The 47,378-nt window shown below is 43.7% G+C and carries 42 protein-coding genes; 19 read left to right on the top strand and 23 right to left on the bottom strand.

What is annotated here, in order from left to right:
* Positions 1 to 178: 178 nt before the first annotated feature.
* Positions 179 to 1,216 carry a porin gene (locus tag AACR09_RS08430; RefSeq protein ID WP_004730070.1) on the bottom strand — a complete coding sequence of 346 codons (1,038 nt, stop codon included), beginning with the start codon at positions 1,214 to 1,216 and terminating at the stop codon, positions 179 to 181.
* A 492-nt stretch (positions 1,217 to 1,708) separates the two neighbouring features.
* Positions 1,709 to 3,061, bottom strand: a complete 1,353-nt coding sequence (gene yegD, locus AACR09_RS08425) for a molecular chaperone (protein WP_004730068.1) — start codon at positions 3,059 to 3,061, stop codon at positions 1,709 to 1,711.
* Between the two features lie 159 nt (positions 3,062 to 3,220).
* Between yegD and AACR09_RS08420 the strand changes: the two genes are divergently transcribed.
* A complete protein-coding gene (locus AACR09_RS08420) occupies positions 3,221 to 3,529 on the top strand; it encodes a DUF1289 domain-containing protein (protein WP_017079638.1) in 309 nt (102 codons plus the stop codon).
* 80 nt (positions 3,530 to 3,609) lie between these two features.
* Here AACR09_RS08420 and AACR09_RS08415 read toward each other — a convergent pair whose 3' ends face one another.
* Positions 3,610 to 3,960 (bottom strand): HopJ type III effector protein, encoded by a 351-nt coding sequence (locus AACR09_RS08415; RefSeq protein ID WP_004730064.1) that lies wholly within the window; start codon positions 3,958 to 3,960, stop codon positions 3,610 to 3,612.
* Between the two features lie 194 nt (positions 3,961 to 4,154).
* Here AACR09_RS08415 and AACR09_RS08410 point away from each other — a divergent pair, with 194 nt between their 5' ends.
* Positions 4,155 to 4,814 (top strand): PilZ domain-containing protein, encoded by a 660-nt coding sequence (locus AACR09_RS08410; RefSeq protein WP_004730062.1) that lies wholly within the window; start codon positions 4,155 to 4,157, stop codon positions 4,812 to 4,814.
* Positions 4,815 to 4,875: 61 nt separating this feature from the next.
* Here the strand turns inward: AACR09_RS08410 and luxQ are convergent, their stop codons facing one another.
* The 5 genes from luxQ to AACR09_RS08385 all read right to left on the bottom strand — a co-directional run bounded on the left by luxQ (position 4,876) and on the right by AACR09_RS08385 (position 10,084).
* Complete coding sequence (luxQ, locus tag AACR09_RS08405) at positions 4,876 to 7,446, bottom strand: quorum-sensing autoinducer 2 sensor kinase/phosphatase LuxQ (protein ID WP_193834733.1); 2,571 nt, start codon at positions 7,444 to 7,446, stop codon at positions 4,876 to 4,878.
* Complete coding sequence (locus AACR09_RS08400; RefSeq protein ID WP_102511792.1) at positions 7,446 to 8,540, bottom strand: autoinducer 2-binding periplasmic protein LuxP; 1,095 nt, start codon at positions 8,538 to 8,540, stop codon at positions 7,446 to 7,448. Before AACR09_RS08400 ends, luxQ begins: the two co-directional genes overlap by 1 nt.
* Before the next feature lie 308 nt (positions 8,541 to 8,848).
* The gene (locus AACR09_RS08395) at positions 8,849 to 9,163 is read right to left on the bottom strand and encodes a GIY-YIG nuclease family protein (protein WP_004730056.1); all 315 of its coding nucleotides are present in this window, start codon (positions 9,161 to 9,163) and stop codon (positions 8,849 to 8,851) included.
* Positions 9,164 to 9,820: a YceH family protein gene (locus AACR09_RS08390; protein ID WP_004730054.1), complete on the bottom strand. Its 657-nt coding sequence runs from the start codon at positions 9,818 to 9,820 to the stop codon at positions 9,164 to 9,166.
* Between the two features lie 63 nt (positions 9,821 to 9,883).
* Positions 9,884 to 10,084, bottom strand: a complete 201-nt coding sequence (locus AACR09_RS08385) for a hypothetical protein (RefSeq protein ID WP_004730052.1) — start codon at positions 10,082 to 10,084, stop codon at positions 9,884 to 9,886.
* A 195-nt stretch (positions 10,085 to 10,279) separates the two neighbouring features.
* Here AACR09_RS08385 and AACR09_RS08380 point away from each other — a divergent pair, with 195 nt between their 5' ends.
* The 3 genes from AACR09_RS08380 (at position 10,280) to AACR09_RS08370 (ending at position 11,834) form a co-directional block, all read left to right on the top strand.
* Positions 10,280 to 10,594 (top strand): DUF496 family protein, encoded by a 315-nt coding sequence (locus AACR09_RS08380; protein ID WP_004730049.1) that lies wholly within the window; start codon positions 10,280 to 10,282, stop codon positions 10,592 to 10,594.
* 212 nt (positions 10,595 to 10,806) lie between these two features.
* Complete coding sequence (locus AACR09_RS08375; RefSeq protein WP_193834731.1) at positions 10,807 to 11,433, top strand: D-Ala-D-Ala carboxypeptidase family metallohydrolase; 627 nt, start codon at positions 10,807 to 10,809, stop codon at positions 11,431 to 11,433.
* 164 nt (positions 11,434 to 11,597) lie between these two features.
* Positions 11,598 to 11,834 carry a hypothetical protein gene (locus AACR09_RS08370; RefSeq protein ID WP_004730045.1) on the top strand — a complete coding sequence of 79 codons (237 nt, stop codon included), beginning with the start codon at positions 11,598 to 11,600 and terminating at the stop codon, positions 11,832 to 11,834.
* Between the two features lie 32 nt (positions 11,835 to 11,866).
* On the opposite strand, the gene AACR09_RS08365 is transcribed toward AACR09_RS08370, so the two are convergent.
* Positions 11,867 to 14,458, bottom strand: coding sequence for an ATP-binding protein (locus AACR09_RS08365; protein WP_193834735.1), 2,592 nt, complete (start codon positions 14,456 to 14,458; stop codon positions 11,867 to 11,869).
* A 1,001-nt stretch (positions 14,459 to 15,459) separates the two neighbouring features.
* On the opposite strand from AACR09_RS08365, the gene AACR09_RS08360 reads away from it, so the two are divergent.
* Positions 15,460 to 16,896 (top strand): glyceraldehyde-3-phosphate dehydrogenase, encoded by a 1,437-nt coding sequence (locus AACR09_RS08360; RefSeq protein ID WP_017105329.1) that lies wholly within the window; start codon positions 15,460 to 15,462, stop codon positions 16,894 to 16,896.
* A gap of 245 nt (positions 16,897 to 17,141) precedes the next feature.
* On the opposite strand, the gene AACR09_RS08355 is transcribed toward AACR09_RS08360, so the two are convergent.
* Positions 17,142 to 18,221, bottom strand: a complete 1,080-nt coding sequence (locus AACR09_RS08355) for a hybrid-cluster NAD(P)-dependent oxidoreductase (protein ID WP_193834729.1) — start codon at positions 18,219 to 18,221, stop codon at positions 17,142 to 17,144.
* A gap of 119 nt (positions 18,222 to 18,340) precedes the next feature.
* Positions 18,341 to 20,002, bottom strand: coding sequence for a hydroxylamine reductase (gene hcp, locus AACR09_RS08350; protein WP_004730037.1), 1,662 nt, complete (start codon positions 20,000 to 20,002; stop codon positions 18,341 to 18,343).
* Positions 20,003 to 20,275: 273 nt separating this feature from the next.
* Between hcp and AACR09_RS08345 the strand changes: the two genes are divergently transcribed.
* Together AACR09_RS08345 and AACR09_RS08340 are read left to right on the top strand one after the other, a co-directional pair.
* Positions 20,276 to 20,506 carry a hypothetical protein gene (locus tag AACR09_RS08345; RefSeq protein WP_017061777.1) on the top strand — a complete coding sequence of 77 codons (231 nt, stop codon included), beginning with the start codon at positions 20,276 to 20,278 and terminating at the stop codon, positions 20,504 to 20,506.
* A 53-nt stretch (positions 20,507 to 20,559) separates the two neighbouring features.
* Positions 20,560 to 21,723, top strand: coding sequence for an alpha/beta hydrolase (locus tag AACR09_RS08340; RefSeq protein WP_017079628.1), 1,164 nt, complete (start codon positions 20,560 to 20,562; stop codon positions 21,721 to 21,723).
* Positions 21,724 to 21,826: 103 nt separating this feature from the next.
* Here the strand turns inward: AACR09_RS08340 and AACR09_RS08335 are convergent, their stop codons facing one another.
* The 3 genes from AACR09_RS08335 to AACR09_RS08325 all read right to left on the bottom strand — a co-directional run bounded on the left by AACR09_RS08335 (position 21,827) and on the right by AACR09_RS08325 (position 23,944).
* Complete coding sequence (locus AACR09_RS08335; RefSeq protein WP_029221972.1) at positions 21,827 to 22,441, bottom strand: LysE family translocator; 615 nt, start codon at positions 22,439 to 22,441, stop codon at positions 21,827 to 21,829.
* Between the two features lie 127 nt (positions 22,442 to 22,568).
* Positions 22,569 to 23,489, bottom strand: coding sequence for a LysR family transcriptional regulator (locus AACR09_RS08330; protein ID WP_193834727.1), 921 nt, complete (start codon positions 23,487 to 23,489; stop codon positions 22,569 to 22,571).
* Positions 23,483 to 23,944, bottom strand: coding sequence for an Lrp/AsnC family transcriptional regulator (locus AACR09_RS08325; protein ID WP_108122049.1), 462 nt, complete (start codon positions 23,942 to 23,944; stop codon positions 23,483 to 23,485). The genes AACR09_RS08330 and AACR09_RS08325 overlap by 7 nt, the downstream gene beginning before the upstream one ends.
* A gap of 256 nt (positions 23,945 to 24,200) precedes the next feature.
* On the opposite strand from AACR09_RS08325, the gene yjeH reads away from it, so the two are divergent.
* Complete coding sequence (gene yjeH / locus AACR09_RS08320) at positions 24,201 to 25,472, top strand: L-methionine/branched-chain amino acid transporter (protein ID WP_102450123.1); 1,272 nt, start codon at positions 24,201 to 24,203, stop codon at positions 25,470 to 25,472.
* Between the two features lie 46 nt (positions 25,473 to 25,518).
* Here the strand turns inward: yjeH and pdxR are convergent, their stop codons facing one another.
* Positions 25,519 to 26,976, bottom strand: a complete 1,458-nt coding sequence (gene pdxR, locus AACR09_RS08315) for a MocR-like pyridoxine biosynthesis transcription factor PdxR (RefSeq protein WP_193834725.1) — start codon at positions 26,974 to 26,976, stop codon at positions 25,519 to 25,521.
* Between the two features lie 90 nt (positions 26,977 to 27,066).
* Here pdxR and AACR09_RS08310 point away from each other — a divergent pair, with 90 nt between their 5' ends.
* Both AACR09_RS08310 and AACR09_RS08305 read left to right on the top strand, forming a co-directional pair.
* Positions 27,067 to 27,726, top strand: coding sequence for a pyridoxamine 5'-phosphate oxidase family protein (locus AACR09_RS08310; RefSeq protein WP_193834723.1), 660 nt, complete (start codon positions 27,067 to 27,069; stop codon positions 27,724 to 27,726).
* Between the two features lie 82 nt (positions 27,727 to 27,808).
* Positions 27,809 to 28,783 (top strand): urea transporter, encoded by a 975-nt coding sequence (locus AACR09_RS08305; RefSeq protein WP_193834721.1) that lies wholly within the window; start codon positions 27,809 to 27,811, stop codon positions 28,781 to 28,783.
* Between the two features lie 10 nt (positions 28,784 to 28,793).
* Here AACR09_RS08305 and AACR09_RS08300 read toward each other — a convergent pair whose 3' ends face one another.
* Entirely contained in the window at positions 28,794 to 29,801 is a 1,008-nt protein-coding gene (locus AACR09_RS08300; RefSeq protein ID WP_102450126.1) for an AraC family transcriptional regulator, read from the bottom strand.
* A gap of 133 nt (positions 29,802 to 29,934) precedes the next feature.
* Between AACR09_RS08300 and AACR09_RS08295 the strand changes: the two genes are divergently transcribed.
* From AACR09_RS08295 to AACR09_RS08270, 6 genes are all read left to right on the top strand, one after another.
* Positions 29,935 to 30,285: an MFS transporter gene (locus AACR09_RS08295; RefSeq protein WP_017082491.1), complete on the top strand. Its 351-nt coding sequence runs from the start codon at positions 29,935 to 29,937 to the stop codon at positions 30,283 to 30,285.
* Positions 30,279 to 31,502 carry an HlyD family secretion protein gene (locus AACR09_RS08290; RefSeq protein ID WP_017082492.1) on the top strand — a complete coding sequence of 408 codons (1,224 nt, stop codon included), beginning with the start codon at positions 30,279 to 30,281 and terminating at the stop codon, positions 31,500 to 31,502. Before AACR09_RS08295 ends, AACR09_RS08290 begins: the two co-directional genes overlap by 7 nt.
* Positions 31,503 to 32,206: 704 nt before the next feature.
* Entirely contained in the window at positions 32,207 to 33,445 is a 1,239-nt protein-coding gene (gene codB / locus AACR09_RS08285; RefSeq protein ID WP_032545837.1) for a cytosine permease, read from the top strand.
* Between the two features lie 9 nt (positions 33,446 to 33,454).
* Positions 33,455 to 34,732: a cytosine deaminase gene (locus AACR09_RS08280; protein ID WP_017079618.1), complete on the top strand. Its 1,278-nt coding sequence runs from the start codon at positions 33,455 to 33,457 to the stop codon at positions 34,730 to 34,732.
* 360 nt (positions 34,733 to 35,092) lie between these two features.
* Positions 35,093 to 35,305 carry a transcription antiterminator/RNA stability regulator CspE gene (cspE, locus tag AACR09_RS08275; protein WP_004730009.1) on the top strand — a complete coding sequence of 71 codons (213 nt, stop codon included), beginning with the start codon at positions 35,093 to 35,095 and terminating at the stop codon, positions 35,303 to 35,305.
* 401 nt (positions 35,306 to 35,706) lie between these two features.
* Positions 35,707 to 36,723, top strand: a complete 1,017-nt coding sequence (locus AACR09_RS08270; protein ID WP_193834719.1) for a GGDEF domain-containing protein — start codon at positions 35,707 to 35,709, stop codon at positions 36,721 to 36,723.
* A gap of 186 nt (positions 36,724 to 36,909) precedes the next feature.
* On the opposite strand, the gene AACR09_RS08265 is transcribed toward AACR09_RS08270, so the two are convergent.
* The gene (locus AACR09_RS08265; RefSeq protein ID WP_017079616.1) at positions 36,910 to 37,506 is read right to left on the bottom strand and encodes a malate synthase; all 597 of its coding nucleotides are present in this window, start codon (positions 37,504 to 37,506) and stop codon (positions 36,910 to 36,912) included.
* Positions 37,507 to 37,675: 169 nt separating this feature from the next.
* Here AACR09_RS08265 and AACR09_RS08260 point away from each other — a divergent pair, with 169 nt between their 5' ends.
* The gene (locus AACR09_RS08260) at positions 37,676 to 39,205 is read left to right on the top strand and encodes a DUF3612 domain-containing protein (RefSeq protein WP_017079615.1); all 1,530 of its coding nucleotides are present in this window, start codon (positions 37,676 to 37,678) and stop codon (positions 39,203 to 39,205) included.
* 555 nt (positions 39,206 to 39,760) lie between these two features.
* Here the strand turns inward: AACR09_RS08260 and AACR09_RS08255 are convergent.
* Positions 39,761 to 41,356 (bottom strand): DEAD/DEAH box helicase, encoded by a 1,596-nt coding sequence (locus AACR09_RS08255; protein ID WP_193834717.1) that lies wholly within the window; start codon positions 41,354 to 41,356, stop codon positions 39,761 to 39,763.
* 164 nt (positions 41,357 to 41,520) lie between these two features.
* Entirely contained in the window at positions 41,521 to 42,876 is a 1,356-nt protein-coding gene (locus tag AACR09_RS08250; RefSeq protein ID WP_054543021.1) for a diguanylate cyclase, read from the bottom strand.
* 283 nt (positions 42,877 to 43,159) lie between these two features.
* Here AACR09_RS08250 and AACR09_RS08245 point away from each other — a divergent pair, with 283 nt between their 5' ends.
* Positions 43,160 to 44,308 (top strand): DUF3541 domain-containing protein, encoded by a 1,149-nt coding sequence (locus AACR09_RS08245; RefSeq protein ID WP_193834715.1) that lies wholly within the window; start codon positions 43,160 to 43,162, stop codon positions 44,306 to 44,308.
* A 127-nt stretch (positions 44,309 to 44,435) separates the two neighbouring features.
* Here the strand turns inward: AACR09_RS08245 and AACR09_RS08240 are convergent, their stop codons facing one another.
* The 4 genes from AACR09_RS08240 to AACR09_RS08225 all read right to left on the bottom strand — a co-directional run.
* A complete protein-coding gene (locus AACR09_RS08240; RefSeq protein ID WP_017079612.1) occupies positions 44,436 to 45,047 on the bottom strand; it encodes a class I SAM-dependent methyltransferase in 612 nt (203 codons plus the stop codon).
* A complete protein-coding gene (locus AACR09_RS08235) occupies positions 45,047 to 46,300 on the bottom strand; it encodes a sensor histidine kinase (protein ID WP_102452821.1) in 1,254 nt (417 codons plus the stop codon). The genes AACR09_RS08240 and AACR09_RS08235 overlap by 1 nt, the downstream gene beginning before the upstream one ends.
* Complete coding sequence (locus AACR09_RS08230; protein ID WP_102452822.1) at positions 46,297 to 47,007, bottom strand: response regulator transcription factor; 711 nt, start codon at positions 47,005 to 47,007, stop codon at positions 46,297 to 46,299. The genes AACR09_RS08235 and AACR09_RS08230 overlap by 4 nt, the downstream gene beginning before the upstream one ends.
* 142 nt (positions 47,008 to 47,149) lie before the next feature.
* A partial coding sequence (locus AACR09_RS08225; protein WP_228010475.1) for a hypothetical protein occupies positions 47,150 to 47,378 on the bottom strand: 229 nt, incomplete at its 5' end.

Raw genomic sequence — 47,378 nt, 5'->3', positions numbered from 1 at the left:
ATAATCGGCAACGGCCTCATCAAGCAAATGATGGGCTGTCGCCAGTAAATGCCGAAAATCGGCTTAAGTCAGTGTCCGGAATTTGTTGACCACTACAAGAGGGCTTAGCATGGTGTCTAGGACAGTATCCTAAAAGGTAAACTTAAGGAGTAAACACTATGCTAAATAAGTCTGCGACTTATAGGTAGTAACGAGCACCAAGTAGCCACTGGTCGTCAGCTTTTTCTTTGTACACGCCAGAACCTTGTAGATCGAACTGGTAACCAGCAAAGCCTACGAACTGAGATGTGAAGTTGTATTCAGCTTGTAGAGCAGTTGTAGCAAATACTGTTTCGCTCATCTTGTCATCTTCTACAGCTTCGTAGTTAACGCTTAGGTTAAGGCTGTTAGACAATGCGTAAGAAGCTAGCAATTCAACTGCAACTGACTCTTCAAGAATCTGGCCGTTACCAGAGTTCATGTAGTTATTCATTGCGTAAACACCAGCAAGGTAAAGACCTTCAGCGCCGTATGAACCGTAAGTTGCACTCAACACGTGAGAGTCAGCAGTTTGTGAGCCAGCACCAACGTACTTAACATCACCAGTGTTGTAAGCGTAGTTTGCAGTAACGTCAGCAATAGCGTAGTTCAAAGCAATTTGACCACGGTTGCCGTATTCATTCAAACCGTCAGCTTTACGACCTTGCCATGCAACAGCTGCGCTTAGAGAACCTGCGTTACCGAAATCGATAGCATTGCCGTAGCTCACCATCTCCTCACCACGACCAGTACCTAGGTTACCGTGATCTTCGTAGATGAAGTCATTCGCGAATGCGATTGGCATATCTGCTACGCCAGCAACGTTGTAATAAGGTGCCCATTGAGTACCAACTGCTGCACGACCGTAATCGTCGTGAGAAAGGCCAACGTAGCCAAGACGAGTTGTGAATGACTCATCACCACCGTCAAGCATGTTTAGCGCCCATTCACCTTTAGCATCTGCAGTGAAGCCGTTGCCAAGATCGTGAGTTGCACCGAAGTTGATACGTGGAGATACAGACTCAACACCGATGTCGTCTTCATTAAGACGATCGCCACTGTTTACGTCGCCAACTGCAACTGATACGTGACCACCAACAGAGAATGTTGTGCCGTCTTCGTTGTAAAGTTCTACAGCAACTGCCTGTGTACCAAATACTGCACCAGAAATTGCTAGCGCTAAAAGTTTCTTATTCATTGTCATATCCATTATGTAACTGGGTGAGTTATTCACTAACAACCTCGTGCTTACGGAGAAGTTGTTACCTGCATTTAACAAGTAGGCAAACACTAATATACGAATGACAAAAAAGTTGCATTAAAATATATAAAATAAAAAAAATCTCACTATAAAAAGAAAAAAATAACCTTAAAACAACAAGATAAGTAGATAATTACTGGTGATCTTTTTTATCTTTTTAGACAAAACCTTCGGCTATCTTTGATTTTATAGTCAACAAATAAGCATTAAAAATCAAATCGAAAAATCACTCATCAGACCATCGAGAGATACACCCTCGATATTGAAACATTTTGTAACATCATGAAGTGAGTTGAAATATTTAGCTTTGTGAAACAATTCTCGATTTAAGCTAGAAAAAATTGCTCAATTCAAATTTCACTAGAGAAAACACAAAAAAAGGGCAACCAATCAGCGACTGGTTGCCCTTCATAACTCATCATTGGACTCTTATTTGAAGCAAACCTCAGCCCAACGAGCTAAACCTGAGGTTACTGAACCGAAGTAGTTACCGCTCACGATCGGTACGTTCGGCAATGCTTGTTGTACGGCTTCACGAAGTATAGGTGAACGAGCTGAACCACCCGTCATGTAAATTACGTCTGGCTTTTTCTGGCCTTGTTGCATGGCTTCTTTAACCAACTCAATCATCTTAGACTTTGGCGATTCAATAGCTTCCACCATCTGTTCAACGGAAATGTCCACTTCGACCAATTCAGAAGCAACATTAATCACGGCTCGATATTGAGAAGATTCTGCTAGTGCAATTTTGGCTTCTTCCGCTCTGCGTACAATGCTATAGCCTAGAGTGTCATGATAAACCCTCATCAAACGCTCTAGCTTTTGAGGGTCTGAAGCTTCTTTACGAAGTAACTTCAAGGCCGCTAGGTTTTCGCGAGAATAGAAGTTCTTTTGAGCTTCGACATTATTGATCGCAATTGGATTCCAGAATTGAGTCAGTGGCATATCGATACCCGAAATGCCTTTGCTGCCCATACCAAAAGGTGACATCAATTGTTTGAAGGCAAGGTAGATATCAAGGTCATTACCCCCTACCCTTTGACCGCTGTGAGCTAACAAACTCTGGGTTCGGTCCGCTTTACCCGACCAAGTTGGCCCCATTTCTAGCAATGAGCAATCGGTGGTACCACCGCCAATATCCACAACCAATACCGTTTGGTTTTCAGTCAGGGTACTTTCGTAATCAAGGCCTGCGGCTACTGGTTCAAATTGAAAAGCGATATCAAGGAAGCCTGCACGCTTAGCTGCGCGTGAGAGTATGTCTTCAGCTTGTCGGTTTGCTTCTTCACCACCTCGACCGTGGAAGTTAATTGGTCGACCGATAACAGCTTGTTTGATCTGCTCTTGAGTCGTGAGTTCTGCTTGGTGTTTAATATTTGCCATCATGGCGCACACTAAATCTTCGAAGAAACTCACCTGAACATCATGCAACCCGCTTGCGCCAAGAAAAGACTTAGGGGATTTTACGTAATAAACATCGCGAGGGTCTTCTAAGTAAAGATCCAACGCCGCCTGACCAAACGCCATATCTTCTGGCACCAAATCGATACTCTCTTCTCGATTCAAAGCAATAGCACGTCGTAACACTTGCTCACCAACCGCATCACTCGGTTTGATATTCAAATGGCGAAATAGATGTTCGGAAACACTCTCACGAGTAGGCGCAAACACGGTTGAGGGAATATAGTGATTGTTACCTTCTAGTGGTAACAGGCTTGGTTTTCCATCAACCATTGCCGCGACAGAACAGTTCGCTGTTCCATAATCAAATCCAATAAACATAATATCCCCCACTCAACAAAAGGGGCGAGATGCTACATGAAAAGCCTAAAAATTACGAGGTCATTTCTAAATTTAACTGAGTGATTTCTTAGCCTAACGGCTCTTAATAGGCAAACAAATATGCTACATTTCAGCCCAAATGAATCACAGGTTAGATAAATGAAAACACCTTGCCGAGCGGCTTGTAAAAATAATGGCGGAATGTGCAGTGGCTGCTTTCGAACAATGGATGAAATTATAGGCTGGAAAGGCTTATCTGAAGAAGAGCAAACGTCGGTTATGGATAATCTTACTGGTGTTAGTTCGACTCACCAATGTCCGCAGTGTAATGAGCCAGCTCAATGCGATATCAGTGCGGGTAAAGAGACGTGTTGGTGTTTTGAACTAGAAAAGCGTGATACTAGCGATATTCCAAAAGCTGGAGTATGTCTGTGCCGTAAATGCTTGTCTGAACTGCCTATTCAGTAGGTTACGTACCGGGTCAACATAGACAAAAAAGCGAGAGATTGCTTCTCGCTTCAAAATACTGAGATTTATTTGGTTAGTGCCTACTTCGTTTTTGCAACCAGCGCAGGCTGAGAAAACTGTATACCGTTCCAACCATGAACCATGAAGTTACGAATATTTTGATGGTCGGTGTTCTCTGGAAAACCTAGCACGTCGTTACGATAAAATTGACCAAAACAAGCAAGTGTTTGCTCCGCAGATAAACCTTGCTCTAAACCAAAAGCAAAAATTTTACACGAACCATTATTCTGCCCTGCGGTATTCACCACTTCACCATTGCGAAATTCACTCTCCGCAAAAACATAGTGAGCTTCGATCACATGCATTGTATCTTCAAATTGCACGCTTTCTGGGGTTTCAGCCAGAGTATTTAATAAGGTTTCCAGTTCCATTTACTATTTCTCCATCAAGTATATATCTGTCAGCAGTGTATCTTGTTTTACGACAAGAGTAAGCCGTTGTTTACTTGGGACAGCGATTCACTTTTTGAACGAATACTGCAAATTACCTCAATGAAACTAATGACATAGTTTTATCAGGACGTTATATTATTTTATCAGACGATTAACATTGTTCAGTAACGAATATGCATAAAGATAAAAACTTAGAACTGTTTAGATACCTCAAACCCGGTACAAAAACAGCAGGTGTATTAGAATTTGGCCCAGACGACTCGATCCAGATCACTACACTCTATATCGGACACAAAGAAGAACAATACCTTGTCCTTGAGCTGTCACAAAAAGCGACAGAAGCACTGACGCTCAGAAAACTCATCAACGTGGATATTATTGTTCGTGCCATCACCGACACCGAACTTGGACACATTGTCGCGTTTAAAACCAACGTACTGGCTCATATCACCTCGCCAGCACACCTTATTTTCCTTCGTCCGCCTTCAAGCTTTGCGACCAAGCCTATCCGTGAACACGAAAGATATAAGGTACGACTCAGCTGTGAAGTTACCTTTGATACTTTGTCATTAGATGCCACTCTGGTCGATTTTTCAGTCTCAGGCTGTGGCGTCTATATTACCCAGCAATCAGATATCGATGTCGGTTGGAAGATACAAGTAAACTCTGTCTTAAGTGAGTACTTAGATAACGAACTGGTCTACAACGTAGTGAGTAAAAAAAGACAAGGCCAAGGTTGGCTATTAGGCATTCAGTTCCCTGAACACCTAGATATGAGTGACGAGTTAAAAACGCTGCTGTTGGAGCAAGCCTTTGTTGCCGGCTTTGTATAAATGCGTGTTCAAGTAAAGTTTATTCACAACACTTGTTCTATCGCACTTTCAAAGGTTTAGATCAGTAGTTCGTTACATCCCAATGTGAGTTTTTAAAATGAACAAATGCTTGGTGTAGCGACTCTTCTTTAATGGGTTTTACAATCACGTAATTAGCCCCAGCAGCCATAAAGCTGTCTCTTGTCGACGCTTGAGCATCAGCGGTACACGCATAAATCGGGGCTGTAACGCCAATATCATTCCTAAGTTGCTGAGTCGTTTCAACGCCACCAAGGTTGGGAAGTTGGTTATCCATCAAAATAAGATCATAGGTTGTCGCCTTAGCCATTTCTAGCGCTTCTAAACCGTCTTTTGCCCATGTCACCACCATGCCATATTTTTTGCAGAAAGCCTGCGCAATAAAGGCGTTGGTGTGATTGTCTTCCACCAGCAATACGTTCAAAGATCGGCTAAACAGCGCCTCTGGTTCGATATCAGCTTGTTGCTTCACGTCCAATAGCGGCTTAGTGTGCACTTCCACTGGAATTTCTATAATGAACTCCGAACCTTGATTTATCTCACTGCGGACTTGAATGTCCCCTTCCAGCATATCGACCAGATTTTTTACAATCGTTAGGCCCAACCCTGTCCCACCATATTCACGAGTCGTGGTCTCTTCTGCTTGAACAAAGGGTTCAAACACAGCGTCAATCTTGCTTTCATCAATACCAATACCGGTATCTTTCACTCGAACGATCAAACTCGCATGGTCTGAGTTAAAGATACTTTCGAGCTCAAAACTAACGGAAATACCGCCTTGGTGAGTGAACTTAAGAGCGTTACTCACCAAGTTAAACATGATTTGATTCAGGCGCACTTGGTCGGTGTTTATTTCAATGTCATCAGCCAAGTGATTCACAATAGTAAATGCGATCGATTTATCGCCACAAAGCGGACGATAGATACTGTCTAATGTATTAACCAGTTCCCCCAAGCGGAAGTCTTTCTTTTGAATATTGAACTGCCCCTGCTCTATCTTTGAGAAGTCCAAAATATCGTTAAGTACCGCCAGCAAATGTTCCGCACTATTACAAAGTACATCCACCTGTTCACGGTTATCTTCACTGTGTATAGAGCGCTTCAGTAATTGAGAAACACCAAGAATACCGTTAAGCGGTGTACGAATCTCATGGCTCATCTTTGCGAGGAAATCAGCCCGCACATTCGCAAGGTGCTCAGCTTCTTCTCTTGCTCGATCAGCCTGCCGTTCCGCCTCGATAAGCTTAGTAATATCTTGGCCTTGTACCACTACACCGGTAATGCCGTGTTCCACACGAATTGCTGACATGTTCCAACGAAACACCTTTTCACCAATTGGTACGTTAATGCCCGTCAGCTTTGAACCTTGAACCACCATATGGATATTCGGTAGCATGCGATGCTCAAACTCTTGAGCCACCGCTCCGTAGTTATCATCGGCGTCAAATAGCGCCATACGAGCAGCGGGGTTCATCTGAATTAAGTCACCTTTATCAGACCAAACCAAGATAGGTGAATGAGCAAAGTTAAAGAGATCTTGGAATTTTTGGTTCTGTTCAGATAAACGTTCAAAAGTATCCTCAAGGGTGCAACCAATATGATGAAACTCGAAAATGTTGGAGCCATCGAACTTGTTGTACTCTTCGCCGTCACTTGCTGAGCGAGTAAAGTCCATCAACTTATCGAGTTCAGCCGCCACCTTTCTTTGAATCCAAGCTCTCGCAAAGAAAGACATCAATATGATCACCACAATCACAACAATGATCGCACGCTCATAGTTCTCTTCTAAGGCAATGAAGTTAGTGTTCTTTTGGACAGCTCGAATGGTAAGGGGCGTTTCAACGGCATTGATCTTAATGGTCGCGATGGTGACGAAATGACGAGGCAGTTGCTCGTACATTTTGTAGTTGAGGATGTCCGTTATTGTGTAACTTTCATCGCCACTGAATGTCGACGTAACCGGTGTTCCGTGCGCTTCGATAACAATATTTTCGCAGTTGCTGCCCTTCTGAATAGACTCAGCCAGAGAGAAATTGTTATCAAGTACGATCGCGATATAGAGCTGACCAAGAACCTCCCCTGTTTTGTTATCCACAATAGGGGTTCGGCGAGCCAACAAATGACGCTTACCAATATCGGTTATCACTTTAATGAAATGCCAGTTACTACTAAATGAAACCTCATCAGAGATATGTTTTAAGTTGGACGAGTCCAATCCATAAAACTGACCGTTGCCATCTTCCCAGGCCAAACCGTCATGAGTAGAAACAAAACGAAGATCCGGCGCATGATCCGGCTCTCTTTGGTCAACACCAAAAAAGAAATAGCTCAGAGCCTCTTCATTGTGGGTATCAAAGTACTCTCTGAGTGTTTCACTGTGTGAGCTACTGTCTTGATGGATTTGCAGCACCGACAAACGGTAATCAAACATATTTTGGATCAGGCTAGAGGTTTGCTGGACCGTTCGATTCGTCTCTTGCTTTACGATATTACTGCTGGTTTCATAATTATGAATAAGTACGCCAAGTGCCATCACGCCTATCACTAAAATAATGATACGCGTAATGAGTTTAGCTAAGGTGTTCCTAGGTGTACTGGCGTAGCTTTTCTTCATTATTGACCTGAATACCTAAATGCTCGCTGCTTAAGTTCTGAAATACGTTCTGGTGAATCATCTTTGGTCACAACTTCAAACTCACCAGAGTAAACCGTAGGAACTTCCAATCCAGCTAGGTCCCACTTGATCGCCTCTGCCATAGCGATACCGGTATCGTCATTCATACGCATGACTGTGACATCTAAATCGCCCTTTGCAATGGCTTCCAGTTCAGCGGACCCGCCTCCCCAGCCATTAACTAAGATATCTCGACCAGATTCACGAATGGCTTCCGCAGCGCCCAGAGCGACATCGGTTGCACATGCATAGATAAAGTCTAGGTCCTTATCGTTCGCAATGCTGATTTTAGCCGCTTGGTAACCACTCTCTTTGTCTGATTTCGTGTAAAACGAAGACTTAAGATCAAAGTTCGTATCGGTGTTCACATCATGGATAAAGGTATCTCCACGAGCATCACTGATGTAGCCCTCTGAGCGATATAACACAGAATATTTGCTGTCTGGTTTGCTCACTTCTTTAAAGTAATTTGCCAATTTTAAACTGCCTGTCGCATGATCAAATCCCACATACATGAACGGCTGTCTATCAGCCCAAGCACGCACTGGTGTTGTGATGTTTTGCAGAATGAGTTTGGTGTCAGTAGAGCTCAACACGTGCTCAATAAACTTACGGTGGCGCGTCGTGTCTAATGTGAAAATCAAGTAATCCGTTTTGTTCTCTATCGCTTCTTGCAATGAAATGCTTGTTTGCGTGAGATCGGCATTAACCCGGGTAAACACCTGATTTATTTGATAGTTGATTCTCAACTTATCGAGGCGTTTCTCAAAAGCTTGAATGTTACGAACCCAGTAGTCGGAGATCTGTTGACCCGGATACACCACTGAGATCGTAATAGGCTCATTCTGAGATCGTCTCAATGGCACAGGGTGATTTTGCACAGCTTCAACCATTTTATCGGTCAGTGCTTTTTGCTCTGGAAACTTGGAAAGATAATCTTGGTATTCCCAGTACCCATTGAGGACATGAGTACCATGGGAGAGAGCGGACGCAGAAAATACGGCAAGTCCAAACAACATCAGTAAACGTTTCATATTTTTCTCGTTTTATATGAGCTACTTTGGCTCATTTTTTAACCTAGCATGACACCATCTCTTTGTATGGCTGAAAGATATTATGTAGGACAACGATGATAAATGATAGCGTCTAACACTAATTAGAACGACATTCTAAATGAGCAATATGTTAATTTGGAATGGAGATTAAGAACAACGAGTTCAATGATGATTTAAGCCCATTCGCAGAAAGAGTAATTATCGTTAAAATTCATGAGCTTACATTGATTTATTATAGTCCATTACATTATTAATATTTAATCAATAACAAACATTTTAGCTATGAATTATGAGACTTCGATATATTGAATTCTGTCTTGTTGCCACTCAATAATTAGTTTGAGTGATACCAATTTTTCTTTGCGAGATTTTGGTAGTTGTTTGATCGCGTATTCGGTTTTCAACGCCTCACTTTTTGATCCAACACCAAAACTCCAAACTAGCTTAAGTGGGCCTTTACCTTTTAACGCTTTGGCACCTTTACCCGTTTGATGTTGTTCAAATCGACGCTCTAAATTATTCGTCACGCCACAATAAAGGGCATTGTGACGATTGCGGATTAAGTACACGACCCAATCCGCATTTTTATCAGACTCAGACATCTAAAGCAGTGATTCAACCAGAGCCTTAAGCTCTGCCACTTCTTCACGTAGGCTTGCGACTTCTGATTCAAGCTCTTCAAACTTTTCGCTTGTCGCAGAGGGTGCAGTCGCACTTACCGATGCCGTCGCAAACGCTTCAACATCCACTTCACCACTCAATAAGTGCTGGTAGCGTGATTCACGTTTACCCGCTTCACGTGGTAGCTTCACGACTAAAGCACCCGCTTCTCTTACGGCTAATTTATCGAGTGTCGCTTCAACCTCTTTCACATCACTAAAATTAGCAAGACGACCAGTACGAGTACGCAGTTCGCCAGGAGTTTGCGCCCCACGAAGCAGCATACAGCAGATGATTGCGCGCTCTTGCTCTGTAAATTGCAAATCCCCAAATTCAGTATTACAGAAACGATGCTGATACTTATTAACACGGCTATTGAAGCTGCTCTCATCACTCACCATGCGGCGAGCTATCAAACCATCAACCGCATCTAAAACGTCCGACTCAGACAGAGAGAGAACTGGCTCACGGTTACTCTTTTGGTTACATGCAGTCGTTAAGCTGTTTAACGTTAACGGGTAATGATCCGGGGTAGTGACTTCTTTCTCGATCAAGCAACCGATAATTCTCGCTTCAATTGGGGAAAGTACTGTGTTCATCGTTTTTCCTTTTTATTATTTTGATAATTCCATCTCAACATTTAACAATGCAGCCAGTAATGGCTAATGCTCAGACAAAATCGGTACTCGTTTCTTTCTGCCTTGTTCATCAATCATTATGATCTTAGAACGATTTAGCTCTATTTCCACGACTTCCAAATAAGTACGTTCTTGTACATACGCATCACGAAGCTTGTTTTGCTCTGCCGAAGGTTCAGTGACATCGTCGCCCAAATCTTCTGTTTCCAGTTGTTGTTGATTCATTTCACATTTCGTATCAATGCCGTGTCTATACTGGATACTAACTTGAACAGTTAGATAAAAACAATCGCACTTTAGCGAGAGTGCCGAATAATTATACAACCTTACTTTTGCTTTGATCTAAAGACTGTTACAACACTAACTGATGTGCTTTAATCAGAACCAGACAACGTATTTGACGATTAGGAAAAGGAATCTATGAGCAGCGTATTTGAAATTGTTAACCAAGCACGACGTAAGAACAAACTTAAGCGTGAACTTTTAGACAACGAAAAGAAAGTTCGCGACAACCGCAAGCGTGTCGACCTTCTTGATAACCTACTTGATTACATCAAGCCAGAGATGACTCACGACGAGATCTTAGGCATTATCAAAAACATGAAAGCTGACTACGAAGACCGCGTTGATGATCACATCATCAAGAGTGCAGAGATCTCTAAAGCTCGTCGCGACATCAGCCGCCGCATTCGTGAACTAACAGAAGAAGACAAGCAAACTCAAGGTAAGAAGTAATCTAACCTCGCTAATTTACTTGTAACAATGTTAGTAACCCACTCTTAGTAGTGGGTTTTTTTGTACCTAAACTCCAGCGTCTATACTTAAGCATCTAGACCTAAGCATCTAAACCTAACCGTCTAGACTTAAGCGTACCTAAGCAAAATGAATGAAACTCAACAGCAGTATCAAACTAAATAACGAGTGTACACTAGCGATGGAGAGACTTTATGTACGGAAGTATTCTGATTACCTTGGCGTTATCAACGACACAACCTTACCCTGAAAAATTTGAGAAACTTTATACCGAAGAGACCGAAATCACTTATGACGATCTCGTGGTCGATGTTCATGGCTACAAGGTTCCGACCCGATCAGCATTTCGAGGTTGGATGCTCCTTAACCACGCCCAAGATCAAGTCAAAGCGATCGGTCAACAACTCAAAGACAGCGGCATCACTCAGAGCATGCCTCTGCATTTAGTCTTGTTGCAAGGCACGGATTGGGCAATGAGTAATACGACCCTGTTTACCCTTCCCAATAAGAAACATGTGCCAAACATGATCAATACCCTTAAGTACATACAACAATATATTGAGCCTGAAATTGGCGTTGTTATCCCTGTGTCCGGAGAGCGAACCAATATTTACAATCAACAAGCTGGCGGCGCACTGCGAAGTAAACACTTGGAATTCTGCGCCTTAGACTTAGTGCCTGCGAATGATATTACTCGCGAAGATCTACACGTGAAACTTAAAAAGATTCATGCTGAATTTGGGCAAAAAAATAACGTTGGGCTGGGGTTGTATTCTGGTGTTCGATTCCACATCGATACTTGCGGATTCAGACAGTGGTAAATACTCGATAGTGTCATAAAGACTTGATAATTATCTAAGTCATTATGACTCAAATAATTAGTAGGATACTTTAACCAATTGATTTAATAATTAAAATAAAACTGGAACGCTAATTGCTATTGATAACGAGTATCATAATTATTAATAGCAATTAGGAATTCAATATGAAGACGATGACTCAACGCTTTCAAACGCTACTTTCTGTTTCAAACTTCAGTCTAGCAACCACCGCCTTGCTTATGCTACTCAGTATTATTGTTGCTTATCCGATGGCCGATCACTTCTCACTGCCAATTCAAATTGTCGCACACATCAGCACGATCTTAGTGGCTGCATTACTAAAGATTAGTTATGTCGGTCGCTGCCTTGCGCAATACAACCTTGGGTTAGAAGTTCGCTAAATCGCACAGTGCTAGCCTTGATAATGAGCCAGTTAGACAATATCAAGGCTACTGAAAAGGTCATACAGTTGGTGGGATTTATAAGGTTTCGGCAAATAGGCATTCATGCCTGCTTCAAAGCAATCTTTGATGTCTTCTTCCAGCACACTAGCGGTTAAAGCAATGATAGGTAATGGCGCAGCTTGTTGGTCAGCCTCCCACTGTCGAATCGCACGGGTCGCCGTTATGCCATCCATAACAGGCATCATGCAGTCCATTAAGATGGCATCAAACTGAGCGCCTTGAGTGATGACATCCACCGCTTCTTGGCCATTACTGGCAATCAAATATTCATAGCCCGCTTGCTCAAGGAAGAAGCTCGCTATTTTTTGATTCATCAGATTGTCTTCAACGATCAAAATGCGTCGATTCAGAGAGCGAACCTCTTCATCTTTTGCTTCCACTTGAGGAGTTTGCTCTTCGCCGACATCGAGAGATTGTAAGCTGTTTAAGAATCGTCGACCCAAGAATGGCAATGTATGAGTTGAGTGAACCGTTTCTGTGATTAGATTGGTTTTAAAGAGATGATGCTGACACACGATAACGCGAGCCAAAGGGTATAACGCCTTCAGCGTCGCAAGATCTTTATCCATGGAGTGATGCAGCGTATGACAATAAAGTATGAAGTCACTTTCTTTCAGGTTTTCATCAAGATCCGAAATGGATGACACAACATTAGGTCGAACATTTAAGCGTTCACACTCTTTGACCAGTTGATCTAGGTAATTGAAAGAATTCGAGATAATAGTCGCACGGCTTAGGTTGTCGAAGGTTTGAACATGAGTTTCGACAGTGTCGACATACAAACAAAAAGTGAACGTTGAGCCCTCTCCTTTCACTGAACGCGCGGTAATGTAACCCCCCATCAAATCAACAAGCTGTCGACAAATCGCAAGGCCTAACCCTGTCCCACCGAATTGGCGAGTAATGCTGCCATCTTCTTGAGTGAAAGGTTCAAATATGGACTCTAGCTTCTCTGGCTCAATCCCAATTCCAGTATCAGACACACTGCATTCAAGCTTGCCTCTACCCAAAGACATAGGTGTGTATGCAATGTCCGTCGTAATCGTGCCCTTTGACGTAAATTTGATGGCGTTAGACAGCAAATTGGTCAGCACCTGCCTTACACGGTACTCATCGAAAAACAGCTGCGGTGGGGTTTGGGAATCGATATTGATGTCGAGTTCGATATCCTTACTTATCGCTTTGGATAAAATCACACTGACTGAGTCGTAAACCGCCTCTCTCAGATCAGCATTGTGTGGCGATAGCATTAAGTTGCCCGACTCGATTTTGGACAGGTCAAGAATGTCATTAAGCAGAACCAGTAATGAGTGAGAAGACGATTCGATATCTCCTAACACTTCTTGTTGATTCGCGCTCAGTTGGCTTTGAGATAAGATCTCAGCCATCCCAATAATCCCGTTGAGTGGTGTACGTATCTCATGGGACATATTGGCTAAAAATGCGCTCTTGGCCTTGTTAGCCGAAATTGCATCTTCTTTTGCTTCTACTAACTCTTTGTTATGTTGATAGTTGCGCTCCATCACTCGATTCAGAGTTTCAGTGAACTCGGCAAGTTCATCGTTGCCTTGAATATGAATGACCTTGGGCTTGCCGTAGCTATCGGCGCATTCAGACACCCCTTTCAAAATAATAGATAGGTTTCGATTTAAGCGAAGAGATGTCGCTACACCAAGCCATAACAACACACCTGACACGACAAGAATAAGCAATGTCATAACTAAGGTTTGCCTTTTTTGCAGTGCTATATTTTTGGTCAGATCAAACTGTAATTGCTTAGTGTAAGCACCCACTGCCTTTGAAATCGCTAACTTCTTTCGTTCTAAACCTTCCACATGTTCATATATTTCAGGCGACGAGAAGTCACCTTTGAGGATTCGAGCTGTAAAACGGTTTTGAAATTCATCTTTAGAAAACGTACTTAATAGCTTTCTAATTTCAGGCGAACGGCTTCCAGAACGGAAAAACGTATCTAATAACTGCTGCTGCCTTTCTAAAGCACCAACATAACTCAATAAATATTGATCTATCAGCTCTGGAGAACGATACAAGCGGTAGCTCAACCACGCTTCTCGCTGAGTCCAAAACACGTAGTGAGTAAGATTAATAAACATCGCGTCAGCTTGACTGATCTTTTCGTCCACGATGTTAATGCGATATTCAGATAGCTCCATTAACACGCCTTTTAGCAAGTCGAAGGCATGCTCTGTCAGTTTCGTGTTGTTGTCCGTAATTTGTGATGCGTCGTTGTTCATACTGGAGGTTACGCGAGCGAGTTTCGCTAACACACCCTTAAGCTCAACCAACTGTGGTTCAACAGTCCAATTGCTATCGAACTGTCGAAGCTGTTTCTCGTACTGAGCGAGTCTAGCTAAATCAGCTTGCAGCTTTAAAAGCAGCAGCTCTTTCTCTGGAGAGTCATTAGACAGAACCAACCATCGATAAGCATCGCTGGAAACGGTATTAAAAGATTGAAGCGCTTCAACCTTAATACGAGTTGTTTCAAGGTGATTCATCTTCTTATCGTTCTTGAGCACTTCATTGACTGTAAAACCAAACATGATGAATACAGAAACCGTGGAAAGAAATATAAGACGCCATCTAATTGACATGTTTATCATTTTTATAACGACTCCCTTCCCGAAAGTAATTTTACCTAGCCCAAGTTAAGAATAGGACATTAACAGGACTTATTGATCAAATTGGATATGAACAAACGATACTCTGAGCCCAGAACGGTAAATTATGATCAACTTACCTCCATGTTTAGGCTTTAAAGGGGGGCTGTTACTTAAACAGATAGACTTAAAACAAATATGCTTTGAACAATTGTGCTCTAAACAAGTGTGCTTTAAACACGCGAGATCTAAACACAAGATGTTTAAACAGGAGGAATATAGATGAGAGAGCTGTATACAAACGAGGTATGAACAAGTGAAATTTAACGAAGCAAGCTTTATCCAGTTATTATCACTCCCATAATAAGCAAACGGCCATGCTTCTCGGCTCCACAAGGTTGGGAGTAATGAATCTATAAACCAACAAACACCGAAGTTAAGTGAAATTTGTGAGATCCAATCGTTTGCGTCATGCACTTTTCGCACTCGAATTCGGCGTATTCAAAGGTTGAACAAGAAAGCGCATTAATCACCTTATTTGTCGTTTACTGTTTACGTGTAACTTGAGCTAACGATCACACCTTTAATGATCACTATGACTGTTATTACATATAATATTTTGATTTGAGTATTTTTTGGCGAAAAATAAGTGCTACAGATTGTTAAAGTCAATAGCCTTTATCGACACTGAAAACTTGATTTATGGCTAATATAAAGCCAACTTACAGATAATTTGTCTGCATTTATTTTTCCTAGCAGAATAACCCGTCGTACCTTACAATCCTGCCACATAAAAATTACAAGTTACACACAAGGCATATCAAGCGCATTTTAAGTGGCGTTAAAGACCATTACTGCTTAGATAGCTCAATTCTCCCATGCACTCATGGCTACCCTACATTCGCTATGATTGCAGAAATTAACGTGAAAGGTCCCGAGTAAAGATGAGTCCCGAAAAGCACCTCCTAGACTGGCAAACTAGTCAAACTATTGCTGAATCAATCGCTCCTACTTTAGGTCAGTTGTACCGCCAAAAAGGCGTTGAAGTTATCCTCTTCGGTAAAACACTGGTTAACGCAACAACTATCGACATCATCAAAGCTCACCGCATCGCAAAACGTTACACAGGTTCTCCGCTTACCGCAGAACAGACTCAACCCATCATTCAACACCTTCTCTCTATGGACTTATCTCCATGTCGTATCGATGTTGGTCGCCTTGCTCATACATTCTGGCAAGATCGCGAAGACACACACGGGTTGGATGATTTCCTACAAACTGCGCTTTTGGAATCGCTTGAAGGCGATGCGATGACAGAACCTCGCGATGTTGTCTTGTACGGTTTTGGTCGTATTGGCCGCTTGCTCACTCGTCTATTGATCGAGAAAAGTGGCCCAGGTTACCCACTGCGTTTACGTGCAATTGTTGTTCGTGGCGGCAAAGACGGTGACTTAGAAAAACGTGCAAGCTTGCTACGTCGTGACTCTGTTCATGGCCAATTCAACGGCAGCATCGTTGTAGACCAAGAACGTAAAGCGATCATCGTTAACGGTAATTTCATCCAAGTTATCTACGCAAACAAGCCAGCAGAAGTGGATTACACATCTTACGGTATCGAGAATGCACTTGTGGTTGATAACACAGGTGTATGGCGTGACGCTGAAGGCCTAAGCCAACACGTTGCGTGTAATGGTGCGAAGAAGGTTCTACTGACTGCGCCAGGCAAAGGTGAAATCAAGAACGTTGTATTTGGTGTAAACCAAAATGACATTCAACCAGAAGACACGATCATATCTGCTGCAAGCTGTACAACCAACGCGATTACGCCAGTATTAAAAGCGGTTCACGACAAATTTGGTGTCCTATCAGGTCACATCGAAACGGTTCACTCATTTACCAATGACCAAAACCTAATCGATAACTTCCACTCAGGTGATCGTCGTGGTCGTGCTGCTTCATTGAATATGGTACTGACATCGACTGGCGCTGCTAAAGCGGTATCAAAAGCGATGCCAGAAATGGAAGGCAAGCTAACAGGTAATGCGATTCGCGTACCTACGCCAAACGTTTCAATGGCAGTAGCAAACCTAAACCTTGAGAAAGGCACAAACAAAGAAGAGTTGAACGAATACCTGCGTGAAATGGCGCTATCTTCAACTTTATCTGCACAGATTGATTACACCGACTCAACCGAGATTGTATCTACCGATTTGGTTGGTTCTCGCCACCCAGGTGTGGTTGACGGTGTTGCAACTATCGCGCAAGACAACCGCGCTGTTCTGTACATTTGGTACGACAACGAGTTTGGCTACAGCTGCCAAGTTGTTCACTGTATGGAACAGATGATGGGTGTTCGTTACAAGACATACCCTGAAGTTTAAACGACTTCGATCTTGTAACTAACTCAGCGCAAACGGCTCCACAACATAATAATTATATCTGCGAAGTCTGTAATGGGCTTTGCAACCCTTGTTGTTTTACTCCCCCGTATAAACAGGAAGGTTGCCACTTAGATCTGCTCTCTCTATCTGATCTAAGTGGCCTTTTTACATCTGTTACTTTAATTTTGGTCTCTATTACGCCAACTTTGTTTTTACCGTTCTAACAAAGCTCGACTTCACATCTGCTACAGCTCAACCTCAACATCTGACTGAATCGTACTCGAACACGCAAGGACATAACCTTGCTCAATCTGTTCTGGCGTCAATGTTTCTTGGCTGCTTGATTCCACCGAACCTTTGGTTACTTTACACTTACACGAACCACAAATCCCACTGCGACAAGCAATAATAATCGGAACACCTGCTTTTTCTAATGAATCCGCCAATGGGGTTCCCGCTTCTGCTTCAACTTCTGCGCCAAATGCAGGAACAAACACCTTAACGGCGCCATTTGAATCTGCTGACGCTTCTGTTTGTGGTTCTTCTGAAGCAGTATTGCTATGGGCTAGTGAATTATTACTTTGAGTCGCGGGAGTAAAACTTTCTTGGTAGAAGTTATCCATGTTGAACTCAAGTTCTTTCAGGTAGTTTTCTATGTCTTGCATAAAGCTAACCGGCCCACACAAGTATACGGTTCTGTCTAAAATATCTGGGCTGAGTGTTACCAACCAGCTCTTGTCTAGACGACCTTGGGGAGCAGTTGTTCCTTCACTGTCTTTCAGAAGCAACTTAAGGTTAAAGTTAGCGTGTGTCTCATCGAGTTGGTTGAGCTCTTCAAAGTAGATAGTCTCGCGTCGATTACGTGCCATGTGAACAAAATCGATTTCAACATCACTGCCTTGAGCCAACCAATACTTCGCCATCGCCATCACCGGAGTGATACCGCAACCCGCGCTCACTAGCGTTACTTTCTTTGTCGCCGTTGGCATGCAATCAATACAGTTAAACGCACCAGCAGGCTTCAATACAGAAACCTCATCACCTTCATCAAGTTCATCAACAATAAAGTTCGAAACCAAACCACCTTCCACACGCTTTACCGTCAGCTTCAGGCGGTTATCTTCAGGACAAGACGCTACAGAATAAGCACGGTAATCCGTTTTCGCCGGCATATCCAAACCCAGAGTAATAAATTGCCCCGGCTTAAAGTTGAAATGTAAGTCTTGTGGAACGCTGCCAAGCTCAAAGCTGACCGTATCTGGCGTCTCGTGCCATTTCTTTAAACACACTAAATTGATTGAATCGCTATCCGACCATGCATACATAGTTCGTGTACCTTGCTAATGACTAGATGATTAAATGACTAAAGATTTAAATCGAAAAAGCCCCGCCGTTGTCTGTTTTAGAAAAACGTCACAACAACGGGGCTTAGAGTTGGCTTAAATTAAGCCGCTAAGATTGTTTTAAGATCTTGCTCTGGCGTTGAGATAGAACGCATATCGAACTCGTCTTGCATAATCTTTAATAGGTTTTCTGTTAGGAAAGCAGGTGCTGTTGGGCCCGTGTAAATACCTTTCACACCAAGAGCGAACAGGGTAAGCAGGATAACGATCGCTTTTTGCTCGAACCAAGATAGAACTAGCGTTAACGGAAGTTCGTTGATACCACAATCAAACTCTTGAGACAGTGCGATAGCAAGCTGAATCGCAGAGTAAGCATCGTTACATTGGCCAACATCTAACAGACGTGGGATACCGTTAATGTCGCCGAATTGGTTTTTGTTGAAACGGAATTTACCACATGCAAGTGTCAGGATTACTGAATCTTCTGGCGCTTGAGCTGTGAAATCTGTGTAGTAGCTACGTTCAGATTTGTCACCGTCACAACCACCGACTAAGAAGAAGTGTTTGATGTTGCCTTCTTTTACTTGCTCGATAACCGCCGGAGCCGCTTCCATCAGTGCGTTACGACCAAAACCGACAGTGATCATTTGCTCGATCTCGTCGTGTTTGAAGCCTTCTTGCGCAAGAGCACAGTCGATTACTGCGCTGAAATCGTCGCCTTCAAGGTGATCAACACCCGGCCAGCCTACGATGCTACGTGTAAATAGACGGTCTGCGTAAGAACCTACATCAGGGTTAAGTAGGCAGTTAGATGTCATTACGATGGCACCAGGGAAGTTCGCAAACTCTTTTTGCTGGTTCTGCCAAGCGCTGCCGTAGTTACCCGCAAGGTGTGGGTACTTGTTCAGTTCAGGGTAACCGTGTGCAGGTAGCATCTCACCGTTAGTGTAAACGTTGATGCCCTTGCCTTCAGTTTGTTGAAGGATCTTTTCTAGATCATGCAAGTCGTGACCAGAAACAAGAATACAGTGGCCTTTCTTAGTCTTCACGTTCACGGTTGTTGGTTGAGGGTGACCAAATGTATCTGTCTCACCTTTATCCAGCATTTCCATGACTTTGTAGTTCATCAAGCCAATCTGCATAGACGTATCTAGCAGTTGTTTTAGGTCAGATGGGTCAGTACCTAAGAAAGCCATGATTTCATGGTATTCAGCAAAGATAGCATTGTCAGTTTGACCAAGAACACGCGCGTGCTCCATGTAGGCTGCCGCACCTTTTAGACCGTATAGGCAAAGAAGGCGAAGACCAATCACATCTTCATGTTGAGAGTCGTGACCACGGTTTACCGCAGCTTGAGGGGCAAGCGCCAATAGCTCTGAAGAATCTGTAGGAAGATCGAATTGCGCAGCAGCCGAAAGTGCTGGGATTTCAAAACCGATCAACGTAGCAGCCGCACGTACCTGTTGCTCTAAACGCTGCTTAAACTCGTGAGATTGTTGTGCGAACTCGATAATACGAGCAGGGTCGAAGTTAACGTTAGTCAGCGTTGCGAAGAACGCTTTTGGTGCCCATTCGTCAATTTCAGTATCAATAACATCGCAAGCGCGGCCTAAATTGGCCCAGAAAGAAACACCTTGAAGAGAATGCACCAACACGTCTTGAAGGTCGGATACTTCCGATGTTTTACCACACATACCTTGTGCGAAAGAACAGCCTTTTACGGTTGGGGTTTGAATTGTTTGTTCACATTGAATACAGAACATAAGGGCTCCAGTAATATTTTAGTTAACTGTAAGTACTTTGCTTACAGTGACTTATTCCAAACCCTATAGAGCATCAACCGTGCCAACTTTTAACCCATTGATTTCATTTGATTTAGCTTTATTCCCTTATTTTAGTGCGTGATTATGACTACATATATACTCTCAATCCACACACACCTGTGTCATAGTGACTCTCTAGAATTATTTGGTGGTGTTCATGTTTCGTTCAGAATAGAAGCGATATAGTAACAACATAGAAAAAGAGGAATGAATATGAAAAATATATTAGTTACGATTGTTGCATTGTTTACTGGCCTATTGGCGTTATTCACTAGCTTGATCCTTGCTATTCCTTTAGCTATTGCAGCTTTAATTACTGGCAAGCGCATTCAGAATCAAATGAAGAAACAAGGTTTCGCAGCTCATATGAACACTCGTCAGTCATCAACCAATGATGCCGGTGTTATTGAAGGTGAATACGAAGACCTTTCAAGCAAAAAGTAATCTAAACTTAAGTTTCAAACATAGTGAAAGCACAAAAGAGACAACATTAAAAAATGCATAGAAATACCATTCTAACGCTGCTCGCCTTAACGACTTTAAGTCTCGTTGGTTGTTCCAACGAGACAACTATACCCGCTTACGAAACATCTCCAGATTTGCCTAGCTATCAGCAAGATAGCTTTGATGCCTACGTCAATGACACCCAAGATTGGCTGCTGAAAAACCGCGTGTTCATGACAAAAAACAAGCAGCTTGAGATTCAACTGAACTCCCCGACTGAATACAAACCAGCCTCACCAAACGGCAAAGCGGTATTATTGGTCCATGGATTAGGTGATTCACCCTATTCGTTTAAAGACATCGCTACCCATTTGGCTGATCAAGGTTACTTAGTGAGAACGGTATTGCTTCCGGGTCACGGTAGTCGTGTGGGTGACCTAATGCAACCGAGCTTAGATGATTGGCAAGGTGTGGTCGCTCACCATACCAAGTTGCTTGAGCAAGAGTATGATTCTGTGTGGCTTGGCGGCTATTCAACAGGCGCAAATCTCGTCACTTCGCAAGCGATGAACGATCCTAAAATCTCCGGATTACTGCTGTTCTCCCCTGCGTTTCAACCAAGCTCGTCTGCCGTTCAATACGCAGGGCTCGCAAGCTACTTTTTCACTTGGGCTGATCAAGATCCTGAAGACAACGTGTTGCGTTACAACTCATTGCCAATGAACGGTGCCTCGGTTTACTACGAGACATCAGAAGTCGTTCGTGATGACTTACAAGATAAGCACTTCGATAAACCGGTGTTTATTATGATGAGTGAAGGCGACAGCGTGATTGACACCAGTTTCGTTCAACAAGCGTTTACTGAATCGATGCCCAACCCAAACAATGTGTTGATCTGGCAAGGTGAGACGACACTCGATGATCCGCGAGCGGTTCAGTACAGCATGAAGCTCCCGGAGCAACGCATCTCGAACGGTTCTCACATGGGTTTACTGTTCTCGCCAAGCAATCCGTATTACGGAATCAATGGTAGCGAGAAGATCTGCTCCAATGGTCAAGAGGAAGGTTTTGAAGAACAGTGCAACGCGACAAGTGAAGTTTGGTACTCAGCATGGGGATATCGTGAAGATGGAAAAAACCATGCACGTTTGACCTATAACCCTTACTTTGCTGACTCAATGAAAGAATTAGATTCGGTTCTAAACTCAGCAGGCTAACTTCTTTTAGCGGTTAACTGTTAGCGTTTAGATAAGTAGAAACAAAAACGGCTCACAAGATAACCTCTTGTGAGCCGTTTTAGATCTTAAGGTCTAGTGATGACTAAATCATCCACACCACACGCACAGCAAGTAGAATCAACACCACACCTGACAATCGGTCAATCAACTGCGCTTTCGAACGTATACGTTCAACAATCAAAGGGCTAGACAACACCAAGGTGATAAATGTGTACCATAAACCGTCTACAAGTAGCGGTGTTGATACGATAATCACTTGATTGGTCAGTTCATTACCTAACGCAACAAATTGGCTAAACAGAGCGATGAAGAACAGCGCGATTTTTGGGCTCAAGATAGAGATCAAGAAAGCCTCGCGAGCAGACTGCATGTAACTCATCTGCTCACCCGCTTCCAATTTCGCGGCAACACCACCTTTCGAACGCAACGCATTCACGCCGAGATAAAGCAGATACGCTGCACCCGCTAAACTAATGGCTTTGAACAACATGGGGGATTGCTCAAGCACAACGGCTAAACCAACAATGGTTGCGAACGCATAAATACCGATGCCTACGGCGTGAGACCAAGCCGCGATAAGCCCGTTCATACGGCCACCAGCCAGACTGTGTTTTGCAATCATCGCCAAGCTTGGGCCCGGAGACATTGCACCCAACAAGCAAATCGCTAATAAAGAAAACCAAATTGTTACTGTCATCATTCCATTCCTAGTAAAACAAAGCGCCCCAGCGGAACGCTCTTTGCTTAATACTCAATACTTAGCACTTACCATAATTCGCAGAAGGTATTATTTGAAATCAAAGATTATCATTACATCTATGACTTCAAGTCATACTGATATTATAACTCGACTTCTGCATAGCTTGGAATGCCTTTTCTCTCGCCCATTTGTGGGCAGAGTCGTTGTCATACTTGGGGTGCCACATTAACCAATAGGTGTGCATTTCCGTATTAAATGGCAAAGAAAAATAGGCAGTATCGAGGTGCCGACCTAGGTTATAGGCGATATGTTCTGGCACGATCATCAAATAATCATCTTGCATTAACACTGTGCCTGCGGATGAAAAGAACGGGACCTGTAAAGCCACTCTTCGCTTCAGCCCTTGCTTCTTCAATGCTATGTCCGCGTAGCTGTCTTTATCTCCGCCACCTGTCACTTTGATGTGAGAGTAGCTGACGATATCTTCTGCACTCAAAGCCGATTGGTGGGCTAATGGGTGCGACTTGCGCATCAAACACACCGATTTATCTTCACCAAGCTTAATGCTTGATACATGTTCTGGCTTTGTGGGAAACATACTGGAAGCCAAATGAATACCCGACTCGTTCAGAGCTTCAAGGTAATTTGGCTGCCACAAGCGGAAAGCCAAATTAATGTTCGGGGCTTCGGCGAACACCTCTGCAACAATAACAGGAAGAATATACTGAGCCACATAGTCACTCGAAGACAATACCAGTTCACCCTGCCAGTCTTTCGGTTCAAAGGGTTTATCGTCTAAAAGGTGGTCGAACTCTCCAAGCAAGTCATCGAGTTTACCTTTGAGCAACAAAGCACGGTTAGTCGGAACCAGTTTGTTGCCATCACGAACCAGCAAAGGATCGCCACATAGATCTCTAAGCTGAGCCAGTTGACGGCTCACCGCCGACTGCGTGATGTGCAAACGCTGAGCTGTTCGACTGACATGACACTCTTCAAGAAGCACGTGCAGAGAGCGCAGTAGGTTTAAGTTGATATTACCTAACATGAATGCACCGTCGCATTCTGTTTGTTGAAAAATTCCGTCAAGACAGTATGAGTCATAAGGTGTCGAAGCTCTGGGTAGCTTTGCAGTTGGTCGCGAATTTGGTTCAAACGCTCCATGCTTTCAACTTCAACATAAAGCATCATGTCAGTCTCACCGCTAATAGAGTGGCACCATTGCACTTCATCAATACTCTGGATTCGTGTCGCGTAAGACTCACAACTATGGTCGCTGCTCGACATGTCGAACTTCAACAAGATGTAAGCGCACACATTCTTCGTTTGGTTGGGCTTTGCCACTTGAGCACAATAACCCGTAATCACTTTGTCGCTTTCCAGTTTCTTGATTCTGGCATTCACCGCCGAACGCGAAAGACTGACATCTCGGGCGATATCGCTCACTGAGCATCGTGCATTGGTTTTGAGAATATCCAAAATTTGGCGATCAAATTTATCCATGCTTCTGATTCTTTCCATTTATTGTTCTATTTATAACGCCTAATTTGACACAACTTTCCTACTTATAACAACCATTATGACAGCCGACACTTTCACGCTTAATCAAATTAAAACCGTTAAATTGACGGTGTCTTAAGACGTTTCGCTAGCTGTATTATTGATGTCGACAATGTATGCTCTCATTCATAGCATCACCCATACATCAGAAGACAGGCACAAGAAGGCCGATATAATAAGCCAATAGCTAGGAGAGCGAATGACACAACTCAAACAAGAAATCACGCTTATTTCAGGAATCGGACAACTCTCGACTACCTTGCTAGGCACTGGATTATTTATGATCCCTGCGATCGCAGCAGGCATTGCAGGACAGTTGTCACTACTCGCGTGGTTAATCCTGTTTATCGCTATTTGCCCGATTGCACTAACCTTTGCCGCATTAGGAAAACGCTACCCCAATGCAGGTGGCACGGCCTATTTTGTGCGTCAGGCATTCAGTGAGCGATTAGAAACCAGCGTGGCTTGGTTGTTTGTGAGTGTGATTCCTGTCGGTATTCCGGCTGCGATTGCATTGGCTGGAGGTTTTGCACAACAACTATTGCCAGCACCACTCGACACACCACTTGGCGCTCAGTCCTTTACCGTCGCTCTGCTTATTGCCGTCAATTTGATGGGCAGTAAGTCTTCTGGCCGCTTACAAACGGTGATCGCCTTGTCGATTTTTGCCTTGGTTAGCGCCTTTGTTTGGAAAGCCGACATCACAGCAGCTGACATCGCAGTTCCGACCATGACGTCCGATTCGATGTGGTCGATTGGCGCAGCCTTAGCGGTGATGTTTTGGTGCTTTGTAGGAATCGAAGCCTTTGCTCACATGGGAGAGGAATTTAAGAATCCACAGCGTGACTTTCCCATCGCAATCATTGCAGGGTGTTTCGTTGCGGGCATAGTGTACTGGGCTTGCTCGGTGGTTATTATCAAGCTAGGCGCTTATGGTTCACCTGAATTTGATGCAGCATCCATCCCGTGGGTAACAGAACAACTGTTTGGTAATGGCTTCAAAACCGTCATCAGTGTGCTGGGTTTCTTTGCTTGTTTTGCTAGCCTAAACCTTTACACACAAAGCTTGTCTCGCATGATATGGGCTCAAGCTCGCCAGCACACTCCTACCAGTAAAATGGCGCAGCTTAATAGCCGTGGTGTACCACTTTACCCAACCTTAGCAATTGGCTTTGTCGCGCTTATCTCTTGTGTGATTGGTGAGTTGTCTAATCTCGATCTCGAATTCTTTCTTAAACTCGCCAACGGTATTTTCGTTCTGGTTTATCTGCTTGCAATGTTAGCGGCTTGCCGATTACTGACTGGTGCATCTAGATACACCGCCATGCTCTCACTGGTCATCTGTACCTTGGTGTTTATCTGTTTAAGCTGGTCGATGCTCTATGCCGTCACTATTTTTGTGACATTGTCACTCCCTTGGCGTAAATGGCTAGGTAAAAGTAAACCCACCGTTTCTGTCGACAAGCTATAACTCGATTAATGATGAATCGACAAATTGTAAGCAAGCCCAACCAATATTACTGATAAAAAAGCCGAGCGATCTGTGTGATCTTCGGCTTTATCTCAGCCAAACGGATATTTCCAAACCCCAACACCGCCCCATTCCAATCACGAGCATCACTTGATCCATATTCATAAAAGTCAAAAGGACGAATAATGATATTTTCAAGCTCTGCTCTACGGCTCCACTCATGTTCAGATATGCCTTGATACCACTTCACGGTCACATGTAGCCCTGCCGCTTGGCTAATCACTTCAAGATCGCCATGAAACTCACTTTTAATCGCTTCTATCATCGCTTCATGCTTGAGTTTGTATGAACGACGCATCTTTCTAATATGACGCAATAAATCGCCTTCGCGAACAAAATCCGCCAAAGCTTCTTGTGTATGAGACGCCGTGTCTCCCGTGAGCGCGTCTTTAATCTCAAGACACTTCGCCACCAGACTTTCTGGCACTACTAAATAACCTAATCGGAGGCCATTGAACATCACCTTACTCAGAGAGCCGACATAGATGATGCGATCATCGAACCCTAACTTACCCGCCAAGCCTTGCATGCTGGTATAAGGGCGATGAGCAAACTGGAACTCACTGTCGTAGTCATCTTCAATGATCCATGACTGATGTTTGTTAGCCCAATCGATCAGTTTCAGGCGTTGCTCAGTATTGAGGGTCGTGCCCATTGGGTATTGGTTACTCGGCGTGACATACAATGCCTTGGCGTTACTGGAGAGCACTTTTTCAATATCTAACCCCACCTTTTCACGCACACTCACACCGTCTAGCTCTAGCCTCAATAGATCGATAATTTTATGCACTTGTCGATAGCCGGGCTCTTCCACAAGGATTTTGTCGCCCATCGCTAACGTCGCCATTAATCCGATTGAGATGGCTTGCTGCGCACCAGCGGTGATGATGATTCTATAGGCACTACAATTAACCGAACGACTACTCGCAAGATACCCGTTCAACGCTTCTCTCAAGGCCAAGCTTCCCTGAACCTCTTGATTGCCCGCAATGCTCTGACGTGTAGAGTGACGTTGCAGCAGCCTCTGCCATTTGGCAAAAGGGAAGGCATCTAAGTCAGGAACTCCGGGGGCAAAGCTGCGGTTAATATCGTTAGGTGTCGCTATGTTTGTAGTCGGTTTACTGACTGTTTGTTTAACCTTCGCATCCTGAACACACTTCGGTTGAGACAAACTTAGAAAGTGCTCTGGTTGTTCAACCGAGACATAAAACCCTGAGCCTTGCTTACTCTCGATATAGCCTTCGGTAACCAGTTGTTCGTACGCGTAGATCACCGTGTTTCGACTCACCGATAACTCAACGGCCAACTTACGTGTTGAAGGTAACTTACTGCCTTTACTCCATAAATCGTGAACGATCTTCTCTCTGATCGCGTGAAACAAGGCGGTTTGGCGCGTGTCGTGTTGTTCGTCTAACTGTAGATCACCGACATCAATAGGCTGCATAACTGGATCCAAATAGTGTTTAAAAGTGGCTCTATTTAATAGACCAGTTAATCGCTACATTAATCAAAAGGCAATGATTAAGGAGCGATTATGTTATCTAACACGAAAAGAACCACTATTAAAAAAGGGGCTCACAAAGCCGTATTTGAACAAGAGAAACTGCACCAAATTATTGATGAGAGCTTAATCGCACACATTGCATTGCAGGGTGAACAAGGGCCAATGGTTATCCCGATGCTCGCGTGGCGAGTCGATGATATGGTCTACATTCATGGGGCTAAAAACAGTCGCTTACTAAAAGGGTTAAAAAAGGGAGAGCCCACCTGTTTAACGTTCACTTTGTTCGATGGTTGGGTATTGGCTCGTTCGGCATTTCATCACAGCACGCATTATCGTTCTGCTGTGGTATTGGGATCATTTTCAGTCATCGATGACAACCAAGAAAAGGATCGCTTGTTAAATATTTTTATTGAGCAAATCGCGCCGGGCAGAACCGATGAAGTCAGGCTCAGTAATGAAAAAGAACTCACCGCAACCGAGTTGTTAGCGATCCCTTTAACGGAAGCCTCCGTGAAGATTGGTAAACATGGGGTGAATGATGATAAAGCTGATATGGATATCCCAGTTTGGGCTGGCGTATTGCCTTATCGAACGGTCGTAGGGCCATTAGAAACGGTTCCAGAGCAAGAAGGCATCATTGAAACACCAGATTACCAACAAGCCTATGGTGAGCGCTGGTATCAGAATTGATACACAAAGATGGTCAACTTAATAAAATTGTATACAATCTGAATTACAAAAATTTAACATGACATAATAATGTAATCAGACGATGAGAACGAATAAGGATATTCAACCATTTCAAGGCTTGCTCAATGGCATTGGGCAAGTCTATTTCACACCGTCTGTTATGACGTCGCTCCTGCTATTACTTGCCATTTCTATTGAGTCACTTGCACTGGCTTTTCTTACTTTGCTTGGCGCCAGTTGCAGCTATGCATTAGCCTTCTATGGCTATATGTACACCAACACCAACACCAACACCAACACCAACACCAACACCAACACCAACACCAACACCAACACCAACAAGGCAGCTTACGATATTGATAGTGGTATGTATGCGTTAAATGGGGCTTTAATTGGTTTATTTATCGGTAACTTTTTTGGTGTCACACCGTTATTGGTTCTAGTGACTGTGTTAGGCGCATTACTCACAGTCCCCATTGCCCACGTCGTATTCATTTTTGAGAAATATCGCGGTTACACTAGCGCCTTTATCCTCACCTCTTGGCTGATTTATGCTATCCAATCAACCTTGGATTTATCGGCATTTTCTCTATCCAGCTCCGCATTGATACCACTCATCGGTATTGAGGCTAACTCATGGTTCAACCTGCCGACAGTGGTTATCCCGTTGTTAAAGGGAATAAGCCAAGTCAGTTTCATCGAAAATGCATTGTCGGGGCTCGTTATCTTGGTTGCCATCGCACTTAACAACCTAAAGCATGCCATTTGGGTTGTGCTAGCAGTAATAATTAGCACCATTTTTAGTAAGATGATCGGTGCTTCTGGCGCGCTAATTGAGCAGGGTCTTTACGGGTACAACGCCATTCTTGCTACTCTAGCACTTGTACTCTATCCGCGAATCCCTTGGCCGTTAATCCTATTAGGCATTCTTTTGAGCTGCCTTGTTACACTTGGTTTTCATGAACTGTCACTACTGCCACTCACCGCCCCTTTTATTTTAAGTGTTTGGGCTGTGGTTTACTTGTCCAGCCTGATCCATAAACGAACCATAAGTTAGCTCTGCATAGTTACAGGCCGGTTTTTAGGCGCTCAACATATTGCTTGGGTGTCAAACCTCGATGTTTCTTAAACATCCGATTAAAGCTCGCGACGTTGGTATAACCTAACCTCGTCGCCACTTCTTCCACTGGCACTGAATACAACAATAGCTCCACCGCCACGTTACTTAACGCGTATCCCATGATGGTAGAAAAGTTAACACCCAATTTGTGTAATCGTCGTTGGAACTGCTGTTCTGATAAACCGAGCAGACTGGAAACTTTATGCAGCGTTGGCAGGCCGAAATGGCGACTATAATTGATCATCTCATAAGTCACTTTATGCTCATCCGCGGCATCGGGCATGTTGAGGTAATTGTCTAAATCATGAAAGTTCATCGCCAAACTCATCTTGCCGACAGAAGGTGATTGGTTGATCGACAACCTCAAGTGGCTCGGTATCCAAATCTCAGTTCGTGGTTGGCCCCACTGAATGTTGCACCCAAAGTACTCCTGATAAAGTTGAGTATTTTCGCGATAACCAGCGATAGATACGGCTGCGGGGGTAAAATCGTCTCCCAAGTATCGTCTCAATATCTTCATCATAAAGATGGCGACTCGAATCGAGTCATGAACTTTACCAGTCTCCGAATACGCAGGATTGTCGTAACACCACTTGATGAGTTTACCGACTTGAGCGCCATAGAGAAAAGCACCAGACTGCAAACAGTGCAGGCCAATGTTAACTCGACGAATAGAAGAAGCCAGATCGTGCCCAGAGAAAAACCAGTTCGAGAGAGGACCTAGCCTTTCAATATCCACCCTATCAGCAAGCTTCAAGATAATATCGGAATCGCCTGTTTGTTGTTCAAGCAAGCCATACCATTTGTCCACTTCGCTAACGGGAATAAGGCTCATCGGGTTGTTAAATACCGACTTGGGGATACCTAATTGCTCTACATTCACGAACTTATTGGTCGTTGCGTGTTGGTAAATACCCAGAATTCCCAATGCTCTTAAGAAGTTACAATTGTTCATTAGCTACCATACCTAGAAGTCACTATTACTGATCAAATCATATTGGCATCATTATTAAAGTAATTGGTAAATTTTCAACCTCTAAATCTGATATCAATCACACTCTGTGCTCAATTTAACCTAGGGTTTATCAATGAGTTTAGTGAGTGTCCCATTTGTCGGCACCGGCGCCGATACCGCTCTACACGTTGTAGCAGGCGTTGTATTGATCGCAACTATCGCTGCTGCATGTTACGGGTTCTGGCGTGTGCATGAATTACCAATCAATAAAGCTCACAGCAAAGAGCACCAACAACTCGGTTTGATCACCGCATTAACTTGGATTGGTTTTATCTGGCACTGGGTATGGGTACTCGCCGTCATCTTGGCCTTTGTTGATATGGAAAAAGCCATCATCAATCTGAGAGACACCTGGAAAGCGCCGCCAAAGTCTGATGTACCGCCGGAACAAAATGATAAAAATGAGGAGAACCCAGTATGTTAGAAGGTTTAGCGATTTGGGCACTGTTCATTTATTTACTGAGACTGGTCGGTATGCCTTGGAATAAAGGCACCAAAGCGTTTGCTTACTTAGGTGGTACATCTTGGTTGATGTTCGTATGGGTTGGGTTAATCAACTTTACTCCGATGGACCTATCTGGAGGATCGGTTGTTCAGTCTCCACATATTCAATTACGCCCGGACTCAACTGCGGTCACAGGAAAAACCACAAAGGTTCACATCAGCCCAAACCAAGATGTGGTTGAAGGGCAACTTCTTTACGAAATTGATGACACTAAATATGTGATTGCGAGAGACAAAGCAGGCGTTCAACTTGAGTCAACAAAAGTCGCTTTAGATACCGCTCGCCAAGAAGTCAGCATTGCTAAAATTAGCTATCAGTCGGCGCTAGAAGACATCAAAACATCTATTGCACAGATAGAGTCAGCAAAGACAGATCTAGTGTTGCAATCTAAGACCCTTGACCGTTACCAGAAACAAAACAGTGTTGTAGAACATACGATTACAGAAACTGACATCGACCAACAAACAGCAAAGGTAGACTTAGCGACGTATAACGTTACGACATTGGAATCTCAGCTTAGCAAGAAAGAAGTCGATGCCGAGAATGCGAAATTAAACATCCACAAGGCTGAAACCAATGTAAGCAAGAAGCAGACTGAGGTCGATTCAGCAAAAGCAACATTAGCACAAGCACAATGGGACTTGAACAGTACCAAAGTCACGGCACCGACTGACGGCTTTGTAACGAACTTTATCCTTCGTGAGGGTCAACGCGTTTCAATGATGCCTCGTATCCAGATGTATACCGAAGAGAAGTACGTATTGATGCGAGTCAATCACCAAGCGATTCGCAATGTTAAGGTGGGTCAACCAGCAGAATTTTCGACCGCGGTATACCCGGGGAAAATATTCTCTGCAACCGTAGAAGGCATTGTTGAAGCGACGGGTGAAGCACAAGCTAGCTTATTAGGTATTGATGAACAGGTTCGCGTTACCACAGGCAGAAACCTCCAAAACAAACACCACTTTGTCCGCTTAAAAATTGACGAAACGGAAGGTTACGATATTCCTGTCGGCTCCGTTGGACTCGCTTGGGTAAGCGGTGAGAAGCCAATTGGCTTTATGGGCTTCCTAGACGTAATACGCGGGATTATCATTCGAATGAAATCTCAGTTGTACTTCTTTTACTCAATCTAACTTAAGTAACAAGTAAATCAATACAAAGCCAGTATGCCCTTAAAGCATGCTGGCTTTTTTTGGGGAAGAACAAAGACGAGTTAGTACTAGCTGTCGGCATAAAATACAAAATAGTTCCTATTACACAGCTTAGACAACCCATCCACATTTGCATAATGCATTTTTGTTTTGCGAATTTATAATTTTAAAACGCGAAAACTTAGCTTAAATGCGCACCAAATTGCTATAAAACACCCGTTTTACGTCGTTTTAAAAGTTGGCACACTTACTGCAATGTATACATTGACCCTTCTTAAGCCGAGGGTCACCTAGCCAACTGACGTTGTTAGTGAACCTTTGTTGTTCACGATATATATAGGCCAATTGCGAATATTGCGATTGGCCATTTTTTTGCCTGTCATTTAAGAAATATCGCCCGCCCAATATACAGACACCCATTCATAAACATAATAATCAACATTCATAGCCAACTATGATCAACAGATACCTGATGCGTTATAGAAAACGTTTTCTATTTATTTTAATTAAAAAAATACAAAACATAACCTTATGTTTTATATTGTTTTTAGTTCAATAACTGATTCCATACCGCTTTTATTGACAAAACTAGCATTGACTACGTGATTTATATCACCATAATGCGCACGTTTGCCTGCAATACGGCGACCGTTAAATTTAATTTTGATCATTTGCGGAGGTAAAAAATGGCTGCTGATAATAACTACAGTCTTGGGCCGGTTCCTACATCGGCTAGGAAAGGAGTTGCTTCACTCACCATGGTAATGCTTGGACTCACTTTCTTCTCTGCAAGTATGTGGACAGGTGGTTCACTCGGGACAGGCCTTTCATTCAACGATTTCTTCCTCGCCGTACTCATCGGCAACCTAATTCTCGGTATTTACACTTCTTTTCTTGGCTACATCGGCTCATCTACTGGCCTCTCTACTCACCTCCTTGCTCGTTTCTCTTTCGGTACTAAAGGCTCATGGCTTCCTTCTGCTTTACTTGGTGGTACACAAGTCGGTTGGTTTGGTGTGGGCGTGGCAATGTTTGCCATTCCGGTGCAGAAAGCCACGGGCATTGATACCAACACCTTGATTGTTGTATCAGGCTTGTTGATGACGGGTACGGTGTACTTCGGTATTAAAGCACTCATGGTGCTTTCAGCGATTGCGGTTCCTGCAATTGCAATTTTGGGTGGTTACTCAGTACTGACTGCGGTAGACAGTGTTGGCGGGCTAGAACAGCTACAACTGATTGAGCCGGAGACACCAATGGACTTCTCAATGGCGTTAGCAATGGTTGTCGGTTCATTCGTGAGTGCAGGTACTTTAACTGCCGATTTCGTTCGCTTTGGTAAAAAGCCAGCGAGCGCAGTATTAATTACCATGGTCGCATTCTTCATCGGTAACTCACTGATGTTTATCTTTGGCGCGGCAGGTGCAGCAGCGACAGGTCTCTCTGACATTTCAGATGTGATGATTGCGCAAGGACTGCTTCTTCCAGCCATCATCGTTCTAGGCTTGAACATCTGGACAACCAATGAAAACGCACTTTATGCGTCAGGTCTTGGTTTATCTAACATCACAGGTCGCTCAAGTACTACAATGTCTATCATTAACGGTATCGTAGGTACGATTTTCGCGCTTTGGTTGTACAACAACTTCGTCGGCTGGTTAACCTTCCTTTCGCTAGCAATTCCACCCATTGGTGGCGTAATCATCGCCGACTTCTTTGCGAACCGTAAACGTTACAAAGATTTTGCAAAAGCAGAGTTCCAAACTGTTAACTGGGCTGGCATTATCGCGGTAGCAACAGGCGTAGCCGCCGGTCACTTCCTTCCTGGCATCGTTCCTTTAAATGCCGTGTTTGGTGGTGCAATCAGTTACCTCGTGCTTAACCCTCTATTGAATAAAAACGCTCTGAAATCTCAGGCCGCTTAAGGACACACTATGACAACCTTATTAATCAAGAACGCGAAGCTTCAAGACCAAGACGGCTTGAAACAAATCCTGATTGAAAATGGTCAATTTTCTCGCATTCTCGATAATGACGCGCCAATCAATCATCAAGGTGACATCCTTGATGCTGAAGGTGGCATTGCAGTTTCTCCTTTCTGTGAACCGCATATTCACCTAGATACTACGCAAACGGCTGGCGAACCTAACTGGAACATCTCTGGTACTTTGTTTGAAGGTATTGAGCGTTGGGCTGAGCGTAAAGAATTGTTATCAATCGAAGACGTAAAGTCTCGTGCGAAGCAAACACTGAAATGGCAGATTGCTAACGGTGTTCAACACGTACGTACCCACGTTGATGTATCGGATCCGACGTTAGTTGCGTTACGAGCGATGGTTGAAGTTCGTGAAGAGATGAAAGAGTGGGTCGACATCCAGATCGTTGCATTCCCTCAGGAAGGCATTCTTTCATACCCTAACGGCAAAGAATTGCTTGAAGAAGCTGTGAAGATCGGTGCTGACGTTATTGGTGCTATCCCTCACTTCGAATTCACTCGTGAGTACGGTATTGAATCTCTGCACTATGCGTTCGAGCTTGCACGCAAGTACGACTGCTTGATCGACGTTCACTGTGATGAAATCGATGACGAGCAATCTCGCTTCGTTGAAACACTGGCAGCCCTTGCTCATAAATTCGACATGGGTGATAAGGTAACGGCAAGCCATACTACAGCAATGGGTTCTTACAATGGTGCTTACGCATCTCGCCTATTCCGTCTATTAAAGATGTCTGGCATTAACTTCGTGGCAAACCCGTTAGTGAACATCCACTTACAAGGCCGTTTCGACGACTACCCGAAACGTCGTGGTGTGACTCGTGTTAAAGAGATGCTAGCGGCTAATATCAATGTGTGTTTCGGCCATGATGATGTGTTTGACCCATGGTACCCGCTGGGTACAGCGAATATGCTTCAAGTTCTGCACATGGGACTGCACGTAACACAAGTTATGGGCTACGACCAAATCAACACCTCTCTTGATTTAATCAGCAAGAACTCAGCTCGTACATTGAACATCCAAGACAACTACGGTATTGAGGAAGGTAAGCCAGGAAGCCTGCTAATTCTTCCTGCTGACGATGGCTTTGATGCCGTGCGCCGCCAAGTACCAGTGCAGTACTCTATCCGCCACGGCAAGGTAATCGCAGAGACTCAACCAGCGAAAACAAAAATTAATTTAGATAAAACTGAAGATATCAACTTCAAACGATAATATCGTCTATACTAATGATGAAAAGGAGGCTTAGGCTTCCTTTTTACTTTGTCATGGCGTGTGATTTTATAAAACTATCAGCTATTTCAGGTGGTTTTGTTAACGAGCACAACATGACAAAAAAACTCGCTGATTTCTCAATCAATGAGTGTACAACCGGAAAGACTGTGTTAACATGCACTCGCTCTGTTAGCCGGAGTTATTTAAGTTAGATGAATAGTAAAAAATGACATGTAAAATCGTTACCCGTTTTTGTAAGTAGTTTTTCCTTATTTCTTAGCAACATTAAATAATTCAATTATCAGCGCATTGCAGTAATGCAATCAACAATTTAGAAAATTTATGAATAAGGGACAAATTATGTCTAACACAAATACTGGCACTGTAAAATGGTTTAACGAAGAGAAAGGTTTCGGTTTCATTTCTCAAGACAACGGCGGTGCTGACGTATTCGTACACTTCCGTGCAATCGCTTCAGAAGGTTTCAAAACTCTGAAAGAAGGCCAAAAGGTTTCTTTCGAAGTTGAAAACGGTCAAAAAGGCCTACAAGCAGCAAACGTTGTTGCTCAATAATTAGCTTTTAGCTAAAAAGAATTTTAAAGCGCTGATTTTTATCGGCGCTTTTTTGTATCTGCTCATAAATATTTTCATCCTTTCCCTCTCTCGATTCAAATTTCTGGGTTACTTCTTCAATCGAGTTACTTCTCCAATCGATTCTGAGATCACAGTGCTCTCCCGAACTAAGGTTTTAATACAAAACTCAACTTATGTTCCATAGTGAATAACCAAAAATATGGTTAAAGAACAATCCATTAGACACCATTTATGAATACGCAATCGATATTCATAATAAAAATGAGTTATTTATCCAATCCTCATCTATTAATCATATAATTTTTAAAGCAAAGACCTCCGAAATCCGCTAACCTTGTCCACAAGTGGCTTGAGTTAGTTTGGTATCTGCAGTAAAAATAATGAAAAAAGACGAATTCCAGAAATCCACCGCTAATCTAAAAAAAGCGGTACCTCTTATGATGAAGAACAGAGTGTCTACCACACCTGCAAATTACGCACTTTGGTACACCTATGTCGATAATGCTATCCCGCAGCTAACTAAAGACATGGATGGTGTTTTAGAACACTACGGCATTTGTCCTCCAGCCGTTGGTGAGCAACTTTACAACAATTACGTTGCAAGCAAATCTGAAACCAATATCAACGATCTTCGCGCTAACCTAGAACTGTTAGTTTCAGAAGTTTCGAATTCAATGAATGATACTCTCACCGATACCTCAGCTTTCTCCGACATGATCGATCAAAGCTTCGAGGATTTGGCTCGTGTTGATAATGAAAGTTTATCGATCGACGAAGTCATGTCGTTGGTTCGTCAGTTGGTTTCTGAGTCTCGTCATATTCGTCATTCTACTCAGTTTCTGAATTCTCAGCTGCACTCTGCTACATCAGAAATTTCCAAGCTTAAAACCCAATTGGTAGAAGTGCAGAAAGATGCGCTCTTTGACAGTACAACGACACTCTATAACCGTCGCTCTTTCGATCGTGATATAGAAACCTTGTGTGAAGCGAAAGAATCTTTGTGTTTGATTCTTCTCGACATCGATCATTTTAAAAATTTCAATGACACCTATGGCCACTTGTTTGGCGATATGGTTCTTAAAGGGATAGCTCGCAAGCTGAAGTTAAGTTGCCGTGAGGGTATTTCTGCGTATCGATTTGGTGGTGAAGAGTTCGCACTCATCGTGCCAAACAAGTCTTTGCGTATTGTTCGTCAGCTCGCTGATACTAATCGACGTTCTCTAGAAAAGCTGTCTATTAAAGATCGTCGTAGTGGTCAACAAGTCGGCAGTATCACCGCATCGTTTGGTGTTGCTGAACTTGAGCCCGGTGAGTCGGCGCAATCACTGATCGAACGAGCTGATAAACTACTTTACGAAGCGAAATCACTTGGCCGAAACCGAGTCATGCCTCTTTAAGGTTTCACCGCTGGTCCTGCTCAATGAGAACCCGTGAACGCGAATTGATATACATTTAAAAAACAACAAAAACCCCCAAAGACTAACTAGTACGTTAATCTTTGCGGCTTTTTCGTTGGCTATATGTATCGGCTTAGTACTTACTGGGTTCAAACCCTTCAGCCTTCCAAACCTTGTTTCATACGACTAAAGTTGGTAGCAGTAATTCAGGCAGTAATCTTCACCACTCTTCGCTCTGAACTCTTTATCTTCGCTGCATGCCTTTGGTTTGCCCTTTGCATCACCTTGAATCAAACTGATCCAGTGGCGCATTGCTGCAATGGTCTCTTCGCGCATTGTGGTCGTTGATTCCACTGGCGATTGACCGAACGTAGTGCATGATTCTAACTGAATATCATCGATCTCTACCAATTCAATACACCCCGTCCCTTTATGACATCCAAACATCACTTCTAAGTGACTGCCACTGCCATCTCGGAACAAGATAGAGTCTGGGTCATTCTTCTCACCCATGTACGCTACAAACTGTTTAGGGTGCTTTAGGCCGCTGTGCTGACCATCTTTAAAGTAAGCCATGATATGGCGGTAATCAACTACGTAGCTGGTTACGTCTTGATGTGAACCATTCTCTAGTGGGAACAGTCGATCAAGCAGCTGTTTTGCTTTCACTTGCTTCTCTGTTTGCTGGTTGGCACTGATTGTCTCCACGGCAAAGACAGCTTCAGCGATAAATGGTTTTGATTGTTTTTGGATTTCTGTTTTATCGAATGTAAGCATATTCATAGTCTTTCCCTCTTGACTAGCCCGGTGATAACCACCGATTTCTACAGCAAAAATGTGTCCTAGAGCAATTATTCCAAACTAACGTTTAACTTATTTGTCATTTTGTGAATTGCTTAGTTTGTAGATTAGCGCTTTTTTACATACAATTTCACAACAAAAATTTTACAATGTGAATTTTACAAATATGGCCTTGTCAAAAAGTTTAGTTCGTCAGTCTCATTTCCTAGGTACGAAAATACGTAACCTAAGAAAACGTAACCATTTAACGATGGAAGATCTGTCTGCGCGTTGTATTCGAATCAACCCAGAATACGCACCTTCCGTTTCTTACCTTTCAATGATTGAACGTGGAAAGCGTGTGCCAAGCATCGACATGCTGGAAGTGATTGCGCAGGTTTTTCAGAAGACCCCAACGTGGTTCCTCGACGACGAATCAGAACAACAAGCCATTGCACCTGACAAAGGGAATCGTGGTGGGATAAGTGGCATGGCACTCGAGCCTAGCTTTCTTTTCTCCAACGACATCCTGCAGATTGCGATTCCTGAAATGCTGTCACAAACGGGGATCTCTGGCCGTCAGTTTGCTCACCTCTTGATTAGGGCACACCAAGAAAGCAACCAGAACCACTTCCCTGACCTTGAGCGCGCCGCAGAAGAGGTTGGCCTAAAACGTCTTAACCTGAGCGTAGAAGACCTTATAGACATCGCTAGAACCCTTGGTATTAACATCCGCTGGGTTACGCGCACGCCGCAGGACGTGGTTGATGAGCTAGGAATCAATGCCAAGCAACTGGTTACTTCATTCTTTGAGCCTCCCGGTACGATCTTTTTAAACGAAATTCTCAAAGAGTACCCCACTCGTCTGAAATACGATCTCTCGGTTTATATCGGCCATTGCATTCTGCATAGCAAAGAAGGGTTAAAGAGTGTGTTGTCGGTCGGTAACAACAACACATGGGATGACAACCAGATTTCAGGCTCTTCACAGCTGAACTCTCAAGACATTCTGCAAGCGTGGCGAGACTTTGAATCCAGTTTCTTTGCAGGAGCACTTCTGTGCCCTAAAGTCCCGTTTAGACAGCTGCTTGACCGCACAGGTTACGAAATAGACGTTCATAAGAGAGCGGGGGTTTCCCCCTCTGTTGCGATGCGTAGAATGACGGTAGTATCGCCCTACCCTCACTGGCACTACTTTGATGCTTATGGGCCGGGGAAACTCAAGGCGGTATACCGCGGGAACGGGATTCCACTGCCTTGGGGGAATATGAGAACGGTCGCCGACCCATGTCAACATTGGGCAGTGTTCCGTCGATTATCAGAACCTCGGGCGGGTAGCTCAGCTCAGATCTCCATTTTAAATGTAGGAGATGAGCCAAGAATCTATTGCTGTGAATCCATCAATATGACGGATCCTGCGGGTAATAATCGTGTGTTGTGTGCTGGTATAGACTTAAACCCAGCGATTGATGCTCAAGGCGGTAATTCAAGAGATATTGCAGAGCAGCTTAAGGCGTCATGCGTCAACAATGGTGGCTCTGTGGTAATCCCACGTAACATCAAGAAAGATCTCACGACAATAGCCAAGATTCTAAATATAAATTGGATTGAACGTGGGATTGAGACAGAGGCTAGGCTTATCTGCTCCAGAGGTGGAGAGTGCCCTCGCCAACCAAGCTGTTACTCGAAGTGTGGTGAGTAAAAAAGTAAAACCAACAAGTAGAACTCAAAATTCAGGCAAAAAAAAACCAACCACAATAAAGGTGATTGGTCATATATTTTGTGTGAACAATATGGGTTCACTAACAACGTCAGTTGGCTAGGTGACCCTCGGCTTAAGAAGGGTCACCATTACTAATGCAGCATACGTGCCAACTTTTAAAACACGTATTTACTAAGCATCTGAACACGTATTGGCCGTAAATCCCTGCTTGTTTTGCAAACTGGAATTGCAAATTGCAAAGATCCACAAAAACGCTAGTGATTATGTTGTTATTAATAAATCATTAACGAATCATTACCTTTCCTCTCAATAGCGTATTTCTTCTTGATTCAGTCGTTTTTACGGCCAAGAAATCACTTCTAATTCCCCAAATAATACCCAAAAAAAAACGCGAACATTGAAATTCAATATTCGCGCTTATTCGAGTTAAATTGCAGAAATTCGCTAATAAACGAGAACCTTCTTAAAAAGTAATTCTCGTTGCTGAACCCCTACAAAGCTACCTTATCAACCTTTTGGTCTACCAAAGAGCTACTATTTCTGAGGTGCAGGCTTAGAACGGCTTCTAGATGGTGAAGGCTTGTTACCTGTAGGCTTATTACCTACTGATTTGTTCGACGGTTTGCTCGAGCCATTACCGCCACCGAAACCAGACTTCTTAGGTTTACCTGCACCAGCAGGCTTACCAGAACTATTCGTAGAAGGCTTGTTTGCCGCATTACCACGCTTATAGTTACTGCCATTATTTCTTAAAGATTTGTCATCACCCGCAACTGTTGAGTTGCTGTCAGAAGCTTTGTTGCCTGAGTTCGGCTTGTTCGCATTAGGCTTACGCTTAGGAGCAGAACCTGAACCAGAAACATGACGCTTGTTCTTACCTGCTGGTTTGTGCCCGCGAGCATTCTCACCAGAACGTTGACCATCAGAGTGTTCACGCGTCTTTTTCGGCTTCTTAGGCTTAATCGGACGCGAATCCAAACGAGATTCTGGCAACTTGTTTACAGGTGCAAAACCTTCAAGTTCACGGCGCTCAAGCACTTGCTGAATAAGGCGCTCGATACCAAACAGTTCACCTACTTCATCAGCACAAACCAATGAAATTGCCTTACCCACTTCACCAGCACGGCCAGTACGACCAATACGGTGAACGTAATCTTCTGATACGTTTGGAAGGTCGAAATTCACTACTTGAGGCAGTTGCGGAATATCGATACCACGCGCTGCGATATCAGTCGCCACCAATACTCGTACCTTACCCGTTTTGAAGTTCTCTAGGGCTTTAGTACGCGCGCCTTGGCTCTTGTTACCATGAATAGGAGCCGCTGAGATGCCTTGCTCGTCAAGGAAGTGTGAAAGCTTGTTTGCGCCATGTTTCGTTTTGCTAAACACAAGCACTTGTCGCCAATCATTATCTTTGATGAGCTTCGCTAGCATTGCGCTTTTTTTCTTTTTATCTACTGGGTAGATGCTTTGCTCAACAGTTGGTGCCGTTGAGTTTGCAGGGCTTACCGAGATTTCAACTGGGTTGTTGACTAAGCCTTTCGCCAAGCCACGAATATCATCAGAGAACGTCGCTGAGAACAGTAGGTTTTGGCGCTTCTTAGGTAGAAAAGCCAAGATCTTACGGATATCGCGAATGAAGCCCATGTCTAGCATGCGGTCAGCTTCATCTAGCACTAGAATTTCTAGTTGATCAAAACGCACAGCATTTTGGTTGTATAGGTCAAGTAGACGACCCGGTGTTGCTACCAGTACATCACTACCTTTACGCAGTTTTTGCATCTGAGGGTTAATTTTCACACCACCAAACACCACCGTAGAAGTAAGAGGTAAGTTAATACCGTACTTCACTACGCTGCCATTTACTTGCGCAGCAAGCTCACGGGTTGGTGTTAGCACTAGCGCACGTACTTGGTTTTGACGTACGCGAGGGCCTTTTGACAACATTTCAAGAATAGGTAGCGTGAAGCCTGCAGTTTTACCTGTACCTGTTTGAGCAGCGGCCATAACATCTTTGCCCGTTAGGACAGCAGGTACGGCTTTCTCTTGTATTGGTGATGGCTTATCGTAACCTTGTGCTTCAATAGCTTTAAGGATCGGTTCAGAAAGGCCCAGGGAGGTAAAACTCATAGATTATTTTCTCAGTTGAATAACATTTAGTATGAGCAACGCGCAGAAAGAAGTCGTTGCTACAGCTTTCGCTCATCAATTGGATTGATAAGGAGCAAAGCGCGGTATTCTGAGGCTTTTCCCCACATTCAGCAACTAAATTCTAATCACGGCTCCAATTCAACCTACATAACTTGTCGCTTCTGTTCGTACATTTTTTCATCAGCCGCTTTCAAGAGTGCATCGACATCATCGTAGTTATTGTTATGAATAACCCAACCAACACTGATTCGAAGATAAATTGAGTGAGTCTCGTAGACCACTGGTGTCGTACATATCACCTTACGAAGTTTAGCCACAATCGACGATACATGTTGATCATCGATGATGCGTGGCAATAAAACTAAGAACTCATCGCCTCCTATCCTTGCCACGATGTCTGAACCGCGCAACTCACTCTTTATACGCTTGGCACATTCAACTAACACCTGATCGCCGGCCGCATGACCAAACGTGTCGTTGATCGCTTTAAACCCATCCAGATCGATATTAACAACCGCAAAGGTTCTCGCTCTCTGCTTTTGAGTGGTTTTAAATGCCTGCTTGAGGCTGTACATGAAGTATCGACGATTCGGTAACATCGTGAGCTCATCATGCATAGAACGGCTATCAGCAATTAGATACAGGCGATAAATAGTAATAAAGGCAATCGCTAGCACTAACATTATGGAGTAACCCACCAGCCTTACCGCTTGAACTCGATACCAAGGCACGTCCATCAATACATGCTCACTACCGGAGAGAGCAAGGTACCAACCACCGTAAGGAAAGCTCACCTGCTCGGTGGCAAACGCATTATCGAACACATCCTGGGTGCCATAAAAAACAGGGCCATCTTTACCCGAACTGTTGGCACCGCGAATTGCGAGTTCGTACTTGTTCTCGATTTTCCCAATTCCGACATCTTCAAACAGCTCATCTAAGCCAATAACAGCACTGGATACTCCCCAATAGTCTTGATTAAAAGGTGGGTCTCGAAAGATCGGAGTTCGCGTAATGAGGGCTTGACCACCTTGAAACAATTCAAAAGGCCCAGCAATAAAAGTGTTACCGAGATTACGGGCTATCTCAACAGACTCCCATTGGTTGGGATAATCGCGATAATTAATACCAAGAATCTGCTCATTGCCTTCCATAGGGTAAACAAAGTTTAGAATGTCGTCTTTGGCGAGCCCAATAAGTCGAATATGGAAGCCATCTTGAATGATATTCTCAGCAATCTTGTCCCAATTCTTCACCTCACCATCAGGGTTGATGGTCACTAAGGTCGAGAAATTGTTGAGGATATACATATCTGACACGATCGCGGCTTCGATCCGAGAACGAATAATGGATAATTGTTTTTTTCCCTCAGAATACGATTCATTTTTAAGAAAAGTTAATTGCTTAGCGTGAAAGAACTCAATCGCGCTCACTATCGCAAGGAAAAAAAGAAAAGATACAACCTTAGCAGACCACTGCTTGCTAGAACCACTTGGCATTTACGAACCTCTAACACTTTTGTTCTATATACTGCCTTATAACGGCTCATTTCTGGCTTATTGCTCCAGTATGCCGCTAAGTCACTAAAAATCTATACTAACGTCTACTATCTATCAAATATTGTGCCATTCATCACTTCAGGCCTGTTGGTTATACTAATTGATTAATCAAAAAGGGTTAGTGAACCTTATAAAGCTTACATTGTATTGACTCAAACCTTACATTAAAGGATTCATCGATGTTATTTTACATAGACTATTAATCAGCTTGGTACCTCACGACATGAAGCTAAAAACGATTACACTGTGCACATTACTATCGGCCTCAGTTACGGTCGCTGTTCACGCACAAGAGAACGCTCTGGCGACAAATGTACCGAGTATTCAAACCCAAGCAGATTCTCTCAACTCTCATGAACAATCTTTCAAACAATCTGCAGACCTCATTCGTACGACCTACGAAAGCCAGCTTTACACTCTGCCTGCATTCAAAGAAGGTCATTACGGGCTGCGCATGTATCGCCAAACATTAGACGATAAGTATTCTGCTGCGGTATGGAGTGACATGGCACGAGTGGCAAGTAAGCTCAGCACCCTGTCGAATGACGTTCATACCATGGAACAAATCGTACTCTACTCAGAGAAGCGCGTTGCTTCTTATGTTGGCGATAACGATGAGCGCAGTGTTCGACGTTACAACATCACCAAGCACATGCCGGAATATCTCTACCTTGGTGTTGATCTTCTTGGCTCAATGGCTCGTGCTAATGAATACGGTTTAGAGCACAAGAACGATGCTAAGCTGCGCGAAATCATTCGTCGCTATGACTTCTCACGATACGTGACCAACGAAGACATGGTGAAAGCGTGGGCGGCTCAATTAGCGAATCAGGTTTACTGGTTACGCCAACTGGGTGAACAAGATGTCGTTGATGAGTTCGTCGACACCTTCAAGAAAGCGTATCCAGACGATGAAGATAAGAAGCTTTCAAGTCAGCAATTTGGCAACAAACTCTATGGCATGACACACGTCATCTTTGGCGATTCCGAGTACTATCAGCATCAAGTGAGCGAGCAAGATCATCAATGGATCTACGATTACTTCAGAGAAAACATCGATACGATTCTGCTGCGTGCGAAAGAGGATGTGATAGCTGAGGTTGGATTAACCTTCTTACTGGCAGGTTTAGAGGATGACCCAGTTGTCGAGAAAACTCGGCTCGCGATTCAAGCTTCTATCGATGAGAAACAAGGCATGATCCCTTCTATCACTGGTGATTTTGATCTTGAGTATGGTGAACACCGCAACGTGCTAGCAATCATGCTACTCGATTGGCAGCAAGTGAATGAAGCGCCGACCTATGAAGGCAACCCTAAGGTGTTTAATAAACTCCCTTACGGACTCATTAAAAACCAACCACCGAAGAACTAGCAGCATACCTAGGCTGGTCTTAGATACTTAGGTTGGTCATAGAACCCAAAAAGCCGCATACCTTTCAAGGCCTGCGGCTTTTTTAATTCTTTCCACACCATCACTTCGCTCTGGCTCAGGTTTAGGTTTAGGAGCAGACCTTGTTCATCACTATCGTGAAATCCCCTTCTGCGTAGCCCTCTATTAAAGAGACGTCATCACAGAGGGTTTTACAGAAACGATAGACACCTTGAGGGTGATAACTCATCAAGGTATTACGTGAAGGATATTGGCTTGAGTTGAGAAGATTAAAAATCACCGTCTGATTCGCCAACTCAAACATACGAGTAATCATGTTTGTCAGATAGTCAGGATCACGAGAGATGTAGTTCAGTGAACCACTAGCGATAACAATATCATGCACCTCAAGTTTCATTTTGCTCATGTCACCCGACAAAAACTGACAACGATCTTCTGTGTAGTTCTGCCTAGCCTTTTTTAGAAAGCCTGCGTGTTGGTCAACACCGGTGTAAGATTGAATACGATAGATGCTGTCGAGCAGTTCAAACAACTCGCCATAGCCACAACCCAAATCTAAAACACGCTTCTTTTCGAAATCAGCCGAACGAGCGATCACTTCAAAGCGACACAATTGACTCTCTTCACTAGTCCAACCGAGAGCTTTGGCCTTGTCGCCATTCGAGCGGTTAGCCTGTTTTCGGTGATACCAATACACCTTAAAACGATCGAGCCAGTGCATTACGAGAAATCCACCCACACTTCACGGCCACCAGCCAGCTCTTGGTTATGGTATTGCCATTGATATTGCGCAAGCAGCTTTTCGGTGAGCTCTAACCCTAGACCAAAGCCCAAATGATTGTCTTCTACCGTGCCATCAGTGTTGTTGTTAACAATGGTGACTTTTGAACCCACTTGAACGATATCCACGGTACCGCTTCCTGTGTGCTGGAAAGCATTGCGAATCAAGTTGGTCAGCACGATTCGGGTTAGTCCAACTGGTAACTGGCATTGTGTGTCGTCGTTTTCAAGATTCACAACCACCGCTTTGCCATTCAATAGATAGGTTAAATCGTGGGTAATCTGTTGCGACAGTTCGCCAAGATGTACGTTTTCCAGAGGCAGGTCTTTGTCTTGTTGTCGGGTGAGCCACAACAAAGTTTCTGTCAGGTCTGTCATGGTGAAACCCGCGCGCTTAATTCGGTCTATCACTTCAAGCTGCTTTTCTGGGCTCTTTCCCTTTTGAATCAGCTTCTCTAGCAGTTCACTGTTGGTTCTTGTGACTGCAATAGGGGTACGTAATTCGTGGCTCGCATAACCCAAGAACTTCTGCTCTCGTTCTAAGCTGTTTTGAACTGAACTCAAACTATCACGAATGATGTGAGCCAAGGTGTTCAGTTCACTGAAGTGAAAATCTGGTGTGGGTTCATTGAGGTTATCTTTATCTAGCGATTTGGCCCAGTTCTTTAGCTGCTCAACAGGCGATGCCACCTTACGTAACACCAAAACCAAGATAACGAAAAACAATACAATCGCACCCAATGCGGTCAATAAAATCATCACAAAGTGCGGAAGCCCGTCATCTTTCATAAATTGATCATGCCTTTGCGTAAACACCGCAGAAACATAACGAACCTCATCACCTTTCATTACCTTCATGGCGAAATAGCCCTTCTCGGGAGGTGAGAATATAGATTTGCCAATGATCATTTTGGTCATGCGGTTGAATTGCAGTTCGTTCTGGTTAAGGTTGTTCTGAATACCTTGTGGCAAGTCGCTCCATTGGGTCGCCACCGTAAATTCTTGATTGGTCATAGGCTTGCCCGGCTTCACCGCATCTTGTTGCGCTTGGGCAATCATAGAGCCACGCATAGCGATATCCATCCCAGACACAAAGTAATTTACGCTCAATGCAGAAAGAACCAGAATCGTTGTCACACCAGTGACCAGAATCGCCAATAAGACGTAGATCCTTAAACTTGGTCTGATCTTCATTCTTGTCGTAACTCCTTAATCGCAAAACCTTTGCCCGCAATAGTATGCAGTAGCTTATTGTCTTGTTCTGCATCCACTTGTTTACGCAAATTAAAGATGTGTACTTTCAAGCTGTTACTGTCTGGTTGGTCGTCGCCCCACACGCCCTGCATGATCGTCTCTCGTGAAACAGGATTAGGACTAGATCGCATCAAAACTTCTAAGATTTTGAGCGCAGTTGGGGAAAGCTTGAGAGGTGAGTTCGCACGATAAGCTTGATGTTGTTTAAGGTCGATCTCGAGATCGCTCACCGATAAGCGGCTAACCTGACCACTGCGCCGCTTTGCCAATACTTGAGCTCGAACAATCAACTCTTCCATCGCAAATGGTTTGATCAAGTAGTCATCAGCCCCTTTTGAAAAGCCAGTCAACTTATCATCAAGCGTATCACGTGCGGTCAGCATCAAAACGGGGGTATCAATACCCTGTACTCTGAGATTCTCACACACCTGCAAGCCGTTCATTTTAGGCAAGTTGAGATCGAGAATGACTGCGTCATAGCGATTAGTTTCAATTAGATTGAGTCCAGCTAAACCATTCGCTGCATGATCGCACTGGATATCTTCTAAATCGAGGTAATCAATAACAGCAGTGGCCAAGTCGAGGTCGTCTTCAACCAAAAGCAATTGAAGCTTATCTGTGAGTTTATTAGTGACGGATTCTGCCATCGTGACGACCTCTATTTTAGTTATATTGTGGCTTGTAATAACGCCTTAGCTATGGAGCTTTGACTGTAATGAACCTAGACCGATGCAGCTGATGATATCTCGGCATTCATCAGCCTAGATATCATCATCAGCTTAGCCATTGTTAAGCCGTTTGTTCAACGCCTTTTACTCGATTTGTGACTTTAAGGATCAGAGACTTAATCTCACACTGAATCATTAACAATGCAGGCGTCAGAATCAATGTAATAAACGTCGCAAACAAAATGCCATATCCTAGTGCCGCCGCTGCTGGGATCAGGAATTGAGCCTGCAGAGACGTTTCACTTAATAGTGGCGTCAAACCTGCGAATGTGGTGACCGATGTGAGTAAC

Source organism: Vibrio sp. OPT20 (assembly GCF_963889365.1).
Classification (GTDB): domain Bacteria; phylum Pseudomonadota; class Gammaproteobacteria; order Enterobacterales; family Vibrionaceae; genus Vibrio; species Vibrio splendidus.
Note: the sequence above shows the minus strand (reverse complement) of the source record. Positions and strands in the feature narration are given on the sequence as shown.

Excerpts from the sequence above, each read along its gene's own strand:
- AACR09_RS08430 (WP_004730070.1), bottom strand. The coding sequence starts at position 1,216 with ATGAATAAGAAACTTTTAGCGCTAGCAATTTCTGGTGCAGTATTTGGT.
- yegD (WP_004730068.1), bottom strand. The coding sequence starts at position 3,061 with ATGTTTATTGGATTTGATTATGGAACAGCGAACTGTTCTGTCGCGGCA.
- AACR09_RS08420 (WP_017079638.1), top strand. The coding sequence starts at position 3,221 with ATGAAAACACCTTGCCGAGCGGCTTGTAAAAATAATGGCGGAATGTGC.
- AACR09_RS08415 (WP_004730064.1), bottom strand. The coding sequence starts at position 3,960 with ATGGAACTGGAAACCTTATTAAATACTCTGGCTGAAACCCCAGAAAGC.
- AACR09_RS08410 (WP_004730062.1), top strand. The coding sequence starts at position 4,155 with ATGCATAAAGATAAAAACTTAGAACTGTTTAGATACCTCAAACCCGGT.
- luxQ (WP_193834733.1), bottom strand. The coding sequence starts at position 7,446 with ATGAAGAAAAGCTACGCCAGTACACCTAGGAACACCTTAGCTAAACTC.
- AACR09_RS08400 (WP_102511792.1), bottom strand. The coding sequence starts at position 8,540 with ATGAAACGTTTACTGATGTTGTTTGGACTTGCCGTATTTTCTGCGTCC.
- AACR09_RS08395 (WP_004730056.1), bottom strand. The coding sequence starts at position 9,163 with ATGTCTGAGTCTGATAAAAATGCGGATTGGGTCGTGTACTTAATCCGC.
- AACR09_RS08390 (WP_004730054.1), bottom strand. The coding sequence starts at position 9,820 with ATGAACACAGTACTTTCCCCAATTGAAGCGAGAATTATCGGTTGCTTG.
- AACR09_RS08385 (WP_004730052.1), bottom strand. The coding sequence starts at position 10,084 with ATGAATCAACAACAACTGGAAACAGAAGATTTGGGCGACGATGTCACT.
- AACR09_RS08380 (WP_004730049.1), top strand. The coding sequence starts at position 10,280 with ATGAGCAGCGTATTTGAAATTGTTAACCAAGCACGACGTAAGAACAAA.
- AACR09_RS08375 (WP_193834731.1), top strand. The coding sequence starts at position 10,807 with ATGTACGGAAGTATTCTGATTACCTTGGCGTTATCAACGACACAACCT.
- AACR09_RS08370 (WP_004730045.1), top strand. The coding sequence starts at position 11,598 with ATGAAGACGATGACTCAACGCTTTCAAACGCTACTTTCTGTTTCAAAC.
- AACR09_RS08365 (WP_193834735.1), bottom strand. The coding sequence starts at position 14,458 with ATGTTTGGTTTTACAGTCAATGAAGTGCTCAAGAACGATAAGAAGATG.
- AACR09_RS08360 (WP_017105329.1), top strand. The coding sequence starts at position 15,460 with ATGAGTCCCGAAAAGCACCTCCTAGACTGGCAAACTAGTCAAACTATT.
- AACR09_RS08355 (WP_193834729.1), bottom strand. The coding sequence starts at position 18,221 with ATGTATGCATGGTCGGATAGCGATTCAATCAATTTAGTGTGTTTAAAG.
- hcp (WP_004730037.1), bottom strand. The coding sequence starts at position 20,002 with ATGTTCTGTATTCAATGTGAACAAACAATTCAAACCCCAACCGTAAAA.
- AACR09_RS08345 (WP_017061777.1), top strand. The coding sequence starts at position 20,276 with ATGAAAAATATATTAGTTACGATTGTTGCATTGTTTACTGGCCTATTG.
- AACR09_RS08340 (WP_017079628.1), top strand. The coding sequence starts at position 20,560 with ATGCATAGAAATACCATTCTAACGCTGCTCGCCTTAACGACTTTAAGT.
- AACR09_RS08335 (WP_029221972.1), bottom strand. The coding sequence starts at position 22,441 with ATGACAGTAACAATTTGGTTTTCTTTATTAGCGATTTGCTTGTTGGGT.
- AACR09_RS08330 (WP_193834727.1), bottom strand. The coding sequence starts at position 23,489 with ATGTTAGGTAATATCAACTTAAACCTACTGCGCTCTCTGCACGTGCTT.
- AACR09_RS08325 (WP_108122049.1), bottom strand. The coding sequence starts at position 23,944 with ATGGATAAATTTGATCGCCAAATTTTGGATATTCTCAAAACCAATGCA.
- yjeH (WP_102450123.1), top strand. The coding sequence starts at position 24,201 with ATGACACAACTCAAACAAGAAATCACGCTTATTTCAGGAATCGGACAA.
- pdxR (WP_193834725.1), bottom strand. The coding sequence starts at position 26,976 with ATGCAGCCTATTGATGTCGGTGATCTACAGTTAGACGAACAACACGAC.
- AACR09_RS08310 (WP_193834723.1), top strand. The coding sequence starts at position 27,067 with ATGTTATCTAACACGAAAAGAACCACTATTAAAAAAGGGGCTCACAAA.
- AACR09_RS08305 (WP_193834721.1), top strand. The coding sequence starts at position 27,809 with ATGAGAACGAATAAGGATATTCAACCATTTCAAGGCTTGCTCAATGGC.
- AACR09_RS08300 (WP_102450126.1), bottom strand. The coding sequence starts at position 29,801 with ATGAACAATTGTAACTTCTTAAGAGCATTGGGAATTCTGGGTATTTAC.
- AACR09_RS08295 (WP_017082491.1), top strand. The coding sequence starts at position 29,935 with ATGAGTTTAGTGAGTGTCCCATTTGTCGGCACCGGCGCCGATACCGCT.
- AACR09_RS08290 (WP_017082492.1), top strand. The coding sequence starts at position 30,279 with ATGTTAGAAGGTTTAGCGATTTGGGCACTGTTCATTTATTTACTGAGA.
- codB (WP_032545837.1), top strand. The coding sequence starts at position 32,207 with ATGGCTGCTGATAATAACTACAGTCTTGGGCCGGTTCCTACATCGGCT.
- AACR09_RS08280 (WP_017079618.1), top strand. The coding sequence starts at position 33,455 with ATGACAACCTTATTAATCAAGAACGCGAAGCTTCAAGACCAAGACGGC.
- cspE (WP_004730009.1), top strand. The coding sequence starts at position 35,093 with ATGTCTAACACAAATACTGGCACTGTAAAATGGTTTAACGAAGAGAAA.
- AACR09_RS08270 (WP_193834719.1), top strand. The coding sequence starts at position 35,707 with ATGAAAAAAGACGAATTCCAGAAATCCACCGCTAATCTAAAAAAAGCG.
- AACR09_RS08265 (WP_017079616.1), bottom strand. The coding sequence starts at position 37,506 with ATGAATATGCTTACATTCGATAAAACAGAAATCCAAAAACAATCAAAA.
- AACR09_RS08255 (WP_193834717.1), bottom strand. The coding sequence starts at position 41,356 with ATGAGTTTTACCTCCCTGGGCCTTTCTGAACCGATCCTTAAAGCTATT.
- AACR09_RS08250 (WP_054543021.1), bottom strand. The coding sequence starts at position 42,876 with ATGCCAAGTGGTTCTAGCAAGCAGTGGTCTGCTAAGGTTGTATCTTTT.
- AACR09_RS08245 (WP_193834715.1), top strand. The coding sequence starts at position 43,160 with ATGAAGCTAAAAACGATTACACTGTGCACATTACTATCGGCCTCAGTT.
- AACR09_RS08240 (WP_017079612.1), bottom strand. The coding sequence starts at position 45,047 with ATGCACTGGCTCGATCGTTTTAAGGTGTATTGGTATCACCGAAAACAG.
- AACR09_RS08235 (WP_102452821.1), bottom strand. The coding sequence starts at position 46,300 with ATGAAGATCAGACCAAGTTTAAGGATCTACGTCTTATTGGCGATTCTG.
- AACR09_RS08230 (WP_102452822.1), bottom strand. The coding sequence starts at position 47,007 with ATGGCAGAATCCGTCACTAATAAACTCACAGATAAGCTTCAATTGCTT.